This is a genomic window from Phenylobacterium sp. P4_E10 (assembly GCF_056401675.1).
In genome coordinates this window covers 229,274-279,176 of sequence record NZ_JBFUIW010000006.1, presented here as the reverse complement: position 1 = coordinate 279,176, position 49,903 = coordinate 229,274, and the positions used below count along the sequence as shown (strand labels likewise).

Annotated in this window: 58 protein-coding genes and 1 other RNA gene (1 of these 59 only partly in view); 23 read left to right on the top strand and 36 right to left on the bottom strand. The window is 67.9% G+C overall.

What is annotated here, in order from left to right; all coding sequences use genetic code 11:
• Positions 1-223: 223 nt before the first annotated feature.
• The 4 genes from AC1DQJ_RS09880 to ssrA form a co-directional block, all read right to left on the bottom strand.
• Positions 224-997 (bottom strand): C13 family peptidase, encoded by a 774-nt coding sequence (locus tag AC1DQJ_RS09880; protein WP_477602700.1) that lies wholly within the window; start codon positions 995-997, stop codon positions 224-226.
• Between the two features lies 1 nt (position 998).
• A complete protein-coding gene (locus tag AC1DQJ_RS09875) occupies positions 999-1,466 on the bottom strand; it encodes a PaaI family thioesterase (RefSeq protein ID WP_477602716.1) in 468 nt (155 codons plus the stop codon).
• 5 nt (positions 1,467-1,471) lie between these two features.
• Positions 1,472-1,951, bottom strand: a complete 480-nt coding sequence (locus AC1DQJ_RS09870) for an SspB family protein (RefSeq protein WP_477602698.1) — start codon at positions 1,949-1,951, stop codon at positions 1,472-1,474.
• 109 nt (positions 1,952-2,060) lie between these two features.
• Positions 2,061-2,424, bottom strand: a transfer-messenger RNA (tmRNA) gene (ssrA, locus tag AC1DQJ_RS09865).
• Between the two features lie 152 nt (positions 2,425-2,576).
• Here ssrA and AC1DQJ_RS09860 point away from each other — a divergent pair.
• The gene (locus tag AC1DQJ_RS09860) at positions 2,577-3,158 is read left to right on the top strand and encodes an inner membrane-spanning protein YciB (RefSeq protein ID WP_477602696.1); all 582 of its coding nucleotides are present in this window, start codon (positions 2,577-2,579) and stop codon (positions 3,156-3,158) included.
• Here AC1DQJ_RS09860 and AC1DQJ_RS09855 read toward each other — a convergent pair.
• A complete protein-coding gene (locus AC1DQJ_RS09855; protein WP_477602694.1) occupies positions 3,155-3,592 on the bottom strand; it encodes a universal stress protein in 438 nt (145 codons plus the stop codon). The genes AC1DQJ_RS09860 and AC1DQJ_RS09855 overlap by 4 nt on opposite strands.
• Positions 3,593-3,796: 204 nt before the next feature.
• Between AC1DQJ_RS09855 and AC1DQJ_RS09850 the strand changes: the two genes are divergently transcribed.
• Positions 3,797-4,450, top strand: a complete 654-nt coding sequence (locus AC1DQJ_RS09850; protein ID WP_477602692.1) for an aquaporin — start codon at positions 3,797-3,799, stop codon at positions 4,448-4,450.
• A gap of 52 nt (positions 4,451-4,502) precedes the next feature.
• Here AC1DQJ_RS09850 and AC1DQJ_RS09845 read toward each other — a convergent pair whose 3' ends face one another.
• Both AC1DQJ_RS09845 and ilvN read right to left on the bottom strand, forming a co-directional pair.
• Positions 4,503-5,417, bottom strand: coding sequence for a hypothetical protein (locus tag AC1DQJ_RS09845; protein ID WP_477602690.1), 915 nt, complete (start codon positions 5,415-5,417; stop codon positions 4,503-4,505).
• A gap of 10 nt (positions 5,418-5,427) precedes the next feature.
• Entirely contained in the window at positions 5,428-5,976 is a 549-nt protein-coding gene (gene ilvN, locus AC1DQJ_RS09840) for an acetolactate synthase small subunit (protein WP_477602688.1), read from the bottom strand.
• Positions 5,977-6,149: 173 nt separating this feature from the next.
• Here ilvN and AC1DQJ_RS09835 point away from each other — a divergent pair, with 173 nt between their 5' ends.
• Together AC1DQJ_RS09835 and AC1DQJ_RS09830 are read left to right on the top strand one after the other, a co-directional pair.
• Positions 6,150-6,506, top strand: a complete 357-nt coding sequence (locus tag AC1DQJ_RS09835; protein WP_477602686.1) for a SnoaL-like domain-containing protein — start codon at positions 6,150-6,152, stop codon at positions 6,504-6,506.
• A 161-nt stretch (positions 6,507-6,667) separates the two neighbouring features.
• Entirely contained in the window at positions 6,668-8,587 is a 1,920-nt protein-coding gene (locus tag AC1DQJ_RS09830) for a TonB-dependent receptor domain-containing protein (protein ID WP_477602684.1), read from the top strand.
• Between the two features lie 18 nt (positions 8,588-8,605).
• Here AC1DQJ_RS09830 and AC1DQJ_RS09825 read toward each other — a convergent pair whose 3' ends face one another.
• Positions 8,606-10,402 carry an acetolactate synthase 3 large subunit gene (locus AC1DQJ_RS09825; protein ID WP_477602682.1) on the bottom strand — a complete coding sequence of 599 codons (1,797 nt, stop codon included), beginning with the start codon at positions 10,400-10,402 and terminating at the stop codon, positions 8,606-8,608.
• Positions 10,403-10,573: 171 nt separating this feature from the next.
• Positions 10,574-11,503, bottom strand: coding sequence for a tRNA (adenosine(37)-N6)-dimethylallyltransferase MiaA (gene miaA / locus AC1DQJ_RS09820; RefSeq protein ID WP_477602680.1), 930 nt, complete (start codon positions 11,501-11,503; stop codon positions 10,574-10,576).
• On the opposite strand from miaA, the gene serB reads away from it, so the two are divergent.
• A complete protein-coding gene (gene serB / locus AC1DQJ_RS09815; RefSeq protein WP_477602678.1) occupies positions 11,502-12,395 on the top strand; it encodes a phosphoserine phosphatase SerB in 894 nt (297 codons plus the stop codon). The genes miaA and serB overlap by 2 nt on opposite strands.
• A 49-nt stretch (positions 12,396-12,444) precedes the next feature.
• Positions 12,445-13,110, top strand: a complete 666-nt coding sequence (locus AC1DQJ_RS09810; protein WP_477602676.1) for an HAD family hydrolase — start codon at positions 12,445-12,447, stop codon at positions 13,108-13,110.
• Here the strand turns inward: AC1DQJ_RS09810 and AC1DQJ_RS09805 are convergent.
• The 4 genes from AC1DQJ_RS09805 to hflK form a co-directional block, all read right to left on the bottom strand.
• Positions 13,094-13,894: a S1C family serine protease gene (locus AC1DQJ_RS09805; protein WP_477602674.1), complete on the bottom strand. Its 801-nt coding sequence runs from the start codon at positions 13,892-13,894 to the stop codon at positions 13,094-13,096. The genes AC1DQJ_RS09810 and AC1DQJ_RS09805 overlap by 17 nt on opposite strands.
• A 100-nt stretch (positions 13,895-13,994) precedes the next feature.
• A complete protein-coding gene (locus tag AC1DQJ_RS09800; RefSeq protein WP_477602673.1) occupies positions 13,995-14,522 on the bottom strand; it encodes a GNAT family N-acetyltransferase in 528 nt (175 codons plus the stop codon).
• A 16-nt stretch (positions 14,523-14,538) separates the two neighbouring features.
• Complete coding sequence (gene hflC / locus AC1DQJ_RS09795; protein ID WP_477602671.1) at positions 14,539-15,429, bottom strand: protease modulator HflC; 891 nt, start codon at positions 15,427-15,429, stop codon at positions 14,539-14,541.
• Entirely contained in the window at positions 15,426-16,622 is a 1,197-nt protein-coding gene (hflK, locus tag AC1DQJ_RS09790; RefSeq protein WP_477602669.1) for an FtsH protease activity modulator HflK, read from the bottom strand. Before hflK ends, hflC begins: the two co-directional genes overlap by 4 nt.
• A 122-nt stretch (positions 16,623-16,744) precedes the next feature.
• On the opposite strand from hflK, the gene AC1DQJ_RS09785 reads away from it, so the two are divergent.
• Positions 16,745-17,857 carry an Mrp/NBP35 family ATP-binding protein gene (locus AC1DQJ_RS09785; protein WP_477602667.1) on the top strand — a complete coding sequence of 371 codons (1,113 nt, stop codon included), beginning with the start codon at positions 16,745-16,747 and terminating at the stop codon, positions 17,855-17,857.
• A 134-nt stretch (positions 17,858-17,991) separates the two neighbouring features.
• On the opposite strand, the gene AC1DQJ_RS09780 is transcribed toward AC1DQJ_RS09785, so the two are convergent.
• From AC1DQJ_RS09780 to AC1DQJ_RS09755, 6 genes are all read right to left on the bottom strand, one after another.
• Positions 17,992-19,407, bottom strand: a complete 1,416-nt coding sequence (locus AC1DQJ_RS09780) for an MFS transporter (RefSeq protein ID WP_477602665.1) — start codon at positions 19,405-19,407, stop codon at positions 17,992-17,994.
• Between the two features lie 96 nt (positions 19,408-19,503).
• The gene (locus AC1DQJ_RS09775) at positions 19,504-20,934 is read right to left on the bottom strand and encodes an MFS transporter (protein ID WP_477602663.1); all 1,431 of its coding nucleotides are present in this window, start codon (positions 20,932-20,934) and stop codon (positions 19,504-19,506) included.
• A gap of 168 nt (positions 20,935-21,102) precedes the next feature.
• Complete coding sequence (locus AC1DQJ_RS09770) at positions 21,103-22,008, bottom strand: SDR family NAD(P)-dependent oxidoreductase (RefSeq protein WP_477602661.1); 906 nt, start codon at positions 22,006-22,008, stop codon at positions 21,103-21,105.
• A 214-nt stretch (positions 22,009-22,222) separates the two neighbouring features.
• Positions 22,223-23,188: an HlyD family secretion protein gene (locus tag AC1DQJ_RS09765; RefSeq protein WP_477602659.1), complete on the bottom strand. Its 966-nt coding sequence runs from the start codon at positions 23,186-23,188 to the stop codon at positions 22,223-22,225.
• 8 nt (positions 23,189-23,196) lie between these two features.
• Entirely contained in the window at positions 23,197-23,952 is a 756-nt protein-coding gene (locus tag AC1DQJ_RS09760) for an ABC transporter ATP-binding protein (protein WP_477602657.1), read from the bottom strand.
• Complete coding sequence (locus tag AC1DQJ_RS09755) at positions 23,949-25,091, bottom strand: ABC transporter permease (protein ID WP_477602655.1); 1,143 nt, start codon at positions 25,089-25,091, stop codon at positions 23,949-23,951. The genes AC1DQJ_RS09760 and AC1DQJ_RS09755 overlap by 4 nt, the downstream gene beginning before the upstream one ends.
• 269 nt (positions 25,092-25,360) lie before the next feature.
• Here AC1DQJ_RS09755 and AC1DQJ_RS09750 point away from each other — a divergent pair, with 269 nt between their 5' ends.
• Positions 25,361-25,684, top strand: a complete 324-nt coding sequence (locus AC1DQJ_RS09750) for a DUF6665 family protein (RefSeq protein ID WP_477602653.1) — start codon at positions 25,361-25,363, stop codon at positions 25,682-25,684.
• Here the strand turns inward: AC1DQJ_RS09750 and AC1DQJ_RS09745 are convergent.
• Together AC1DQJ_RS09745 and AC1DQJ_RS09740 are read right to left on the bottom strand one after the other, a co-directional pair.
• Entirely contained in the window at positions 25,681-26,157 is a 477-nt protein-coding gene (locus tag AC1DQJ_RS09745; protein WP_477602651.1) for a MarR family winged helix-turn-helix transcriptional regulator, read from the bottom strand. The genes AC1DQJ_RS09750 and AC1DQJ_RS09745 overlap by 4 nt on opposite strands.
• The gene (locus tag AC1DQJ_RS09740; protein ID WP_477602649.1) at positions 26,154-26,573 is read right to left on the bottom strand and encodes an organic hydroperoxide resistance protein; all 420 of its coding nucleotides are present in this window, start codon (positions 26,571-26,573) and stop codon (positions 26,154-26,156) included. The genes AC1DQJ_RS09745 and AC1DQJ_RS09740 overlap by 4 nt, the downstream gene beginning before the upstream one ends.
• Positions 26,574-26,765: 192 nt before the next feature.
• Between AC1DQJ_RS09740 and AC1DQJ_RS09735 the strand changes: the two genes are divergently transcribed.
• Genes AC1DQJ_RS09735 through AC1DQJ_RS09725 form a run of 3 tightly spaced genes read left to right on the top strand, consistent with a single transcriptional unit; the run spans position 26,766 to position 29,133 of the window.
• Positions 26,766-28,043, top strand: coding sequence for a NupC/NupG family nucleoside CNT transporter (locus AC1DQJ_RS09735; protein ID WP_477602647.1), 1,278 nt, complete (start codon positions 26,766-26,768; stop codon positions 28,041-28,043).
• 17 nt (positions 28,044-28,060) lie between these two features.
• On the top strand, positions 28,061-28,678 hold the full coding sequence (locus AC1DQJ_RS09730) for a glutathione S-transferase family protein (protein ID WP_477602645.1): 618 nt from the start codon (positions 28,061-28,063) through the stop codon (positions 28,676-28,678).
• Entirely contained in the window at positions 28,675-29,133 is a 459-nt protein-coding gene (locus tag AC1DQJ_RS09725; protein ID WP_477602643.1) for a molybdopterin-binding oxidoreductase, read from the top strand. Before AC1DQJ_RS09730 ends, AC1DQJ_RS09725 begins: the two co-directional genes overlap by 4 nt.
• Here AC1DQJ_RS09725 and AC1DQJ_RS09720 read toward each other — a convergent pair.
• From AC1DQJ_RS09720 to AC1DQJ_RS09710, 3 genes are read right to left on the bottom strand one after another with little or no spacing between them, the layout of a single operon-like run.
• A complete protein-coding gene (locus tag AC1DQJ_RS09720) occupies positions 29,130-30,128 on the bottom strand; it encodes an MsnO8 family LLM class oxidoreductase (protein ID WP_477602641.1) in 999 nt (332 codons plus the stop codon). The genes AC1DQJ_RS09725 and AC1DQJ_RS09720 overlap by 4 nt on opposite strands.
• Positions 30,129-30,135: 7 nt before the next feature.
• Positions 30,136-30,381, bottom strand: a complete 246-nt coding sequence (locus AC1DQJ_RS09715; protein ID WP_477602639.1) for a hypothetical protein — start codon at positions 30,379-30,381, stop codon at positions 30,136-30,138.
• A 4-nt stretch (positions 30,382-30,385) separates the two neighbouring features.
• A complete protein-coding gene (locus AC1DQJ_RS09710; RefSeq protein WP_477602637.1) occupies positions 30,386-30,847 on the bottom strand; it encodes a PaaI family thioesterase in 462 nt (153 codons plus the stop codon).
• Between the two features lie 98 nt (positions 30,848-30,945).
• Between AC1DQJ_RS09710 and pcaF the strand changes: the two genes are divergently transcribed.
• From pcaF to AC1DQJ_RS09675, 7 genes are all read left to right on the top strand, one after another.
• Positions 30,946-32,154, top strand: a complete 1,209-nt coding sequence (gene pcaF, locus AC1DQJ_RS09705; RefSeq protein ID WP_477602635.1) for a 3-oxoadipyl-CoA thiolase — start codon at positions 30,946-30,948, stop codon at positions 32,152-32,154.
• The gene (locus tag AC1DQJ_RS09700) at positions 32,154-32,678 is read left to right on the top strand and encodes a hypothetical protein (RefSeq protein ID WP_477602633.1); all 525 of its coding nucleotides are present in this window, start codon (positions 32,154-32,156) and stop codon (positions 32,676-32,678) included. The genes pcaF and AC1DQJ_RS09700 overlap by 1 nt, the downstream gene beginning before the upstream one ends.
• A gap of 12 nt (positions 32,679-32,690) precedes the next feature.
• Complete coding sequence (locus tag AC1DQJ_RS09695) at positions 32,691-33,839, top strand: acyl-CoA dehydrogenase family protein (protein ID WP_477602631.1); 1,149 nt, start codon at positions 32,691-32,693, stop codon at positions 33,837-33,839.
• A 1-nt stretch (position 33,840) separates the two neighbouring features.
• Positions 33,841-34,122 (top strand): DUF3253 domain-containing protein, encoded by a 282-nt coding sequence (locus AC1DQJ_RS09690; RefSeq protein WP_477602629.1) that lies wholly within the window; start codon positions 33,841-33,843, stop codon positions 34,120-34,122.
• A gap of 18 nt (positions 34,123-34,140) precedes the next feature.
• Positions 34,141-34,725 carry a uracil-DNA glycosylase family protein gene (locus AC1DQJ_RS09685; RefSeq protein ID WP_477602627.1) on the top strand — a complete coding sequence of 195 codons (585 nt, stop codon included), beginning with the start codon at positions 34,141-34,143 and terminating at the stop codon, positions 34,723-34,725.
• The gene (locus AC1DQJ_RS09680) at positions 34,722-35,759 is read left to right on the top strand and encodes a lysophospholipase (RefSeq protein ID WP_477602625.1); all 1,038 of its coding nucleotides are present in this window, start codon (positions 34,722-34,724) and stop codon (positions 35,757-35,759) included. The genes AC1DQJ_RS09685 and AC1DQJ_RS09680 overlap by 4 nt, the downstream gene beginning before the upstream one ends.
• A 62-nt stretch (positions 35,760-35,821) precedes the next feature.
• Positions 35,822-36,898 carry a Glu/Leu/Phe/Val dehydrogenase dimerization domain-containing protein gene (locus tag AC1DQJ_RS09675; protein ID WP_477602623.1) on the top strand — a complete coding sequence of 359 codons (1,077 nt, stop codon included), beginning with the start codon at positions 35,822-35,824 and terminating at the stop codon, positions 36,896-36,898.
• A 43-nt stretch (positions 36,899-36,941) separates the two neighbouring features.
• Here AC1DQJ_RS09675 and AC1DQJ_RS09670 read toward each other — a convergent pair whose 3' ends face one another.
• From AC1DQJ_RS09670 to AC1DQJ_RS09630, 9 genes are all read right to left on the bottom strand, one after another.
• Positions 36,942-37,409 carry a carboxymuconolactone decarboxylase family protein gene (locus AC1DQJ_RS09670; protein WP_477602621.1) on the bottom strand — a complete coding sequence of 156 codons (468 nt, stop codon included), beginning with the start codon at positions 37,407-37,409 and terminating at the stop codon, positions 36,942-36,944.
• Positions 37,410-37,491: 82 nt separating this feature from the next.
• Positions 37,492-37,713, bottom strand: coding sequence for a hypothetical protein (locus AC1DQJ_RS09665; RefSeq protein WP_477602619.1), 222 nt, complete (start codon positions 37,711-37,713; stop codon positions 37,492-37,494).
• A 15-nt stretch (positions 37,714-37,728) separates the two neighbouring features.
• Complete coding sequence (locus tag AC1DQJ_RS09660) at positions 37,729-39,069, bottom strand: MFS transporter (RefSeq protein WP_477602617.1); 1,341 nt, start codon at positions 39,067-39,069, stop codon at positions 37,729-37,731.
• A 183-nt stretch (positions 39,070-39,252) separates the two neighbouring features.
• Positions 39,253-39,984, bottom strand: coding sequence for a hypothetical protein (locus tag AC1DQJ_RS09655; protein WP_477602615.1), 732 nt, complete (start codon positions 39,982-39,984; stop codon positions 39,253-39,255).
• A gap of 45 nt (positions 39,985-40,029) precedes the next feature.
• Entirely contained in the window at positions 40,030-40,683 is a 654-nt protein-coding gene (locus AC1DQJ_RS09650) for a TetR/AcrR family transcriptional regulator (RefSeq protein ID WP_477602613.1), read from the bottom strand.
• A gap of 59 nt (positions 40,684-40,742) precedes the next feature.
• On the bottom strand, positions 40,743-41,933 hold the full coding sequence (locus AC1DQJ_RS09645; protein WP_477602612.1) for a vWA domain-containing protein: 1,191 nt from the start codon (positions 41,931-41,933) through the stop codon (positions 40,743-40,745).
• A gap of 138 nt (positions 41,934-42,071) precedes the next feature.
• The gene (locus AC1DQJ_RS09640) at positions 42,072-42,434 is read right to left on the bottom strand and encodes a MerC domain-containing protein (RefSeq protein ID WP_477602610.1); all 363 of its coding nucleotides are present in this window, start codon (positions 42,432-42,434) and stop codon (positions 42,072-42,074) included.
• An 89-nt stretch (positions 42,435-42,523) separates the two neighbouring features.
• Positions 42,524-43,018, bottom strand: coding sequence for a recombinase family protein (locus AC1DQJ_RS09635; RefSeq protein WP_477602608.1), 495 nt, complete (start codon positions 43,016-43,018; stop codon positions 42,524-42,526).
• A gap of 149 nt (positions 43,019-43,167) precedes the next feature.
• Complete coding sequence (locus AC1DQJ_RS09630; protein ID WP_477602606.1) at positions 43,168-43,707, bottom strand: N-acetyltransferase family protein; 540 nt, start codon at positions 43,705-43,707, stop codon at positions 43,168-43,170.
• Between the two features lie 37 nt (positions 43,708-43,744).
• Here AC1DQJ_RS09630 and AC1DQJ_RS09625 point away from each other — a divergent pair, with 37 nt between their 5' ends.
• The 5 genes from AC1DQJ_RS09625 (at position 43,745) to dxs (ending at position 48,456) form a co-directional block, all read left to right on the top strand.
• The gene (locus AC1DQJ_RS09625) at positions 43,745-44,668 is read left to right on the top strand and encodes a histone deacetylase family protein (RefSeq protein WP_477602604.1); all 924 of its coding nucleotides are present in this window, start codon (positions 43,745-43,747) and stop codon (positions 44,666-44,668) included.
• Positions 44,669-44,709: 41 nt separating this feature from the next.
• Positions 44,710-45,327 carry a histidine phosphatase family protein gene (locus AC1DQJ_RS09620; RefSeq protein ID WP_477602602.1) on the top strand — a complete coding sequence of 206 codons (618 nt, stop codon included), beginning with the start codon at positions 44,710-44,712 and terminating at the stop codon, positions 45,325-45,327.
• Positions 45,328-45,393: 66 nt separating this feature from the next.
• Positions 45,394-45,636 (top strand): exodeoxyribonuclease VII small subunit, encoded by a 243-nt coding sequence (locus AC1DQJ_RS09615; protein ID WP_477602600.1) that lies wholly within the window; start codon positions 45,394-45,396, stop codon positions 45,634-45,636.
• 1 nt (position 45,637) lies between these two features.
• Positions 45,638-46,519, top strand: coding sequence for a polyprenyl synthetase family protein (locus AC1DQJ_RS09610; RefSeq protein WP_477602598.1), 882 nt, complete (start codon positions 45,638-45,640; stop codon positions 46,517-46,519).
• Between the two features lie 17 nt (positions 46,520-46,536).
• The gene (dxs, locus tag AC1DQJ_RS09605; RefSeq protein WP_477602714.1) at positions 46,537-48,456 is read left to right on the top strand and encodes a 1-deoxy-D-xylulose-5-phosphate synthase; all 1,920 of its coding nucleotides are present in this window, start codon (positions 46,537-46,539) and stop codon (positions 48,454-48,456) included.
• 19 nt (positions 48,457-48,475) lie between these two features.
• Here dxs and AC1DQJ_RS09600 read toward each other — a convergent pair whose 3' ends face one another.
• The 3 genes in view from AC1DQJ_RS09600 to flgH are tightly spaced (at most 49 nt apart) and all read right to left on the bottom strand, a layout consistent with a single transcriptional unit that may run on beyond the window.
• Complete coding sequence (locus tag AC1DQJ_RS09600) at positions 48,476-48,982, bottom strand: hypothetical protein (protein WP_477602596.1); 507 nt, start codon at positions 48,980-48,982, stop codon at positions 48,476-48,478.
• A gap of 24 nt (positions 48,983-49,006) precedes the next feature.
• Positions 49,007-49,477 carry a hypothetical protein gene (locus tag AC1DQJ_RS09595; protein WP_477602594.1) on the bottom strand — a complete coding sequence of 157 codons (471 nt, stop codon included), beginning with the start codon at positions 49,475-49,477 and terminating at the stop codon, positions 49,007-49,009.
• Between the two features lie 49 nt (positions 49,478-49,526).
• Positions 49,527-49,903: the 3' portion of a flagellar basal body L-ring protein FlgH gene (flgH, locus tag AC1DQJ_RS09590; protein ID WP_477602592.1), read on the bottom strand. The gene runs 355 nt beyond the window's last position; the window shows 377 of its 732 coding nt (coding positions 356-732); its start codon lies off the right edge, out of view; the stop codon is at positions 49,527-49,529.

Sequence of the window (49,903 nt, the reverse complement as noted above, 5' to 3'; positions counted from 1 at the left end):
GGCCGGAGCAGGCGTCGGCGGCGGGGCGGCAGGCGCCGCAGCCTCCTGAGCCAGCGCCGTCGTCGCCGAGCAGGCGAGCGCAGCCGCGAAGGCAGCCTTGAAGATCAATCGCATGGACGAAACCCGCTAGCCCAATTGCCCCACGAGTCTCTTTGTAGGGCGCCGCAAGCCGAGGGCGCTAGAGCGGTTGCAGCCTGCGACGATGAGGCCTTGGGGATGAACCTCAATCGCCCTTCGGAGGCCCGGTTGGGAAGGCGTAGAGCGGCAGCATCGGGCGCAGTTCGCCGCCGATCCAAATCTGCGGTTCCGAGGGCGGCTTCATGCCCTCGGCGATCTCTCGCAGAGCGACGCAACTCTTCACCGCGCTGGCCAGGGTCGCGAAGTCCGTGGACGCGGGAGCCGACTTCAGAACGCAGTCGTCGAAGAACGGGTAGATGTTGTCGGCTCCGCAGCCGAACGAGGTGCGGTCCGGCCGCGCGGCGGTCAGGATCATCCGGTTCGGCTGGGCCAGCGGGCGGACGAACACGCCCGAGAAGCACGCCGACATGATCACCACGGTCGGCCGGTTCTGACAGGTGGAGTCCAGGATCAGGCCGAGGATGCCAGGGGTCAGGATCTGCTGGTCGATGAGCACGCCCTGTGGCGCGCCGTGGGAGGTGAAATAGATCAGGCACCCGGAACGCGCCTTGGTGGAGAGCTGACCCAGCGTCTCGTAGATGGCGCGCGGATCGGACTTCAGCGGCTTGTCCTTGTAGCGCGTCGGCCGCACCGAGAACTGAGCCATGTTGTCCGGCGAGAAGCCGATGCGCTGCAACTCCTTGGAGACGTCGCGCCGGGCGTTGTCGAACACCTCTGTCGGCCCGCCATTGCTGCCGTGGAAATCGCCGGCCACAACGACCGCGGCCCAGTCATCGAAGGGGCTGGCGGCCAGGGTGGGCGAGGCCCACCACAGCAGGGAAAACAGGAACGCGCCGACGATGCCTGCGCGCCCAAACATCTTAGGCCTTGTAGCGCTGGAATGGGGTGGGGACTGCGGTGCCGGTCGCCTTGGCCAGCAGCCGTCCGTCGGCGTCGTAGAGCTCGCCCTCCGTGAAGGCGATGGTGCGGCCCCACTTGGCCACCTTGCCGATCCCCTTCAGCTTGCCGGGGGCGGCGGGGCGGAAGAAGGTGGTCTTCATCTCGGCGGTCGGCGCCACATGGGTCATGCCCGAGGCGACCATGCAGGCCACCGACATGCATTCGTCCAGCATGGCGCAGAGATAGCCGCCCTGGACCTGCTTCATCGGGTTCAGGAGCAGTTCTGGCTTGGCGTCGAACTCCACCTCGACCGACTTCTCCGCCTGGCTGACCGCGACGATGCGGAAGCCGAGGGTCTGGGATCCGGTGGGCTGGTTCTTTGAACGCTGGAAACGGGCCAGGATCGCTTCGTCGGTCAGGACTTCGGGTTCGGGCGCGACGTCGGTCACGAGGCTCACTTCTTCCGGAAGGTGTCGAGGGAGACGACGTTCGGCGCGTTGGGATCCGGATCTGGCGCGTCCGGCGCCGGCTCGGCGGCGGGCAGGCTGGCGGTGTTGGCCGCGGGCGACTCGAACTGCAGCAGGAACTGGACGCTGGGGTCGTAGAAACGAGTGACGGCCGCGTAGGGCACAGACATCCGCTTTGGCTGGCCGCCGAACTTCAGCGTCACCGAGAAGAAGGTCTCGCCCGGGGCGAGGTCCCAGTACTGGTGCTGCAGGACGATGGTCATCTCGTCCGGATATTTCGACAGCAGATCGTTGGGACCGGAGACGCCGGGCGCCTCGGTCTTGAAGGTGATGTAGAAATGATGGGCGCCCGGCAGGCCTTCCGGCGCCGCGGCGCGCTTCAGCGCGGCCTTCACCACGCCGCGCAGGGCCTCTTGGGCCATGGCTTCGTAGTGCATCTGATCTTGGGCCGGCGGGTCCTGGGCCATCGAAACTCCGGGGGTACTAAGCGTGCGGCGGAGGGTAGCGTTTCGGCGGGCGCGCGCAAGGCGGCTCGCGTGAGAGAAGACGCTGAATCTCAGGCATTTTGAGGGTGAAGGTGGAGGGGTTCTGTTGCAAGGCCCCCTCCCGGCCCCGCCTAGCGCTGCTAAGACGCTAGGAGTTTAGGTCGAAATCTATCGAACCGCTTACGCGGCCAGACGGACTTCTTCAGCGAAGTTATCGTTCGCATTTAGTTTAAAGCCCGAAACGGTGGGCCAAGCCGAGAGAAAGCAACACCTTTAGACGTCTGTCGATGCTGATCGGCCCCATGCTTTCCGGCGATAACGACCGGGGAAGATTGGTGGAGCCGCCGGGAATCGCACCCGGGTCCAGTCCGCTTATTACGTGCGCGTTTATCTCCATAGTCAGGGCGAACCCTGACCCTCCCAATATAGGGGGGCGGCGTCTGATTTTGAAGAACTTCCGGTGAGCGACGAGCAGAACGCCGCTCACGAAGCGCGAGCGAACAGCCCCATTACGCGAGCGGCCACCGCCGCTGCGTGGGCGGGTTCACGGTCCATGCCCTTACGCCGCTAGGCTTTGCGCGAGTTCAGATCGCTGGAGCCCGACACCATGAGCCCTCTCTTTCACGCCGTCCGTCCGCTGCTGATCGACATGGCGGCGACCCTTGTCTTCTACGGCGCGCTGGCCGCCACCGGCGACGTGGCCTTGGCGACGGGCGTGGGAATCGGCCTGGGGGTCGCCCAGGTCGCCTTCATGATGGCCCGCGGGCGCAAGATCGCTCCGATGCAGTGGACCAGCCTGGCCTTGGTGGTCGTGATGGGCGGGGCGACTCTGCTCACCCACGACGCCCGCTTCATCCTGATCAAGCCGACCATCATCTATGCGGCGATCGGGGCGGCGATGCTGCAGCGGGGCTGGATGACGCGCTACATGCCGCCCCAGGCCCATGGCCGTATTCCAGAGGGCTATCTGATGGTCGCTGGCTACGTGTGGGCCGCGCTGATGTTCTTCAGCGCAGCGCTGAACCTGGCCGTCGCCTTCACCCTAGACGCCCGGACGGCCGCCACCACGATGGCGATCTGGTCGACGGTCTCCAAGATCGCGCTGTTCGCGGCTCAGTATGCGATCTTCCACAGCGTGGCGCGGCGAAACGTGATCGCCGCCCGGCAAGCGGCCGTCGAGGCCGCCTAGCGGACGACCAGCACCGGAAGCTTGGCGTTCGCCACGACCTCCGAAGTCTGGCTGCCCAGCATCAGACGTCCCAGGCCGCGGCGACCATGCGAGGCCATGACGATGAGATCGCAGCCGCGGGACGTGGCCGTTTCGACAATCGCGTCGGCGGGTTGGCTGTTGGGCACGTGCAAGGTCGTCACCGTCACGCCGGCGGCCTCCGCCGCCTTCTGAGCCGCGCCCAGGACCTTTTCGGCGAACTCCTTCTGCACGTTGTCGTAGTCGGCGAACTCGAGCGGCACATAGCTGCTGCCCATCGCATAGACCGGGAAGGGTTCGGTCACCGTCAGGATCGTCGCCGGGACGCCGAGACTCTTGGCCAAGCCCAGTCCGTGGTCGATCCCCTTCTGGGCGACTTCCGAGCCATCGGTGGTGATGAGCAGGTGCTTGTACATCTTGTCTCCTTGCGAGGGCGCAGTCTCCAGTCGTCCCATCTCCGAACAGGAAGTCCAACTGGGCAATAGTACCTAGTAGGGGAACCAGCGGCGCTAGAATCTCTTAAGGTAGCGCTTGGCTAGTTGGTTCCCGGCGCGGCGCCGATAGTGCGCTATCTCAGCGCTCAACCATGAGTTAGCCTCGCCTGATCACGGGAGGCTCTAATGCAAAAGTTCGTAGCTGAGTTTATCGGTACGCTTACGCTTGTGCTCTTCGGTTGCGGCGCGGCGGTGCTTGGTGGAGACAACGTCGGCCAACTCGGCATCGCCCTGGCGTTTGGCTTCGCCATCGTGGCGATGGCCTATGGGATCGGCTCGATCTCGGGCTGTCATGTCAATCCGGCGGTCAGCCTGGCGGTATTCATTGCGGGACGAATGAGCGCCCGCGACATGGGGCTCTACTGGATCGCGCAGTTCCTCGGCGCCCTGGTCGGGGCCGGCATTCTCGCTGCGATCGCCGGCATGGCGAACGGCCTTGGCCAGAACGGCTGGGGACCTGGCTACAACGGCGAGTTCTCGATGCAGTCGGCGCTGATTTTCGAGGTGGTGATGACGGCGCTGTTCGTCATCGTGATCTTGGGCTCGACGTCCACCGCCGCACCGGCGGGCTTCGCTGGTCTCGCCATCGGCATCACCCTGGCGGTCATCCACATCGTCGGCATTCAGGTGACGGGCGTGTCCGTCAATCCGGCCCGCAGCTTCGGCCCGGCGATGCTGGTCGGGGGACAGGCGCTGGCGCAACTCTGGCTGTTCTTCGTCGCGCCGGTGATCGGAGCGATCATCGGCGGGGTGCTCTATCGCTTCAACGTACTTCGCTAGAGCGTCACAGCTTCAGGTGGAAGCCGATTGAAGCGACCGTCACGCTCTAAGTTCATGAAGATAGACCCTTGTTGTCCGGTTCAGGTTCTGCCTGAACCGGAAAGGGTCTAGGCGGTTCGCCCTCGGTCGAGGGCGGCCGACGGTCCGGCGGTTGGGGACGCGCAAACGGCGCGGGCTTCAGCCGGCCTCCGCCGGCGATCAGTTGCTGATACGCCGCGCGGGCCGTCGCAAAGCTCGGCCCGCCCGGCCAGATCACGTCAATGCGCGGTTCGTGCCCGAGCGCCAGGCCGAACGCCGCTTCCAGCACGTCCGCCGCTTGGCCGATCTCGGCGCTGTCGCAGGCGCGCCGAACGGAACGCGCCTGACCGGGAACCACCAAGGTCAGGTCATAGGAGGCGCCATCGACGCAGAGCGCGTCGGCCGCGCCGGAACCCTCGTCGACCCGTACGTCCCGCGGCGAGTCCCAGAGCGGATCATCACGAAGGCGCTCCAGCCGCGCGGCGGTCCCTTCCGGCGCCTCGATATCGAAACCCACGCGGCGGGCGATGCCCGGTTCGCAACAGCCCAGGCCGGCGCGGGCCTGGACGAAGGTCTTGCCGTCGCGTCGGACGGTGGTGCGGATCAGCGTCTGGCGGGCGGAGGTCGCCGGCCGCACGGCCACCTCAAGGATCATCTCGCCGGGGCGCAGGATCTGGTTCTGCAGCGGCGGCAAGCCCCACAGGCGGTACAGAAGCGGATCGTAGCCGTTGCCGATCACGGGCAGACGGTCGCCGCGGCCAAGGCGGCGCCCGGCCAGGGGATCGGCGGCTTCGTCCGGGACGGGCCACTTGTCATCCCACCAGGATTTTGGGTCCGGGGACGGCCAGGGCCAGTCGAGGCTGGAAGGGGGTTCAGCGGGCTGGGGCTGGGCCAGGGCCGGAAGGGAGAGGCTGAGCAGGCAGCAGATGGTCGCAGCTAGGCGGACCACATGTTCCTCCTCACATGGCGTCAGCGCCCCTGGTGATGGAAAGCACGCCTGTGCGCGAGAGTTCCACAAGGCCGAGCGGCCGCATCAGCTCGACGAACTTGTCGATCTTCGTCGAGGCCCCGGTCAGTTCGAAGATGAAGCTGTCGATTGTGGTGTCGAGCACCTTGGCCCGGAAGATGTCGGCGATGCGCAGGGCCTCCACCCGTTCCGGGCCGGTCCCCTTGACCTTCACCAGGGCCAACTCGCGTTCGAGGCCGTTGGGGTCGCGGGTCACGTCCTGAACGTGGCGCGTGGCGACCATCTTCTCCAGCTGGGCCTCGATCTGTTCGAGCACGTGCGGCGCGCCGCGGGTGACGATGGTGACCCGGCTGGTGTGGGCCCGGCGGTCGGTTTCGGCGACGGTCAGGCTCTCGATGTTGTAGCCGCGGGCGGCGAACAGCCCGACGAGGCGGTGCAGGACGCCCGGTTCGTTCTCCACCAGGATCGCGAAGGTGGCCAGGTTCTCGGCTTCCTCGGCATGGCTGAGGTCGTAGACGGAGGCGGGCTGGGCGTCGGACATGCGGGCTCTCTAAACGTCGGTCGCCGACGAGGTGTCACAAGCAGGGGCGGGGGGCAAGCCGCGACTGGCGAACGTGTTAGAACAAATCATAAACATTTCACTTGCGCAGAACGCTGTTTGGTGACCGAGTTTTTCGGAACTGGCCGATCGGCCAACCCCCGGAGACGACAGTGATGAGCACGCAAGACATCGCCAACGACCTGGTGGCCCTCTGCAAGGCGGGCAAGTTCGACGAGGCAGGCGAGAAGTACTGGGCCGACGACGTCTTGAGCGTCGAGGCGATGCCCGGCGACATGGCCCAGATGCGCGGCAAGGACGCCCTGCGCGGCAAGGGCGAATGGTGGAACAACGCCCACGAGATCCATTCGACGGAAGTCGAAGGCCCCTACGTCAACGGCGACCAGTTCGCGGTGCGGTTCAAGATGGATCTCACCCAGAAGGAAACCGGCAACCGCATGCAGATGGATGAGGTCGGGCTCTACACGATCAAGGACGGCAAGATCGCCGAGGAGCGGTTCTTCTACAGCTAGACCGACGGCGGCGCGGGGCCCTTCCTTCACCATGAGCAGGGGCTCGCGCGGTTCGGGCCCGTTCCCGGCCGGGTTCGTCGCACGGACGTTTCGAGCGCAAGAAACGAGAATTCCCGCAAGCTCGACCACACTATGGCGCGCCCTTTGTCGAAGGGGCGACCATGTACAGACTTGTTTCCATTTCGCTGCTGGCGGCGACCCTGGCGGCTGCCGGCGACGCCGCGGCCCAGACCTCCGTGGTTGGGGAAGCGCGTAGCGCCTACGGCTATCGGAGCGGCGACGAGAGCATCGGCCTCTATGACGACAGAAAGGTCCGCGGGTTCGCCCTGGAAGCGGCGGGCAATTATCGGATCGGCGGCTACTATTTCGCGCGGAGCGGCGGCACGAACAGCCCGCTCATGCGCCGCACCGATGTCCTGGTGGGCCTGTCGGCGACCGACACGTCTTTCCCTGGCCCCTCGGGCCTCATCGACCATCAGATCCGCGAGCCTGCGAACGGGGCCAGCACCGCGACGCTGACGCTGGACACCTATCATCGACCGCGACTGGAAATCCTGGCGTCTGGGCAATCGGCGGACGCGCAATGGGGAGCGGCCGGCGTGCTGGTCCTGGCGCCTGACGAGAACGACTTTCAGGGCGGCGAGGGCCGCAGCTACCTGATCGGGCTCACGCCTCGCATTTCGCTCGCCGACGGCCATGCCTTGAGGTTGCTTGGCGTCGAGTTTGGCTATGAGAGATTAGGCGCGGTTCGGTTCTCGCCCGCGGGCGGCGAGCCGCCGGCGAATGTGGAGCGGCAGCGCTTTCTTGGACAAACCTGGGCGCAGGAGAAGGGCCGCAATCGCCTGGGCGGCGCGATCTATGAGGGCGAAATCACGCCTGATCTGAACGCGGCGGCCGCCCTTTTCTATTCGGCAAGTCTTCCCGACGCCGCCTTCACCCATTTCTACACCGAGATCGGCCCGGCCGGGGACGGGCTGGCCCGGGTCGTGGCCGCGCCCGAGCAAAGCACCGAGACCAACTCGGGCGAGCTGCGGCTCACCTGGCGGCCGGACTGGTCCTGGGGGCAGAACGAGCTGTTGGTGACGGCCCGCGGCCGCGCGACCCGCGCAAAGATCGGCGGCGAACAGGTGGTCGATCTTGGCGCGGCGAACGTCCAGACGGGCGCGCTCCAGGTTGCGCGCCCGCAGCTGACGGGGGAGGCGCACGACCGGAGCAGTGTCGATCAATGGGGCCTTGGGGCAAGCTACGGCCTCAAGCTGGCGAGCGGCCAAAGCCTCCGATTAGGGGTGCTGCGCGCCGACTACCAGACCACCAGCCTGCGCGCAGGCCAGCTCAGCGAGGCCGGAAGCCAGACCTGGCTCTACAACGCCAGCCTCTCGGCGCCGCTGACCGATCGGCTCACAGCCTACGCCTCCATTTCCCGCGGCATGGAGGAGGGCGGCGTGGCGCCGGCCAGCGCGACGAACCGAAACACCATCTTGCCGCCGATCCTCTCCGATCAGTCCGAGATCGGGCTTCGCCTCGAGACCGGGCGAAAGACCCGCCTCTATGTGACGGCTTTCAACATCGAGAAGCCGGCCGCCGCGATCGATCCGATCACCGGCGCGTACGGCCTGTCGGGGCGAGTGCGTCATCGCGGCGTCGAGGCTTCGCTGACCGGTGAGCCGCTGCCGGGGCTGAACATCCTGCTGGGCGGCTACGTGATGGACCCGTCGATCGCCGGGCCTCGGGTCGAGGCGCGCCTGCAGGCCTCGCAACCGGTGGGAACCCCGAAGTGGCGAGCGATCGGCGGTGTCGAATATCGCCCCCGCCAGACGCCGGACCTCAGCCTCGACATGCGGGTGGAGGTCAATGACGAGATGCTCGGCCGGTCTTCCGTGAGCCGCCCGCTCGTTCTGGACGGCTCCGCCGTGGTGGACCTGGGGTTCCGTTATCGCTTCAAGGTCGACGCGCGCAGCTTCACGCTCCGCGGCCAACTGCTGAACGTCTTCGACGACTACAGCTGGCAGGCGAACGCATCCGAGACGCTGGTCTATTCCGAACCGCGCCGCTACCGGCTGGCGCTGTCGACGTCGTTCTAGGCGCGCTCGCGGCTGGTCCTAGACCAGCCGCCTGCCGGCGTCGTCGATGATCGAGCCGAGGTCGCGGGCTTCCTCGGCCATGATCATCTCGTTGTGGGCCTTGCCGGACGGGATCATCGGGAAGCAGTTCTCTTCCTTGGTGACCCGGCAGTCGAACAGCACCGGCTTGGGCGAGGCGATCATCTCGCGGATCTTGTCGTCCAGTTCGTCCGGATGCTCGGCGCGGATGCCGACGCCGCCGAACGCCTCGGCCATCTTCACGAAGTCCGGCAGGCTCGACGAATAGGAGTGGCTGTAGCGCTCGCCGTGCAGCAGCTGCTGCCACTGGCGGACCATGCCCATCCATTCGTTGTTGAGGATGAAGATCTTGATCGGCAGGTCGTACTGAATGGCCGTCGACATTTCCTGCATGGTCATCTGCACCGAGGCGTCGCCGGCGATGTCGATGACCAGGGCGTCCGGATGGGCCATCTGCACACCGACCGCGGCCGGCAGGCCATAGCCCATGGTGCCCAGGCCGCCGGACGTCATCCAGCGGTTCGGCTGGTCGAAATGGTAATACTGGGCGGCCCACATCTGGTGCTGGCCGACCTCGGTGGTGATGTAGGTCTCGCGGTCCTTGGTCAGCTCGTACAGGCGCTCGATGGCGTACTGTGGCTTGATCAGCTTGGCGTCGGGACGATAGCGGAACGACTGCCGGGCGCGCCAAGCCTCGATCTGCCGCCACCAATCGTCCAGGGCCGCCTTGTCGGTCGACAGGTTCCGCGACTTCCAGACTGCGATCATGTCCTCCAGCACGCTGGCGGCGTCGCCGACGATGCCGATATCGGCGCGGACGTTCTTGCTGATCGACGAGGCGTCGATGTCGATGTGGATCTTCTTCGAGCCGGGGGCGAAGGCATCAAGACGGCCGGTGACCCGGTCATCGAAGCGCGCGCCGATCGCCACCATGACGTCGCAGTCGTGCATGGCGTTGTTGCTCTCGAAGCTGCCATGCATGCCGAGCATGCCGAGCCAGGCGGGGTCGGAGGCCGGGAAGGCGCCCAAGCCCATCAGGGTCGAGGTGACCGGCGCGCCGGTCAGCTTGGCGAACTCACGCAGCAGTTCGGCGGCCTTGGGGCCTGCGTTGATGACGCCGCCGCCGGTATAGAGGATCGGGCGGCGGGCGCCGGCGATCAGCGCCACGGCCTCGGCGATCCGCGAGGGCTCGCCCTTGGTGCGCGGCTTGTAGTTGTGCGCGTGGACGACCTCGTTGGGGCCCTTGTAGACGCCCTTGGAGAACTGGACGTCCTTGGGGATGTCGATGACCACCGGACCCGGACGGCCGGAGGTGGCGATGTGGAAGGCCTCGTGGATGATCCGCGGCAGGTCGGCCACGTCCTTGACCAGGTAGTTGTGCTTGGTGATCGGCCGGGTGATGCCGATCGTATCGCACTCCTGGAAGGCGTCGGTGCCGATCAGGTGGGTGGCGACCTGGCCGGTGAACACGACCATCGGAATGGAGTCCATCAGGGCGTCGACGATGCCGGTGATGGCGTTGGTCGCGCCGGGGCCGGAGGTGACCAGGACCACGCCGGGCTTGCCGGTCGAGCGCGCGTAACCCTCGGCGGCGTGGGTCGCGCCCTGCTCGTGGCGGACCAGGACGTGCTGCAGGCGCTTTTCCTCGAACAGCGCGTCATAGATCGGGAGCACCGCCCCGCCCGGATAGCCGAACAGCACTTCGACGCCCTGGTCGATGAGGGCGCGGACCACGATCTCGGCGCCCGTCAGGGTCTCTATCGTCGTATCGGCAGCAATCGTCTGGTGGGCGGACATTTTCGGAAGGCCTTGAATTTCGGCAATAAAAAAGGCCCTCGAGGGGCCTGGGCGAGCGACCTTTAGCGGGCCGACGAGCTGTCAGTCCGCGAGAGGTCGCACAGGGAGTACAAGAAGCTCACGCACGAGCATTCTCCAAATGAAGTCAGCAGCGCTCATGCCATGCCCCGATCACCCCGTCAAGGCGGGGGACTGCGCAATAAACTGCCTCCACTGGTCCTCCTGGCCCTCAGCGTCGAGGCGCGGCCAGTCGGCCATCTGACCGCGAAGCCAAGTGGACTGGCGCTTGGCGTATCGGCGGGTTTCCTGCTGCGCCTTCTCCAAACCTGCCGACAGGCTGGCCTCCCCGGCGACGACGGCGGCGAGCTCGCGATAGCCGACCGCCTTCATGGCCGGCAGGCTCGGATCTAGGCCGCGCGCGGCGAGGGCGGCGACCTCTTCGAGCGCCCCTTCGCGGACCATGAACTCGAGCCGGGCGTCGCAGCGGGCGAACAGGGCCGGGCGCGGGGGCTCGAGCGCGACCGCCCGCCAGGCGCCGGGCGGCAGGGCCGGATCGGTGCGGGCCTGCCAGTCGGTGAGCGAGCGGCCGGTGGCGGCGAACACCTCCCAGGCCCTGGTCAGGCGCTGGCGGTCGGCGGGGGAGATGCGCGCCTCGGCGGCAGGATCGGCCTTGGCCAGCCGCGCGCGGAAGGCGGCCTCGCCCATGGCATCGAACTCGGCGGCGGTCTCGGCGCGGATCTCCGCCGGGGTGTCCGGCACTTCGGCCAGGCCATGGGTCAGGGCGCGGAAATAGAGGCCGGTGCCGCCGACCACCACGGCCGGGCGGCCCCGCGCGGCGATCTCGTGGAGCTCAGCCAGGGCGGCGCGCAGCCAGCGGCCGACGGACCAGCCCTCGGCGGCGTCGACCGTGCCGAACAGGTGGTGCGGGGCCTGGCCCTCCTCCTCGATCGAGGGGCGGGCGGTCAGCAGCCGCAGGTCCGCATAGAGCTGCAGGGCGTCGGCGTTGACGATCTCGGCGCCGATCTCCCGCGCGAGTCGCAGGGCCAGGGCCGACTTGCCGCTTGCCGTCGGCCCGGCGATCAGCCAGATGCGGGGCTCCATGCAGATCGCTCTTACCCTTGTCGGTCCCGATTCAGATGCGGCGGCGCTCGCCGTCGCCACCCTGACCCCAGCGCTCGCAGGCGCGCACGCCCGCGTCAAGGAGCCCCGCATCCTCGGCGACGGCGCGGTGGATCTGCTGGTCGAGGCCGAGGCCATCGCCCCGGTGCGCGCCGCGGCCGAGACGGCGCTGGCGAACTGGCCGGTGGACGTCTGCGCCCAGCCCTGGAACGGCCGCCGGAAGCGGCTGCTGCTGGCCGACATGGATTCGACCATCATCGGCTGCGAATGCATCGACGAGCTGGCCGACTTCGCCGGGGTGAAGGCGCAGGTCTCGCAGATCACCGAACGGGCGATGCGCGGCGAGCTGGATTTCGAGGGCGCGCTGCGCGAGCGGGTGGCGATGCTGAAGGGCCTGCCACTGGGCGACCTGCAGCGGGCCTATGACGAGCGCGTGCGGCTGAACGCCGGCGCCCGGACCCTGGTGCGCACGATGGCGACCAATGGCGGCCGCGCGGTGCTGGTCTCCGGCGGCTTCACCTTCTTCACCTCGCGTGTCGCCCTGGCGGCAGGCTTCGCGGCCAACCGCGCCAACACCCTGCACGAGGCCGGCGATGTCCTCGCCGGTACGGTCGGCGAGCCGATCCTCGGCCGCGAGGCCAAGCTGGCGGCGCTGCAGGAAGAGGCCGCGGCCATGGGGATCACCCTGGCCGAGACGCTGGCCGTGGGCGACGGCGCCAACGACCTGGCGATGATCGAGGCCGCCGGCCTCGGCGTCGCTTATCGCGCCAAGCCGATTGTCGCGGCCCAGGCCGACGCCAAGGTCGACAAGGCCGACCTGACGGCGCTGCTGTACTTCCAGGGCTATCGCGCCGACGAGTTCGTAACGGACTGAAGCCGGGTTTGATTGTCCGCGGGCCACGCGGGCGGCTACAAGCCGCGCGATGAGTTTGCCCCGCGCTCCGAAAGCCGTCGTCTTCGACATGGACGGCCTGCTCTGCGACACCGAGGTGGTCTATCGCGACGCGATGATCGCCACCGCGGCCGAGCACGGCCACGACATGCCGATGTCGTTGTTCAGAAGCATGATCGGGCTGCCGGGACCGTCGAGCAATCAGAAGGTGCTCGACCACTTCGGGGCCGAATTCCCGATCGACCTCTTCAACACGCGGGTCAGGGAACATGTCGATGCCGCCTGCGCGGCCGGCGTGGCATTGAAGGCCGGGGTTCTGGAACTGCTCGACCATCTCGATGAACTGGCGCTGCCACGGGCGATCGCCACCTCGTCCAGCCATCGCGCGGTGGAGTCCCATCTCGGGCGCAGCGGGATCATTCCCCGCTTCCATGCGGTCGTCGCACGCGGCGACTACGCGCGCGGCAAGCCGAACCCGGACCCGTTCCTGACCGCCGCCGAGCGCCTGGGGATCGCGCCCGACCAGTGCCTGGCGCTGGAGGACAGCCACAACGGCGTGCGCGCGGCTTCAGCGGCCGGGATGATGACCATCATGGTCCCCGACCTGCTGGACCCGACCGAGGAGATGCAGTCGCTCTGCGTGCGGATCGCCGCCGATCTGCACGAGGTCGAGGCGCTGATCAGGGCCTCGCGCTAGGCTGTTGTCCGCTCGGCGCCGCAGGCGTCAGCTTGAAGCGCTCGACGGCGTCCTTCACCACGTTCGACGGGATGGCGAAGGCGATGCCAGCGCCAGGGTCGCCGCGGGTCTCGCGGGCGCTGGCCATGCCGATCACCTGTCCGGCGCTGTTGAGCAGCGGACCGCCGGAGCCGCCCGCGGTGAGGGCGGTGTCGATCTGGATGAAGGCCTTCACCGGGCCGCGCAGGGCGCCCTGGGCGAAGCGATCCTCGTCGTCCTGCGGGACGCCAACCTGGCGATTGACCGCCGAGACGATGCCCGAGGCGGCGCTGCCCATCAGGCCGTAGGGCGCGCCCATCAGCACCACCGGCTGACCGGCCTTCACCTGATTGCTGTCGGCGAAGCCGAGCGACACCAGCTGCTTGCCGGGGGTCGTGCGGAACACAGCGACGTCGGCCGGTTCATCGAGCCCGATCAGCTCGGCGCGAGCGACGCTGCCGTCGTCAAAGATCACATTGACCACTGGCAGGCCGCCGGTGACATGCGCGGCGGTGACCACCAGGCCGTCGGCGCTGACGACGAAGCCGGAGCCCATCTGCATGTGCTCGTCCGACCCGCTGGAGCCGGACACCGTGATCATCACGGTGGCGGCCTGGGCGCGCTCGACCGCGCCCACGAAGCTGGTCGATCCGCGGGCCGGAGCGGACCCGTCCTCGTCGCCATGGGAAAGGCCGATCGCAAGCAGGATCAGCATCAGCAGGATGACGACGCCGGCCGCGGCGTAGAGGAGCTGTTGGGTGCGCATGGCCCTCTCCGGGTTTAACCCGACCGATAGCGGCCAAGGCGCAGCTTGGTTCCGTTGCCGGCGCTGCGGCACATGTGCGCTCGCCGCAGCGAACGGCGGCCTAGAGCTCGATCCAGTAGTGCAGGGCGGTTTCGCCCTGATGCCAGATGTGCGGGGCGGCCTTGGCGAACTTGCCCCGGTTCTTCTCGATCACGCGGATGGAGGCGGGGTTGAGCGCATTGACGGTCAGCAACACCTCCTTCAGCGGGAGGTTGGCGCGGATGTAGTCGAGCGCGTCGGCGAGCATGGCGCTGGCGTGGCCTTTGCCCTGGGCCGAAGGGCGGACCACGTAGCCGATATGGCCGCCGACCTGTTCGAGGTTCTCGTTCAGGTGATGACGGATATTGATCGAGCCGAGGAATTGGTCGCCCTCGACATACCAGAGGGTGGTCGAGGGCACGGCCGCGCCGGGACTGCCGTCCGGCAGGGTGATGGTGGTCGGCGGATTGAGCAGGCCGTGGATCAGTGCGGCCGGGTCGGCTTCGACCCCGGCGATGCTCTCGGGCGTCTCGGGACGCAGAGTGTCGCGCGAGTAGCCCTCGCGCATCGCCTCGATGAACGAGGGCGTGTGCGCGAGGGCTGGAAGCACGAGCTTTGGCAAGGGCCTAACGGGCGTTGGGACCGCGTTCGAAGTACTTGAAGAAGGCGCTGTCGGGAGAGAGCACCATGGTGGTGTCGCCCTGGCCGAGGGAGGCCTCGTAGGCCTGCATCGAGCGGTAGAACGAGGCGAAGGCCGGGTCCTTGCCGAAGCCCTGGGCGAACAGGCGGGTCCGCACCGCGTCGCCTTCACCGCGAGTGGTTTCGGCCTGCTCGCGGGCGGTGGCCAGGGTGATGGCCACTTCACGATCGGCGGAGGCGATGATCTCGCGCTTCTCCTGCTCGCCTTGGGCGCGGATGCGGGCGGCTTCCTGCTGGCGGCTGGTCTGCATGCGGCGATAGACCGACTCCTGGATCTGGGCCGGGTAGTCGGCGCGCTTGATCCGCACATCGATGATCTCGATACCCAGGCGCGAGGACTTGGCGCGCGCGGCGACGTCAGCCTTGGTCTGGGCCAGCAGCGCCTCGCGGCGGCCGGAGATGATGTCGTTCTGGGTCGCCGAGCCGAGCACCTGACGGAGCGAAGAGTTCACCAGCCGCTCGATGCGGTCGCTGGCGGTCTGTTCGTCGCGCAGGGTGCGGTAGTACTGCAGCGGGTTGGAGATGCGGTAGCGGACGAAGGCGTCGACAACCAGGCGGTTCTGGTCGGAGGCGGTGATCTCTTCCTTGGCGGCCTCGATGGCGAGGTTGCGCTTGTCGAACAGCACGACGTTCTCGGCAAACGGGACCTTCACCTTCAGGCCGGGCGACGGATCACCCGGGGCGTTGATCACGCGGACTGGTTCGCCAAGGCGAATGACGACGGCCTGCTTGCGCTGGTCGACGATGAAGAAGGTCTGGGACAGGACGATCAGAATGACCGCGACGATGACGCCTAGGACGGCGAGGCTGCGGTTCATCGGCCAGCTCCCGGAGCAGGTGCGGGCGCGGCGGGCGCCGGGGCGGCGACCTCGGCCGGAGCGGTGCGCGAGGCGCTGGTGCGCGGACGGAAGACGTCAGGCGGCAGGATGATCGGGGCGCTGGCGCCCTTGCCGTCGATGACGACCTTGTTGGAGTTGGCGAGCACGCGCTGCATGGTCTCGATGTAGAGCCGGTCCTTGGTCACGCCGGGGGCGCGACGGTACTCGTTGTAGATCTGGTTGAAGCGGGCCACGTCGCCGGTCGCTTCGCGCACAGCCTGTTCGCGATAGCCCTGGGCCGACTGGATCAGCTTCGACGCGTCGCCCTTGGCCTCGTTGATTACCCGGTTGCGGTAGGTGTTGGCCTCGTTGCGGGCCGATTCCTGGTCCTGGCTGGCGCTGTTCACGTCGCGGAATGCGGCGGCCACTTCCTGGGGCGGGTTGGCCGAACGGATCTGGACTTCCACCACGCTGATGCCTGAGCCCCAGGAATCCAAGGTCCGCTGCATCAGTTCGGCGGTCTGGTTCTGGATCACGCCGCGGCCGGTGGTGAGGATCGGCTGCAGTTCGGACTTGCCGACCACCTCGCGCATGGCGCTCTCGGCGGCGGCCTTCACCGACACGTCGGGATCGCGCAGGGTGAAGAGGTAGCGGCTGGCGTCGGCCACTCGCCAGGTGACGCTGAAGTCGAGGTCGACGATGTTCTCGTCGCCCGTCAGCATCAGGCTTTCCTCGGGCATGTCGTTGTCGGGCGTCCCACCGATGTCGAGGCGGTTGAGGCTGGTGACCGGCACCTTCTCGACGCGTTCGATCGGCGTGGGCAGGTGGTAGCGGAAACCAGGGCCCTCGGAGCGCGAATAGGCGCCGAAGGTGGTGACCACGGCCTGCTCGTTGGGCTGGACGATGTAGACGCCGGACAGCGCCCAGAGGCCGAAGCCGACGCCGGCGACCGCGGCGATCGCGGCCGGACGGATTCCATCACCGCCGGGGCCGCCGCCGAAGAAGTCGCGGAGCTGCCGTTGCAGGCGCTCAAAGGCGGCGTTCAGTTCAGGGCCTTCCGGGCGGCGCGGACCACGAGGGCCGCCGCCTCCGCCGCCGAGCGGTCGGCGGGGTCCGGGCTTCTTGTCGCCGTTGCCCTCATTGGGCGGCGGCGAACCCCAAGGGCCGGGGTTTGCGTTGTCGTTCCAAGGCATGGTCGCGTCGTCTTGCTTTCGTTTCGGCGCGGCCGCGTCGTCAGCCCGAGCCTGGGCTTGTAAACCGGCGCTATGAGCCGGATATGTGGCCCAGCAGGCGTTAAAGCAAGACAAAGGGCCGTATGGATCCGACAATCCCCGACCGCGACGCGGTGATCGCAGCCCTGGATCGCGTAGTTGATCCGAAGACCGGCAAGGGATTGGCGGCCGCGGGGCTTGTCCGTGGGCTGACGCTGGGCCCGGGCCGCGCCGGTTTCATGCTGGAAGTGGCTGTCAGCGAGACGGCGATGTACGCGCCGGTGCGCGACGAGGCCCAGGCGGCGCTGTCGGCCGTGCCCGGCGTCGCCAAGGCCCAGGTGGTGCTGACCTCCGAACATGCGGCCGCGGCCCCTCCTGCCGAAGGCGTGACCCGAGTCCGCAAGGGCGCGCGGCTGGCGCAGGACCCGCAGGCCGCGCCGGCTCCGCCGGCCGACGCCGCGCGGCCGGCCCATGTGCGCCGGGTGATCGCCGTGGCCAGCGGCAAGGGCGGGGTGGGCAAGTCGACCATCTCGGTCAACCTGGCCGCCGCCTTCGCCGCCCAGGGCCTGCGGGTGGGGCTGCTGGACGCCGACGTCTATGGCCCCTCGGCGCCGCGGATGCTGGGCGTCGACGAGCAGCCGGCCTTTGTCGACGGCAAGCTGCAGCCGCTGGAGGCCTGGGGGCTGAAGGTGATGTCGATCGGCTTCCTGGTCGACGAGGGCGCGCCGATGATCTGGCGCGGGCCGATGGCCTCGTCCGCCGTGCGCCAGATGATGAACGACGTGGCCTGGGGTTCGGAGGCCGAGCCGCTGGACCTGCTGGTGGTCGATCTGCCGCCGGGGACCGGCGACATCCAGCTGACCCTGATCCAGAAGATGAAGATCGACGGGGTGGTGATCGTCTCCACGCCTCAGGAGATTGCGCTGATCGACGCGCGGCGGGCGGCCTCGATGTTCCGCAAGACCGCGACCCCGATCCTCGGCGTGATCGAGAACATGGCCTATTTCGCCGATCCGACCACGGGGACGCCGATCCCGATCTTCGGCTCCGGCGGGGCTAAGGCGGAAGCTGCCAAGTTGGGCGTGCCGGTGCTGGCGGAGATCCCGCTGGAGATGGCGCTACGCGAGGCCTGCGACGCGGGCCGGCCGCTGGTGGCGGTCGACCCGGGCAGCGCTTCGGCCAAGGCGTTCATCGCCGCGGCGAAGGCGCTGGGGTAGGGCCTTCGTAGAGCCTCCCCTCTTTGGGGGAGGTGGCGTCCCGAAGGGACGACGGAGGGGGACGGCTCTCGATCCGGTCCCCCTCAGTTAGCCATGTGGCTGACAGCTCCCCCAGTGGGGGAGCATCTGTCCCCCTAGCGCGGCGTGTCGGTCGCCAGACCGACGCCGCTGACCGTTTGCAGCAGGCCAGCTTCAGCCGCCAGGGCGTCGCGCTCGTCGAGCTGACGGCGGACCTCGGCGTGGCGCTTGGCGTCGAGCTTCCAGCCGATGAAGGCCGCGCCGCCGAAGAACACCAGGATGATCGGGGCGAAGACGTAGCAGAGTTCCAGGCCGCGGATCGCCTCGGGGGTGTTCGCGGCGCCCTCGGCGGCGTTGTAGCCGACCAGGTCCAGGACGGTGAAGCTGATGCCGACGGTGATGGCCGAGCCGATCTTCTGGGTGGTGGTGACCAGGGCGTAGAGCAGGCCGACCCGTTCCTTGCCGGTCTCCAGGCGGACCTCGTCGGCGACGTCGGCGACCATGGCGCGGACGATCAGCACGAAGGCCGAGGAGACGAAGCCGACCGAGAACATGCCGGGGATGGCCAGGCTCATGGTCGCCGGCGGGATGATCATCAGCGCCGCCTGAGTGACGGCGTAGGCCACGGCCGAGACGATCAGGGCGCGGTGCTTGCCGATCTTCTGGGCCAGCCAGCCCCAGAACATGGCGCCGACCAGGCCTGCGCCGATGAAGAAGACCAGCAGGACGCCGGTCTGCTGGGTGCTGTAGCCGCGGGCGTCGTGGAAGAAGAACAGGTAGAGGGCCGCGGTGGTGCCCGGGCCGAGAGCCATGAACAGGTCGGCGAAGATCAGGCGGGCCATTTCCGGACGGCGGACCAGGTCCCAGTAGTCGCGCAGGGTGACCTGTTCCTTGGTGTTCACCTCGGGGGCGACGCGCTCAGGGGTGATCAGGGTGCAGAGGGCGAGGGTGACCGGGATCAGCAGGATGCAGAACCAGCCCATGGCGTGGACGCCATTGACGCCCTCGCCGGCCTTGCCGAGCGCCAGAGGCAGCAGCAGGATCAGCACCGCGCCGATCACGCCGACCGCCTGGATCACGCCGTAGACGCGCGAGCGATCGTGATAGTCGGTGGCCAGCGACGCGCCCCAGGCGGCCTGGGACAGGGTCAGGATCGAGACGCCCAGATAGAGCACCAGCAGCCAGCCGACCAGGTAGGTCTCGGTGATCCCGGGCTGCGCCATGAACAGCATGTAGGCGGCGAGCATGACGATCGGACCGCCGATCAGCAGCCAGGGCCGGTAGCGGCCGATCCGGCTGCGGGTGCGGTCCATGGCCATGCCCAGCAGCGGGTCGATGGCCAAGTCGATCAGCCGCACGATGGTGAAGGCGAGGCCGACCGCGGCCAGCGACAGCCCGAGTTGGCCGGCGAAGAACCGCGGCAGATAGACCGCCATGACCAGGCCGATGGCGGCGATGGGCAAGGCCGTGGAGGAAAACGCCAGCACGACGGGCAGGGGCAGGCGCGAGTTGCCTGCGGCGGAATTCGCCATGAACGCCTCAAATGTCTGGCCCCGGAAAATGACTGGGGCGGTTTCTGAAAATGCTGCGGCCCGGCTGCGCGCCGGGCCGCGGTTGGTTCGGTAGTACTATCGACCCGCTTGGGGCGGGACTGCAATGGCTGCGTCGATGCCTGCGACCTCGATGATCGGGGCTTCGTCGTAGAGCGCGTCGCGTTCGTCCAGCTGGCGGCGGATGTCGCCGTGCCGTTTGGCGTCCAGGCTGTAGCCGACCATGCAGGCGCCGCCGAGCATCACGAACACGATCGGGCCGATCAGATAGGCCAGTTCGAGGTTGTGGATGGCCTCGGGCGTGTTGGCCACGCCCTCCTTGGCGACGTAGCCGACCGCGTCCAGCACCATGAAGGTCAGACCGATCGAGAATGCGCCGGCGATCTTCGAGGTCATGGTGGTGATCGCGTAGAGCAGGCCCGAGCGTTCCTTGCCCTGTTCCAGGCGCACCTCGTCGGCGATGTCGGCGGTCATGGCGCGGGTCAGGACGTTGAAGCCGGCGGCGAGGAAGCCGGCCCCGAACATCGGCACGATGGCGACCAGCATGTTGCCCTTCGGGATCAGCATCAGCGACATCAGGATCAGCGAGTAGCCGGTGGTGGCGACCATCACCGCGCGGTGCTTGCTGATCGACATCGCCAGGCGGCCCATCATCGGCGCGCCCGCGAAGCCGGCCAGGATGTAGACGGCCAGCAGGATCGAGGACTGGCCCGTGGTGAAGCCGCGGCTGTCGGTGAAGAAGAACAGGTAGAGCGCGCTCATCCAGCCCGGGCCCAGCGCCAGGCACAGGTCGGCGGCCAGGATCCGCGCCATGCTCGGGCGGGTGACCAGCGACCAGTAGTCGCGGAGCTTGAACTGATGGCCGGCGACTTCCGGCGCGATGCGCTCGGGCGTGCGCCAGACCACCAGGCCGACCGCGATCGGGGTGAGCAGCAGGATCAGCCAGCCCATGGTCTCGACGTTGCGCGAATCAGGCAGGCCGCGGGCCTCGGCGAGAATCGGTATGGCCAGGACGGCGGCGGCGCCCAGAACGCCGACCGCGGTCATGATGCCGAACACCCGCGAGCGGTCGTTGTAGGCGGGCGCAAGTGTCGCGGCCCAGGCGGCGTGGGAGAGCGCGAGGATCGAGGTCCCCAGGTACATCACCAGCAGCCAGAAGATCAGGTAGACGATGCCGACCCCCTCGGCCGGCATGAACAGCCAGTACATGGCCGCCATCAGGAATGGCGCGCCGATCACGCTCCAGACACGGTAACGCCCCCAGCGGGTGCGGGTCTTGTCCATCACCCAGCCCAGCAGGCCGTCGACCGGAATGTCGATCATGCGGACGATGAAGAAGGCGCTGCCCACAGCGGCCAGACTGACGCCCAGGTGGCTGGCATAGTGGCGAGGCAGGTAGACCGCGACCGCGATCACGACGGCTTGGATCGGAAGGCTGGTGGCGGCGAACGCAAATATGGTGGACAGCGGCAGCGAGCTTGCGCGCGGAGCCGGCGAGGCCTGGGTCAAGGTTCGGTTTCTCCCTATGGCGAGCCGGGCCTCTGCGGGCCTTCGGTCTCGGGCATAGGTTACGCGCGATAACCCACACGGCGGCAAGTGAATTCGTCGAAACGAAACGGGCGGCCGCCCCCGAGAGACGGCCGCCCGCGAATAGATCACCCTATGGGTGTGGGAAGCCTAGCCGCCCTGGAGCTTGCGGAAGAACTTGCCGCTCTGCTCGCCGCCGTTGACGTAGGCCTGCTGGCCGGCCGGATCGGAGATCTTGGCCCAGTTGTCGCGGACCTCTTCGACCGACAGGCCGCCCTCGCCGAGGTACACGCCCTCGGTTTCGTAGATGCGCGAGAGGGCGAAGGCGCCGGCGCCGGCGGTCAGGATCGCGCCGGTCGGGGCTTCTTCCGAGGCCAGGTAGACGACGCCCGGGGTGACGTATTCCGGCTTCAGCTTTTCCAGCACCGGGGCCGGCATCAGGTTCTCGGTCATGCGCGTGGCGGCGACCGGGCTGATGGCGTTGATGTGGATGTTGTTCTTTTGGCCTTCGAGCTTGATGGTGTTCATGAAGCCGATGATGCCGAGCTTGGCCGCGCCGTAGTTCGCCTGGCCGAAGTTGCCGTACATGCCCGACGACGAGGTCGTCACGACGATGCGGCCGTAGTTCTGCTCGCGCATGATTTCCCAGACCGCCTTCACAGGCTTCACGGTGCCCATGAGGTGGACGTTCACGACCAGCTCGAAGTCCGACAGTTCCATCTTGGAGAAGGACTTGTCGCGCAGGATGCCGGCGTTGGCGATCAGGATGTCTATGCGGCCCCAGGTGTCCATGGCCTGCTTGACCATCAGGGCGACGCCGGCGTCGTCGGTGACCGACGAGCCGTTGGAGATGGCTTCGCCGCCGGCGGCCTTGATCTCGGCGACCACGGCGTCGGCCGCGGCCGAGGAGCCGCCCGAACCGTCGACCGAGCCGCCCAGGTCGTTGACCACGACCTTGGCGCCGCGACGGGCCAGCTCAAGGGCGTGCTGGCGGCCAAGGCCGCCGCCCGCGCCGGTGACGATCGCGACTTTGCCGTCGAAGCGGATGTCCGCCATGGAAGTCTCCCAACCAAACAGGGGTTTGAAATTTGCGCGGGTTGTGCGGCGCGGGAGAGGTGGCGTCAAGCGTGGCTCTTCCTCCCCTCCTGAGGGAGGTGGCTCGATGCGACGCACGAGACGGACGGGGTCTGCTCTCAAATCTGAGTCGGACGTCCCCCTCAGTCAGCCGTGCGACTGACAGCTCCCCCAGCGGGGGAGCATCTGGTCATCGTTACCGCGCGGCCAGGGCCGCGCCGCCGTCGCGCATGAACTTCACCAGCACCCGCTGGCCGATCAGGAACGGGGCGCTGTCAGCGCTGACGACCACCTCGACAACGCGGTCGTCGGTGCGCTCGGTGGGGTCGTCCGACTGCAGCTTGCGGGCGCCGAACACCGCGGCTCGGCGCAGCACCTTGCCGCTGTAGAACTTGGTCGGCTCGGATTCCGGGGCGATCTGCACGACCTGGCCGATGGCCACGTGCGGCAGGGCGCTCTCGGCGATCTCGGCGCGGACGATGCGCGGCGCGGTCGGCTCCAGGTCGAACATGTTGGAGACGTTAAGGGTCGAGGCGCCGGCGCCCGGATTGGCGTAGCGGCGAGCGATTCGCCCATCGGTCGGGGCGCGGATGATGGTCAGTTCGAGGTTGTAGCGGGCCTCTTCAAGCGCCGCCTGGGCCGTGGCGATGGCGGCGCGCTGAGCCTGAATGTTGGCCTGGGCCTCACGGATCTTGTCGGTGGCCTGATCGACCTTCTGCGCGGCGACGAAGTTGGTGGAGACCAACCCCTGCAAGCGCTTGTGCTCCCGCTCGGCGCTGGTCAGCTGGACTTGGTACTGAGTCATCTGGGCCTTGGCCTGATCGACCAAGGCGGCGGCGCGGGCGGCCGACAGCTTGGGCTCGTCATCTTCCTGGCGGGCGAGGATCTGGCCCTTAACGACCTTGTCGCCTTCCTGGACATAGACCTCGCGCACGATGCCGGCGCGGCGGGCGGCGACCTGGATCATCCCGCCCTCGACGTCGGCCTTGCCGTTGGCGATGGCGACATAGGGGCTCTTGGGCGCAGCGGCGGCGGCGACCTTGGCCTCCTCGGCCTTCTTGGCCTTGGCCTGGCCGGACATCATGACGGCGCCGCCGCCGAGGACGACGAGGGCGGCGACGACCGCTATCTTGATGCGGTGGGATTTCACGAAGGCGAACATGGTCTCTCTTAGGCTCCGACGAGCTCGGGTTGGCTGAGGGCGGCCGGGTCGTACGCGCCGTTCGTGCGTCGATCGTCCAGGATGCGGCCGTCTTCGATGTGGATGATGCGGTCGGCGTAGGCCTCGAGCCGCGGGTCGTGGGTGACGCAAACCACCGCCGCGCCGTGTTCCTTGGCGGCGCGTTGCAGAAGCTTGATGACGATCTGGCCGTTCTCGCCGTCCAGGGCGCTGGTCGGTTCGTCGGCGAACAGCAGACGTGGGTCCTTGGCCAGGGCGCGGGCGATGGCGACGCGCTGCTTCTCGCCGCCGGACAGTTCGGCCGGCCGCTGGTTGAGGCGGGCGCCAAGGCCCACCTCAGTCAGAGCGACGGCGGCGCGGTCCTTGGCCTCGCTTGGTGAGTAGCCCTTGTACTTCAGGATCGTGGTCACCTGCTGCAGGGCGGTCAGCGCGCCGAACAGGTTGAAGCCCTGGAAGATGAAGCCGCAGTGGTCGAGGCGGAACTTGTCGATCTTGCCGGGACGCTGACTCCAGAGATCCTCGCCCAGGGCGGTGACTTGTCCGGCGTCCGGCCGCAGCAGGCCCGACAGAGCGGCGATCAGGGTCGACTTGCCCGAGCCCGAGGGGCCCATGACCATGGTCATCTCGCCATGGCGGCAGTCGAAATCGACCGACTTGAGCACCTCGATATGGGTGCGGCCGGTCTTGAAGCGCTTGATCAGGCCGGTCCCCTGCAGCGCGATCGGATTGACGGGGAGAGCGTTCATCGCAGCAGGTCCGCCGGTTGGCTCTTCTTCAGGATGCCGAGGGCCATCAGGCCGGAGGCGAGCGAAATGATCATCAGCAGCACCGCCACGCCGACCACCCAGGTGACCGGGTAGCCCAGCGGCAGGCCGCCGCTCTTGGCCAGCAGCGAGACCAGGAAGGTGAAGACCGCCGTCGCGCCCAGGCCGGCGACCCCGACCCAGAACGAGAGCTCCAGCACGATCAGGCGCAGCGAGCCCATCGAGACGCCCAGAGCGCGCAGCGAGGCGAACTCCTTGATGTTGGCGAGGATGGCGCCGCGCAGCGTCTGGGAGGTGATGCCGACCCCGATCAGGAAGCCGAGGAAGACCGAGAAGCCCAACAAGACCCCGATGATCTGTTCCTTCATCAGCGCGCCTTCGTTGGCCTTGGCGAGTTCGGCGCGGGTCCAGGCGCGGTAGGCGCCCTTGGCGCTGGCGTTGAGCTGGTCGCGGACAGCTTCGGCCTGGGCCGGGTTCTGGATGCGGACCATCAGCGGCCCAGTCTTCTCGCCCTTTTCCATCATGCCCAGGCGGCGAAGGGTGTCGCGGGAAACGACGACCGAGGCCTGGTTGATGTCGGGATAGCCGTCGAGCAGGGCGCGGATGCGGACGGTCTTGCCGTTCAGTGTGGCTGTATCACCGAGCTTTACACCCAGGCGGCCGAGCGCCGAGCGGTCGATGGCCACGGCGTTGGGCTCCATCAGGGCGATCCGCACGGCTTCGGAGTAGTCGATCGGCAGGGTGAGGGCGCCCTTTTCAGTGTCGACCATGTTCACCTGGACGAAGGTGGTGACCTGCTTCTGGCCGCCCTTGGGCTGGTTGCTCCAGCGACCGCCGCCGCCGTCGAAACTGGCGACCTCAGCGACGTTCGGGTTGAGGTAGAGCTGGGGGCCGATGCGGCGCGGCAGGCTGGAAGGCCCTGAATTGATCAGGCTTTCCGACTTGGCCGGCATGATCATCAGGTCGGCGCGCGAGCGGTCGATGGTCGCGGTCGCCGCCTTCACGATGCCCGTGAACATGCCCACCTGGGCGAGGATCAGCAGGCCGGAGAAAGCGAGCGCGATCACTGCAGCCAGATAGCGCCGCCATTCGAAAATCAGTGTCGCCAACGCAAGAGACATTGTGGCCCTCCTGTGGCGCAGCATGTGGGGCCGGGCAGGTCCAGGAGCCTAGTTAAATCGAGGTAAGGCGACGCTGGCCACCCTGACCAGCCACTGCTGCAGACGTTACGTAGTTACACTTTGAAGGTCCCGGGCGGGGCGGGCTTGTGCGAGCGCGCCACCGGCGCCGAGCCCTATGAGCTGCCGCCCCGCTGCGTCGCGGCCACGGACTAGCGGGGGAGGAATTGGCTCCGCTTGCCCGTCGCCTTGGGCGGGGCATAATCCGGGGCATGTCGAACCTGCGGATGCCCCAGAGCGCGCTGGGGCTGAACTTCCAGAGCGGCGCCAGCATCCTGGACTACGAGATCCAAGGGGAGCGCGCCAACGCCCTTGGTATGGCCGGGCGCAAGGTCGAGATGGCGTTGGAGGCGCTGCGGGCCTTCGATCCCCAGACGGGCGCGCCGGAGGAACGGGTCGTTCTGCTCAAGGACGCGGCCAAGGCGGTCTGGCACTATTTCATTCAGCGCGAGGCCTGCGGCATCCGCAACCAGCGGCCGGCGATCGAGCACTACCGCATTCCCGGCGAAGTCCTGGCGCGGCTTGGGGCCAGCTAGGCCTTCATCCGGCGGGCGAGGTCCTGCAGGGCGCCGCGCAGGTCGACGATCTGGTCCAGCGGCAGGTTGAGCTGGCAGGCGAGGGCGGCGGGCACTTCGGCCGCCTTGTCGCGAAGTGCGAGACCTGCCTCGGTCAGGGCGATCTGCACGCGGCGCTCATCCTGCGCATCGCGGGTGCGGGTGACGAAGCCGGCCGCCTCCAGCCGCTTGAGCAGCGGGGTGAGGGTGCCGGAGTCGAGGTCCAGCGCCTGGCCCAGCGCCTTGACCGTGCGGGGGGCGTCCTCCCACAGGGCCAGCATCACCAGGTATTGCGGATAGGTCAGGCCCAGCGGTTCCAGCAGCGGGCGATAGGCGCGCGTCACCAGTCCGCTGGCCGCGTAGAGAGCAAAGCAGAGCTGGTTGTCGAGGCGCAGCTGCGGGACGGCCGCGGATGCGGCCGTCCCGTTGGCGTCAGGTTTCGATCTGGCGGTCATTTCGCCTGAACAGATATCGCAACATCGACGTTGCCGCGAATGGCGTTGGAGTAGGGGCAGACCTGGTGCGCGGCGGCGACCAGCGCCTCGGCGGCGGTTTGGTCGAGGCCTTGTGTCTCGGCGTCGAGCGCCACGCCCAGCTTGAAGCCGCCCTCGGCGCGCGGATGCAACTCGACAGTGGCGGTCACGGCGGCGCCCTTCAGAGGGATCTTCTGCTGGCCGGCGATATAGCGGACCGCGTTCTCGAAGCAGGCGGCGTAGCCGGCCGCGAACAGCTGCTCGGGGTTCGTGCCGCCGCCCTTGCCGCCCATCTCCTTGGGCAGGGCGAGGTCGAGGCTGAGCAGGCCGTCCTGGCTCTCGACATGGCCGGCGCGGCCGCCGACGGCCCGGGCTTGGGTGGCGTAAAGGATGGTCATCTAATTGGCTCCAATTCAATTGTGCACAATCAAATAGAGCGCGCGGCGCCTTCGTCAAGGGGCGGCGGGGTCGCGACGCTGCGCGCGCTTGCTTAGACATGCCCGTCCGTGGACAATCGGCGCGACAAAAACTGCGCGTCACCGTGCGGTTCGTAGAATGTTTGGACCGCGGGGGCGGTCCGGGGGCCATGAATGTTCCGACCTGAAAATGCCCAGAGCCTCGCTGGCCTGGGCTTCGTTATCGCCGTGTGCTGGGCGTTGTCGGAGAACAAGAAGGTCTTCCCCTGGCGGCTGGCGCTGGGATCGGTCGCCGTACAGATCGGTCTGATCCTGCTGCTGTTCGGGCTGCCGGGCGCGCAGGGGGTGATCGAGACGATCAATCGCGGGGTCGACGGCCTGGCCGCGGCGACTGCGACCGGCACGCAGTTCGTGTTCGGCTACATGGGCGGCGGGGCCCAGCCCTATCAGGTGACCAACTCCGGGGCGCTGTTCGTCTTCGCCTTCCAGGTGCTGCCGCTGATCCTGGTGATCTCGGCGCTGTCGGCGCTGCTGTGGCACTGGAATATCCTGAAGTGGATCACCCGCGGCTTTGGCCTGCTGTTCCAGAAGACCATGGGCCTGGGCGGCGCCTCGGCCCTGGCGGTGGCGGTGAACATTTTCCTGGGCATGATCGAGAGCCCGATCGTGATCCGCGCCTATCTCGACAAGCTCACCCGCTCGGAACTGTTCCTGATGATGGTGGTGGGGCTGGCGACGGTCGCCGGCTCGACCATGGTGGCCTATGCGACGATCCTGAAGGTGGTGCTGCCCAATGCGGCGGCCCACGTGCTGGTGGCCTCGATCATCTCGGCCCCGGCCGGGATCCTGCTGGCCAAGATCATGATCCCCGAGAAGGAAGGGCAGGGCGGCCTCTACGCCGACTATTCCTCGCTGCTGAAGTACGACAGCTCCATCGACGCCATCAGCAAGGGCACGATGGACGGCCTGACCGTGGTCCTGAACATCTCGGCCATCCTGATCGTGTTCGTGGCCTTCGTGGCCATCGGCAATGCGCTGCTGTCGGTGTTTCCGCCAGTGCTGGGCGCTCCCCTCACCATCGAGCGGATGCTGGGCGTGGTCTTCGCGCCGCTGGCCTGGGCCATGGGCGTGCACTGGGACGAGGCGCTGAAGGCCGGCTATCTGCTGGGCGTGAAGCTGATGCTCACCGAGTTCATCGCCTTCATCCAGCTGGGCGCGATCCCGAACGGTGAGATGACCGAGCGGACCCGGATGATCCTGACCTATGCTCTGTGCGGCTTCGCTAACGTGGGGTCAGTCGGGATAACGGTGACCGGCATGGGCGTGCTGATGCCCGAGCGGCGCACCGAGATCATCGGCATGGTGTGGAAGGCGCTGATCGCCGGCTTCCTGGCCACCTGCATGACCGGCGCGCTGGTCGGGGCCATGCCTCGGGAGTTGTTCGGGCAATAGCCTCGAAGGAGGACGCGATGAAGCTCTACGATACGCCTCTGGCGCCGAACCCGCGGCGGGTCCGATGGTTCATGGCCGAGAAGGGCATCGAGGACATCGAGATCGTCCAGCTCAACCTGATGCAGGGCCAGCACAAGCAGGCCGACTACCTGGCCAAGGCCGGCCTGCCGAACGTCCCGGCGCTGGAACTGGACGACGGGACCTGCGTCACCGAGTCGGTCGCGATCTGCCGCTATCTGGAGAGCCGCTATCCGGAGCCGAACCTGTTCGGGCGCACGCCCGAGGAGACGGCGGTGATCGAGATGTGGCTGCGCCGGGCCGAGATGCTGGTCGCCACGCCGTTCATGATGGGCGTGCGCCATAGCCATCCGGCGATGGCTGCGCTGGACACCCAGATCCCGGCCGTCGCCGAGTACAACAAGGAGCAGGGCCTGCGGGCGCTGAAGGTGCTGGACCGCCGCCTGGCCGAGAGCGAGTGGCTGGCGGCCGATCGACTGACCATCGCCGACATCGTCGGTTTCATCGGCCTGGATTTCACCCGCATGATCAAGCTGGAGATCCCCGAAGAGCTGACCCACGTACATCGCTGGGCCGGCGTCATGCGCGCGCGGCCCGCAGCCAAGGCGGCGATGTGAGGGGGCTGATCCTCGCCCTCGCCCTGCTGGCGCCCGCAAGCGCGCTGGCGGCCGAACTGACGGTGGTCGCGCCTGGCGGCGCTTCCAAGAGCGTCAGCAGCGCCGACATCGCCGGCCTGCCCCGCGAGAGCGTGAAGGTCGGCGAGAAGTCCTATGAAGGGCCGGTGCTGAGCTATGTGCTGCGGGCCGGCGGACTGCCGGTCGGCGCCAAGCTGCACGGCGACCCGCTGCGGGCGTTCGTGGTGGTGACCGGCAAGGACGGCTTCAAGGCGGTCTATTCGCTGGCCGAGCTGGACCGCGACTTCCATGCCGACATGGTGATCTTGGCCGACACGGTCGACGGCGCGCCGCTGGGCGACAAGGAAGCGCCCTGGCGGCTGGTCCTGGCCGCCGACAAGAAGGCCTGGCGCAGCGTCTACGGCGTCACCCGGATTGAGGCGAGCATCGTCCCCTAGGTGGCCCTGATCAGCTCGAGCGACCGGATGCGGCTCTCAAGCGTCGGGCCGACCGCCATGACGAAGAGCTCGTCGGCTCCGGTGGCGCGCGCCTTCTCGTCCAGCCGCGCCTTGACGCTGGCCGGATCGCCGACGATGGCTCGGGCCATGACGCCGGCCATCCGAGGATCGCCCGCGCGTTCGGCCAGGAAGGCCTGGGCCTCCGGGATCGAGCGAAAGCGCCGCCGTTCTCCGTCCAAGGTCGCCAGGTTGCCGGCCCGCATCGGCGCGGCCAAACGATCAGCCTCTTCCGCGCTCTCGGCGGCCAGGGCGATGGTCGCCACGCCGGCCCAGGGTTTGTCGCGGAAGGCGGAGGGGGCGAAGGCTCTGCGATAAGCCTCGACCGACGGCCCGCCATCGGTGCGGGCGATGAACTCGGCGAACACCATGCCGACCCCGGCCTGGCCGGCGAAGACCGCGCTTTCCGGCGAGGAGCAGAGCATGAAGAGGTCGGGATGCGAGGGTCCCGACGGATTGGCGTGGATATCGTGGGCCGGATGGGCGTCGGTGATCGGCTCGACCCCTGCCGCGTCCAGCAGCCAGGCGTTCAGCAGCGCGAAGTAGTGCGGGAAGGCGTCCGACATGGCCGAGCGCAGCGCCGCGCCGGTCCGCCCGTCCGTGCCCAGCGCGCGGCCGACCCCGAGGTCGATGCGGCCGGGGGCCAGGGCCTCCAGCTCCATGAACACCTCGGCGACCTTCAGCGGCGAGTAGTTCACCAGCATCACCCCGCCGGAGCCCAGCCGGATGGTGCTGGTCGCCTGGGTCAAAGCCGCGATCAGGATCTCCGGCGCGGGCGAGGAGAGCGTTCCGATGTTGTGGTGCTCGGCCACCCAGAACCGCTCATAGCCGAGCCGCTCGGCGGCCTTGGCCACCTCAATGGTGTCGCGCACCCCTTGCGCCTGGGTGCCGTCGCCACTGACCGGCGAGAGGTCGAGAACCGAGAGGGCGTAGCTCATGAGGCGGTCACTTCTTGAGTTCGCGCCAGATGTTGCGCACCCCGAACGAGGCGAGCAGGCCGGTGAAGCCGCAGAGCACGATCTCCATAGAAAGGTCGGCGACCTGGTTGGAGGTGGTCGGCGCGCGGGCGCCGCTCATGGCCGCGAACATGAGCAGGTCCACGGCCAGGAACAGGAAGATCGGCCCGGCGATCAGCACCATGAGTGCGGAGGGAGCTATGCGTTTCGCGGCGGCCGCGTCGAGCTTCTTCATCGGATCAGGTCCTCGGCCGAGTCTTCTTGATGATGGCTGAGAAGTTCATCACCGGCTCGTCGCCGGTGGTGATTAGGCCGCGGACGAACACCATGCTGCGGCCGGCCTTCACGACTTCGCCGCGGCACTCGACCAGCGCGCCCTCGGGCACCGCGCCGACGAAGTCGCCGTTGAACTGGGCGGTCACGCTGCGGCTGTCCTGCAGGTCGTCACGGGCGATTACGAACAGGCAGTAGTCGGCGAAGGTCATGATCGCCCCGCCGTGCATGAAGCCGCCGCCGTTCATGTGGTGGCGCTCGGCGCGCATGGCGCAGACCCGCCGACCGTCGTCGCCAACCTTGAAGTAGAACGGGCCGGCATGGTCCTCGAACGGGTCGTTGCCATAGAGCGTCCAGCCGGCCCACTCGCCGTCCTTGACGACCTCATGCTTCCAACCGCCGATGATCTCTTCTTCGCCGCCGTCCATATCGTACCCCTGAACCCTCGGAAGGGTTTGCCCGTCGCCGGTTCAAACACTAGTTTGCGGCCCTATTCACAACGCGAACTATGCGGCGGGGACACGCGATGCAAGGCCGGACTGTCTATCTCTGCGGTGGGCTGCGGACGCCGATCGGCCGCTATGCCGGCGCCCTGTCGAAGGTCCGGGCGGACGATTTGGCCGCCCATCCGCTGAAGGCGCTGATGGGCGCCTATCCCAAGCTCGATTGGGAGCGGGTCGACGAGGTCATCTATGGCTGCGTCAACCAGGCCGGCGAGGACAACCGCAACGTGGCGCGCATGGCGCTGCTGCTGGCGGGCATGCCCCAGACCGTGCCTGGCATCACCGTCAACCGCCTCTGCGCCTCGGGCCTGGACGCCGTGATCGCCGGGGCGCGGGCCATCGCCTCGGGCGACGCCGACTTGATTGTCGCCGGCGGCGTCGAGAGCATGAGCCGCTCGCCCTTCGTCATGGCCAAGCCGGACACGGCCTTCTCGCGCAGCCCGGAAATCTACGACACCACCATCGGCTGGCGGTTCGTGAACCCGGCGCTGAAGAAGGCCTATGGCGTCGACGCCATGCCTGAGACCGCCGAGAACGTCGCCACCGACTACCAGATCAATCGTGAAGACCAGGACGGCTTCGCCCAGCGCAGCCAGGCCCGCGTAGGCGCGGCCCGGGCCGCAGGCTTCTTCGAGGGCGAGATCGCGCCGGTCACCATCAAGGACCGCAAGGGCGACATCGTCGTGACGCAGGACGAGCATCCGCGCCCGGACACCAGCCTGGAGGCGCTGAGCGCCCTGAAACCGATCGTGCGCGAAGACGGCACCGTGACGGCGGGCAACGCCTCGGGCGTGAACGACGGCGCTGCGGCCCTGCTGCTGGCCAGCGCCGAGATGGTCGAGAAGCTGGGCCTGGAGCCGCTGGCCCGGATCGAGGCTGGGGCCGCCGGCGGCGTCGCGCCACGGGTGATGGGCGTGGGCCCGGTGCCGGCGGTGGAGAAGCTGACCGCCCGGCTGGGGATCAAGGTCGGCGATTTCGACGTGATCGAGCTGAACGAGGCCTTCGCCGCCCAGGCGCTGGCCTGCATGCGCGCCTGGGGCCTGGCCGACGACGCGGCGCATGTGAACGCCCACGGCGGGGCCATCGCCATCGGCCACCCGCTGGGCGCGTCCGGCGCCAGGCTGGCGCTGACGGCCGCCCGTACGCTGAAGCTGAACGCTGGGGAGCGGGCGCTGGCGACCATGTGCGTCGGCGTCGGCCAGGGTTCGGCCCTGGCGCTGGCCCGCGCCTGATGCGGACGCTGGCGATCGCCGGCTTGGTGCTCGCCCTGGCGGGGAGCGCCCAGGCCCAGGCGCCGAGCATCCCGGTCGAGGCCCTGAAGGCGGCGGGCCTGGATCCGCGCACCAAGGTCGAGGGCGCGGCGGTCCAGGTGATGACCGGCCAAAGGGCGGTGCTGCGCCTGGACGCCCAGGGCCGGCCCGGCCTGGCGGACGTCGAGACCGGTCGCATCGGCAAGGCGGCGCCCGATGGCGCGGAAACCTACAAGGGCGCAGGGGCCGGCAAGCTGGCCGTCGCGCTCGACGCCTCGGTCGAGAAGCGCCAGTCGATCCTGAAGGTCTGGAATGGCCTGACCCGGCCGGTCACCTACCAGGCCGAGATCACCGCGCTGCGCGGCGGCAAGCTGATGAAGCGGTTGAGCGCCATTTGCACGGTGCCGGCCGGCGCCGTGGGCTATCAGGTCTGGCCCTATCCGGTTATCAGCGTCACCCTTTCCAAGTTCGCCGAGACGCCGGCGGACCCCCAAGCCTGCCAATAGCCGAGACTTTTCATGGCCCTCGATCTCGAAACCCGCGAACAGCTGATCGACACGGTCCGCCGCTTCGTCACCGAACGCCTGCGGCCGCTGGAGGCCAAGGTCTCCGAGGATGATGCGATCCCGTCCGACGTGATCGACGAGATGAAGGGGCTCGGCCTGTTCGGCCTGTCGATCCCCGAGGAGTTCGGCGGCCTGGACCTCTCCATGGAGGACGAGTGTCTGGTGGCCGTCGAGCTCGGCCGCACCAGTCCGGCGTTTCGCTCGGCCTTCGGCACCAACGTCGGCATCGGCAGCCAGGGGCTGGTGATGTTCGGAACCGACGACCAGAAGGCCAAATATCTGCCGGGCATCGCTTCGGGCGAGATCATCACCTCGTTCGCCCTGACCGAGCCGGAGGCCGGCTCGGACAGCGCCAACGTCCAGACCCGCGCGGTGCGCGACGGCGATTTCTACGTGCTGAACGGCTCCAAGCGCTTCATCACCAACGCCAACAAGGCCGACCTGTTCACGGTGATGGCCCGCACCGATCCGGCCAAGGCCGGCGGCGGCGGGGTCAGCGCCTTCCTGGTGGAGCGCAATTTGCCGGGCCTCTCGGTCGGCAAGCCCGAGAAGAAGATGGGTCAGCAGGGCGCGCACATCTGCGACGTGATCTTCGACAACGTCCGGGTGCCGGTCGAGAACCGCCTGGGCGCCGAGGGCGAGGGCTTCAAGGTCGCCATGCAGGTGCTCGACCGCGGGCGGCTGCACATCTCGGCCGTCTGCATCGGCGTGGCCGAGCGGCTGCTGGCCGACTGCGTGGCCTACGCCACCGAGCGCAAGCAGTTCGGCCAGGCAATCTCCAGCTTCCAGCTCATCCAGGGGATGATCGCCGACTCCAAGACCGAGGCCCTGGTGGCCAAGGCGATGACCATGGAGACGGCCCGCAAACGCGACGCCGGGCAGAGCGTGACCATGGAGGCCGCGGCCGCCAAGTACTTCGCCTCCGAGATGGTCGGCCGGGTGGCCGACCGTGCGGTGCAGATCTTCGGCGGCGCCGGCTATGTCGCCGATCACGGGATCGAGCGGTTCTATCGCGATGTGCGCATCTTCCGGATCTATGAGGGCACCAGCCAGATCCAGCAGGTGGTCATCGCCCGTGAAACCCTGAAGCGAGGCGGCTGATATGAGCGTCGACATGGAAGCCGTGATCTTCGACGTGCTGGGCAAGCTCGCCCCCGGCAAGTCCGCCTCGTCCGAGGAGATCGCCCGCGCAGCCGACAACGAGAACTGGCGGCGGCTGACCGGCCATGTGCGCAACACCGCGCGCGGCCTGGCCCGCCAGGGAAAAATCGTCGTCACCCGCCACGGCAAGCCGGCCGATCCGGAGAAATTCAAGGGCGTCTACCGCCTGCGGCTGCCGCTGGAGGGCGAGAACCTCGCCCCGCCGCAGGACGCCGAGGACTAGGGCTCCTATATCGGCGAGATGAGCCTTCCGGCCGTCCTTGCCGATATCGCCGCCTGCCGGGCCTGCGCCGGGGAGTTGCCGCACGAGCCGCGTCCCGTGGTGTTCGTGCGGCCGCAGACGCGGCTGCTGATCTGCGGCCAGGCGCCTGGGCGGCGGGTGCACGAAAGCGGTCTGCCGTTCACCGACCCCTCCGGAGATCGGCTGCGCGCCTGGATGGGGATCGACGCCGAGACCTTTTATGGCCGACCGGAGCTGGGCGTGGCGGCCATGGCCTTCTGTTTTCCGGGGACCAATCCCAAGGGCGGCGACTATCCGCCGCCGCCGCGCTGCGCCCAGCTGTGGCGGCCGCGGCTGCTGGCGCAACTGCCGAACGTGGAACTGACCCTGCTGGTCGGCGGCTATGCGCAGGCCTGGGCGCTGGGGGAGCGGGCCAAGGAAAACATGACGCAGACGGTGCGGGCCTGGCGTGAGTACGCGCCGCAGTTCCTGCCCATGCCGCATCCGTCCTGGCGCAACACCGGCTGGCTGAAGCGGAACCCCTGGTTCGAAGACGAAGTGGCGCCCTATCTTCGCCATAGGGTTCAGGAGATTTTGCGTTCGTGAAGCGCCTCGCCGCCATAGCAGCCGCCGTGATGCTCAGCGCCTGCACCCCGTTGATGGTGCAGCAGGCTGGCGCGCCTCCCATCGGGTTCCAGGGACCGCGGATCGAGCCGGATAATTTCGTGTCGTTCGACGGCGCGCGGCTGGGGCTGACCCGCTGGGAGACGCCGGGCCAGCCGGAGGCGGTGGTCGTGGCGGTGCACGGCATGAACGACTACGCCAACGCCTTCCATCTGGCTGCGCCTTATTGGGCGCAGAACGGGGTGACCACCTACGCTTTCGATCAGCGGGGCTTCGGCCGCTCGCCCAATCGCGGGATCTGGGGCGGCGATGAATTGATGGTCGAGGATCTGCGGACGCTGACGGCGCTGGTGCGCGGCCTGCATCCCGGGGTCCCGGTCGTCGTCGCCGGCGAGAGCATGGGCGGGGCCGTCGCCATCGAAGCCTTCGCGTCGGACCGCCCGCCCGCCGCCGACCGCCTGATCCTGATGGCACCGGCGGTATGGGGCTGGTCGAACCAGCCCTTGCCCTACAAGACCACGCTGTGGCTGGCCGCCCGCTTCACCGCCGACAAGATCTACGAGCCGCCGCGCTGGCTGACCAATCGGGTGAAGCCGACCGACAATCGTGACGAGCTGATCGCCATGGGCCGTGACCCTCTGATGACCTGGGGCGCGCGGTCCGACACGCTCTACGGCCTGGTGGAGATGATGGAGCGGGCGTGGAGCTCGGTGGGCGGGATCAAGGTTCCGACGCTCTACATCTACGGCGCCAACGACCAGATCATTCCGGAGGCGCCAAGCTTCCAGGCCGCCGCCAAGCTCAAGCCGACCGACCGCTCCGCCTATTACAAGGAGGGCTGGCACCTGATGACCCGCGACAAGCAGGGGCCGGTGGTCTGGGCGGACCTGCTGTCGTTCATCAAGACCCCGCAGGCGCCGCTGCCGTCGGGCGCGCCGAAGATTCCGAAAGCGCCGACCCTGCCCAATGCGCCAATCACCGCAGAGGGTGAGGCGAGGGTCAGAGCGGGCTTGTGATCGGCCGGGCAGGGGCGTAGAGGCACCGGCAATCTCTTCCAGTCTGAGGCGTAGTCTGCGGCATGACCTTGTTCGATTCCCCCGCGTTCGAGGGCCACGAAGGCGTACATTCGTTCTTCGACGAAAAAACCGGTCTGAAAACAATCATTGCGGTGCACTCGACCGCGCGCGGCCCGGCCGCCGGCGGCTGCCGTATGTGGCCCTATGCCAGCGCCGCCGCAGCGCTCGAAGACGCTCTGCGGCTGTCGCGGGCGATGTCCTACAAGAACGCCATGGCCGACCTGGAGCTGGGCGGCGGCAAGTCGGTGATCATCGGCGATTCCCGCACCATGAAGACCCCGGCGCTGTTCGAAGCGTTCGGCCAGGCGGTCGAGACCCTGGGCGGCAGCTACTGGACCGCCGAGGACGTCGGCGTTTCGCCGGTCGACCTCAGCTATTCGCGCAAGCGGACCCGCTACGTCGCCGGCCTTGAGGGCCATCCGGCCGCCTCGGGCGATCCTTCGCCCGTGACCGCCGAGGGCGTGTTCCGGGGCGTGCGCCTGGCCGTGCGTCGGGCGCTGAAGCGCGACCTGGACGGCGTCACCGTGGCGATCCAGGGCGTCGGCCATGTCGGCGCCTACCTGGCCGACAAGCTGCACGCGGCCGGCGCCAAGCTGATCCTGACCGACGTCAACGAGGACGCCCTGGCCGAGGTCGCCGCCCGCACCGGCGCCAAGGTCGTGGCCCCCGGCGCGATCTTCGAGGCCGAGGCCGACGTGTTCGCGCCCTGCGCCCTGGGCGGAGCGATCAACGAGAGCACGCTGCCGAAGCTGAAGGCCAAGGTGATCGCTGGCGGCGCCAACAACCAGCTGGCGGACCTCGCCATCGGCCGGGCGGTGTTCGAGCGCGGCATGCTCTATGCCCCGGACTACGTGATCAACGGCGGCGGCATCATCAACGTGGCCGGCGAGATCCGCGCCCTGGAGCGCGGCGAGGCCTTCGATCCCACCTGGGTCGAGACCAAGCTGGTCGGCTTGACCCAGACGTTGGAGCAGGTGCTGGACCGCTCCATCACCGAAGGCCGGCCGACCCACGAGGTCGCCAACGAAATGGCCAAGGCCCGCATCGAACAGGCCGCGGCCGCGAAGCTGGCGGCCTGACGCTTTAGTTCCTCCCCTCCCGGGGGAGCATCTTGCATCGCCCTTAGGCCGCCGCCTTCTCAGTCGACCACTTGCGGGGATGCTGGGAGCGGAGGCCGACGGCCATGCGGTTCCAGACGTTGATCGCGCCGATCAGCATGGTGAGCTTCACCGCCTCGGGCTCGTCGAAGTGTTCGCGCATGGTCGCGTAGTCGGCGTCCGGGGCGCGGGTCTGGGCGACCAGGGTCAGGGAGTCGGTCCAGGTCAGGGCCGCCTTCTCGCGGGGCGTGAAGAGCGAAGTCTCCCACCAGGCGGCGAGCATGTGCAGCCGCTCTTCGGTCTCGCCGTGCGCGCGGGCGTCCTGGGTGTGCATGTGGATGCAGAAGGCGCAGCCGTTGATCTGCGAGGCGCGGGTTTTCACCAGCTCGATCAGGCTGTGCTCGAGACCCGAAGAGACCACGGCGTTCTCGAACGCCACCATGGCGGCGATGATCTCGGGGGCGGCGGCGTAGGGATTGATGCGGGCAGACATGGGGAGGTCCTCTTCCGATGCTTGGGCCGTCTGGCGGCTTTGAGCATAGGACGGAGGACCCCGCCCGTCTGTGACACGCTCGCTAGAGAAATCTCGGCAGGACGAACATCGCCAACAGGACCAGGACGACGGCGACCAGGATCAGGCCGGCGTGGCGCCGCCCGCCCAGCATCGACCCGCCGCTCTTGGCCTGGCGGGTCGCCTTGTCGCGGGCGGCCTTGGCGGCCGCCTCGCGCGCCTTGAGGGTCTTGCGATGCTCGGCGAGGTCGACGACCTCTGGTTCCTTCTCGGGCTTCATGCTCATGGGTCTAGCACGCCGCTATAGCGAGGCCATCCGTGCGGTGCGGGGTTCCTTGACGACGGTCAGCACGACGAGCAGGCCGAGCACCAGGAAGCCGATCGAGGCCCCGAACACGTAGCTGTAGCCGTAGTGGTCGGCGACGAAGCCGCCGACCAGCGGGCCGAGCGACGCCATGATGCCCTCGGCGGTCGAAGAGATCGCGATGCGCATCGGCATCTCGGCTCGCGACCCGAATTCCAGGATCATGGTCTGGGCGGCCATCATGTAGCCGGACTGCGCCGCGCCGAGGCCGAAGAAGGCCAGGAAGATCCCCCACGGCGCGTGGTTGAGCATCAGCAGCGTGGTCGCGCCGATCCAGGCGATCAGCGAGAACAGCAGCACCAGGCGGAACCCGGTCTTGTCGCCCAGATAGCCCCAGACCAGGTTCGAGAGCGTGTCCGCGCCGAGGTAGGCGAGACTGAGCAGGCCCAGCGTCTTGCCGTCGAGCTCCATCGAGGACGAGACGTAGATGATGTAGAACGGCGTAGCGATGCGGCCGGCTGTGGCCACCATCTGAACGACCAGGAACCAGGCGTAGCCCGGGTCCGACATGATCAGCGCGGGGAAGTCCTTCAGGCGGTCGCGGAACCTGGCCTGGGCCGGGAGGTTCGGCGGCTCGGGCTCGCGCAGCAGGACCTGCAGCGCCCAGAGGCCCAAGGTGGTCAGGAATGCAGCCAGGCCGAAGGTTGTGGCGTAGCCGTTGCCTAGGACGTTGCCCTGGATCAGATACTTGCCCGCGGCCCAGGCCAGGGCGGCGGCGATCAGGCCGCCGGTAGCGTTGCGCCAGGCTTGCAGGCGACCGCGGCGGCTGATCGGAATGACCTTGGCCATCAGCAGGCCGAACACCACCCGCTGGGTGCCCATGAACAGCCCGAACAGGAACATCAGCGCCATCATGGTGACGATCAGCGTCTGGCCCGACAGGAACCAGCCGGCCAGCGCCATGCCCACGATCTGGACGCGGGCGAGACCGCCCATCCAGACGGCGGCCGGCATGACCTTGGTGCGGTGTTCGATCTGGGTTGCGCCGAAGATCGGCGAGATCACGCTGCCGACCTGCTGCAGGGCCAGGCCCAGCCCGACGATGGTGTTCGAGCCCGAGATCATGTGCAGGTAGGCGGGCAGGAATGTCGGCGCGTTGATCAGCCGGAAGCCGGTCATGCCGAGCATGCCGTGCAGGTAGTTGCCTATGTAGTTACGCTTGAGATTGTCCCAGACGAACTTCTCGTAGGCGGCTTCCTTTTCCGCCAGGGTCTGCTCGACGACAACGCTTTCGGACGCGGCCTGACCGTCGTCCGGATCTTTGAAATTTGTTTCCAACAGCGTCCCGCCCGCGCGCGGATCGCAAAATGGGTCGCGCGGGCGACTCCCTAAATTTTTAACGGCTTAAATTATGCCGACCGTCCTATCAGAGTCTGACGGGACGGGGGAAGAGCCGTCGGGCGCCCTTACGTCACTCAGCGGGGTGTGGCGCGGCCTCTGCGCTCGGATCGGCCGCCATTGTCAATCCCAGAGCGTCGGTTCGGCGACCATGGCGTCGACCAACTCCATCACCTGGGGCCGGGGAATGCAGCGGCCCAGGCGCTCGGCGTCCTGGGTGGCGACATAGATGCCGATCCACTGCATCAGGGTGCGGTCGCCGCGTTCGGCCCGCAGGGCGACCGGCCCGCCGGAGCAGCCCGCACCGCCGATGCCGTCCACATAGAAGGCGAACGGGTTGATCCGGTAGTCGGAGGCCAGGGTGAAGCCGCGGGCGATAGGAGCGCTGCCGAGAATCGACGCCCCGCCGGGGTAGCCGTAGATCATGCCGGCCGTGCCGCTGGTCAGCGGCAGGGCCTGCTCGACCACGTCGTAGTCGCCGAACCGTCCGGTCCAGTTGATCGCCTGCGGCCGCGAGGGCAGGCGGACGGGGACCCCGGCGACATCGATCGAGGCGTTGTGCGGATCCTGGTGCCAGCGGAAGCGGGGCGTGTCCGCATCGTAGAGCGGCACGCTGATGTCGAGCGCCGGGCAGTCGAGGTCGTGGCCGAAGGTCTCCGCCCAGGTCCCCTCCGCGCCGCGGTTCCTGAAGTAGGGCAGGTTGGGCCGCAGCAGGCAGTGCAGAGCGGTGAGGATGATGTAGCGGTCGGCCTCGACGTGGAACAGGAAGCCGGAGAACACCTGGTGCGGCTCGCCGCTCTTCAGGCGGGTAGCCAGGCGCGGCGTGGCGAGGGCGAAAGGATCGATCAGGTCCATGCGGCGGTCACGCTACCTGGCGAGGCGGCGGGCCGCCTGACTGCTCTAGGCGAGGAAGCCGGCTTCGGCGAAGTCGAGCATGCGCTTGAGCAGGGCCTCTGTGTCGCCCTCCCGCGTCGCCCCGTCCGAAAGCACGTGCAGGCGGTCGAACTCGGCGAAGCGGTTGTTGTGCACCATGCCCAGGCAGAAGTGCAGCCGCCAGTAGACGGTCTCGGCCGGCAGGTCCGGGCGCGCCTTGATCAGCGCTTCGGCGAATCGGGCCAGGTGGCTGACGTCCTTGGACAGCGCCTCGCGCATGTCCTCGGTCCCCTCGCTGCGCGAGCGGATGATGAACTGGATCGAGATGCGGCGGTCGTTCTCAGGCGAACCCCAGCGCAGCGGCGGCGCGAACAGCGCCTCGAGAATCTCGCGCACGGGCGGGGCGCCCTGGTGGCGGTCGTTGGCCTCGTGCAGCATCCGCGCGCGTTCGCGGTTCAGCTCCGCCGTCCGACGACGGAAGATCTCGAACAGCAGGGCGTCCTTGGAGCCGAAGTGATAGTTCACCGAGGCGAGGTTCACGCCGGCGTCGGCGGTGATGTCGCGCACCGAGACGTTCTGGAAACCGTGCAGCGCGAAAAGCCGCTCGGCGGCGCAGAACACCGCGGCCTTGGTGGCGGCCTCGTTGGTCTCTTCAGTCTCGTTGGCCTTGGCGGCGTCCACGGGCGAATCTCTCAAGCGTCACACCACCGTAACAGGTGGCCTGCAAACCGCGAGGCGGCTTAGCGCGCGAGTTCGCGCATCGCCTTGTCCAGGCCTTCGATGGTCAGCGGGAACATGCGGTCGTTGACCAGCTGCTTCATCACCTCGATCGAGGGGGTGTAGTCCCAGTGGCGCTCGGCCGTCGGGTTCAGCCAGACCACGTGTTCGTAGATCTGCGCGACGCGGTCCATCCAGATGGCGCCGGCTTCCTCGTTCCAGTGCTCGACCGAGCCGCCCGGATAGGTGATTTCGTAGGGGCTCATGGTCGCGTCGCCGACGAAGAGCACTTTGTAGTCGCTGGAGTACTTGTGGAGGATGTCCCAGGTGTTCAGCTTCTCGGCGTGACGGCGCCGGTTGTCCTTCCACACGCTCTCATAGAGGCAGTTGTGGAAGTAGTAGAACTCCATGTTCTTGAACTCGGAGCGGGCGGCGGAGAACAGTTCCTCGCAGATCTTGATATGGCTATCCATCGAGCCGCCGATGTCGAAGAAGATCAGCACGCTGATCTTGTTGCGGCGTTCCGGACGCATCTGGATGTCCAGATAGCCCTTCTCGGCCGTGCCCTTGATGGTGCCCGACATGTCCAGTTCGTCGGCGGCGCCGTCGCGGACCCATTTGCGCAGCCGGCGCAGGGCGACCTTGATGTTGCGGGTGCCGAGTTCGACGCTGTCGTCGAGGTTCTTGTACTCGCGCTTGTCCCAGACCTTCACGGCCTTGCCGTGACGGCCCTTGTCCTGGCCGATGCGGATGCCTTCGGGATGATAGCCATTGGCGCCGAACGGCGAGCTGCCGTCGCCCTTCTGGCCGTTCTGGCCCTTGCCCTCACCGTCGCCGTCGCCTTCTTCGCGCTGCTTGCGCATCTGTTCGGCGAGGGCTTCCATCAGCTTGTCGAAGCCGCCCATGGCCTCGATCTGGGCCTTTTCCTCGTCGGTGAGGAACTTGTCGGAAATGCGCTTCAGCCATTCGGCGGGGATATCGGCCGCGCCCAGGCCCTGGGTCTTTTCCAGGCCCTTGAAGACGTGGCTGAAGACCTGGTCGAACTTGTCGAGGTTCTTCTCGTCCTTCACCAGGGCCGAGCGCGACAGGAAATAGAAGTCCTCGACCGACCGGTCGATCACCACCTTGTCGAGCGCCTCCATGAGCATGAGGTACTCTTTCAGCGTCACCGGAACCTTGGCTTCGCGCAGCTCGGTGAAAAAGCGCATGAACATGGGGCGGATATCCCGTGGGGAGACGAACAGACGTTTGACTTCGAAAGATGGAGCCGCCGACCGCCGTTGTCCAGCATGCCTTGCGTTCGACATGGACCGTTGTCGTCGCAGCCGCTGCGGTGGGCCGCAATCAGGCGATCAGTGGGCGTGGCCGCGCCGGCGCCAGTTCAGCAGATGCGCGCCGGCCAGCAGCAGGCTGCCGCCCACGGTGATCGAGGTTTCGAGGTCGTGGGAGGGCCAATGCAAGGCGCCCATGGCCAGCAGGACCAACCCAGCCAGCGCCAAGGCGATGGTCGGAGCCTCGCGGCGAGGCCACAGAGCCAGGATCGACAGCGGCGCGGCCAGCCCGATGGCGACGCCATGCACCCACTCGGCCTCCGCCCAGGTCGCCACGAGGGGGGAGAAGGCGGCGACAAGGGGGAGGGCCAGGCAGTGGGCCAGGCAGAGGCCGGACAGGCTGATGGCCGAGGCGTCCAGGAGGGAACTGGGGGCAGGCTTCAAGAATCCCTCCGTGGTCGGCCGCAACCGTCACGGCGAGGGATGATGTAATATTATAACGTATCGATCGCAAGGGCCCATCGCGGGGCGCCCTAGCCGGCGGCCTCGCGAAGCTTGCGCCAGACGGTCATGCGCGAAACGCCCAATCGGCGGGCGATCTCCACGGGGCCGACGCCGGCCGCCTGCAGGGCGCGGATGTCCTCGGCCGGGGCGCCCTTGCGCCGGCGATTGGCCCAGGCCGGCTCGATGCAGGCCACGGCGGCCAGCGCAGCGCGCAGGGCGCGGCCGCCCTCTCCCTGGCTGCTGATGTCGGCGTCAGCGACGAACAGGTTGGCGCCGCGGGCCTCGAGCCGGTCGATCACTTCCAGCAGGTCGTGGCTGGACGCGCCCAGTTGGCTCAGGCGGGTGACGACCAGCTGGTCGCCCTCGGCGATAAAATCCAGAATTGAGCCAAGAACGACCGATCCGTCGCCCGAAGGGCTGTCCGGCTCCTCGGCGCGCACGACATGGCAACCGATCGATTTCAAGGTCGCAGTGTCTTCGGCCGACCACGCGTCGCGCAGTCGGACATAACCGATCTTCAGCATCCCACCCGTCGCCTGTCAGCTAGGTCGATGATTGAGCGCAAACTGGCAAAAGCCGGCTTCACCGTCAAAGACCGCGGCGTTAATTCGCAGCAATAATTCTCTAAGCGGGGCCAGGAATTCAGCGAAACTGGCAAGGGTTCGTCGCAAATTCACGCCTGAATGGAGTGATCGTGCGCGGCACGCCGTAAAATGAACTCGTGGTCGACGGTCCCGCCGACCCGGAAGCCGTACTCGCCGACCTTCTCGAAGCCGTGGCGGGCGTAGAATCGCTGGGCGCCGAAGTTCTCGGACCAAACCCCGATCCAGAGATCGCGTGGTCCATCGCGTTCCAGCCAGGCCATCACCTCGGCGAACAGCCGCCCGCCAAGGCCGCCGCCTTGACACGATTTCAGCAGGTAGAAGCGCTTCAGCTCGCCGCTCTGCGGCGTGACCTCAGGATGGGGCAGCTCGCTAGGACCGGCCAGGGCGTAGCCGACCGCCACGCCATCAGCCTCGACCAGCCAGCTCGCCTTGGCCGGATCGGCGAGATCGGCCTGCGTGCGCTCCAGGCTGTAGGCCTGCGCCAGGAAATCGGCGAGGTCCTGCGGCGGGTAGAGGTGAGCGAAGGTGTCGCTGAAGGTCAGGGCGCCGAGATCGGCCAAAACCTGGGCGTCTTCCAGGTTTGCACGGCGTATAGTGGGTTGCTGCATTCGGCTTCGGCGCTCGACGAGTTAGTCTGCGATTCCAATGGACCTGGCCCTCTACACTCATCTCGACATGCTCGGCCATCGCCCGGGTGATGCGCACTACGAGCGGCCGGAACGCCTGAGCGCGGTGCTGGGGGCTCTGGACGACAGCGATCTGGGGCTCGACCGGCGCGAGGCGCCGCTGATCAGCCAGGCCGATCTGCAGCTCGCCCATCGCGGCGCCTACGTGGAGGCGATCCACGACGCCGCGCCCGAGCGCGGCCTGCTGAAGCTGGACGAAGACACCTACATGTCGCCCGGCAGCCTGACTGCGGCCCTGCGCGCGGCGGGCGGCGTGGTCCAGGCGGTGCGCGATGTGGCTGCAGGGCAGCATGAGCGGGCGTTCTGCGCGGTGCGCCCGCCCGGCCATCATGCCGAGCCGGCCCTGCCCATGGGATTCTGCATCTTCTCCAATGTGGCGGTTGCGGCGCGGGCGGCTCAACTGGCCGGCCTGCGGCGGGTGGCGGTGGTCGACTTCGACGTCCACCACGGCAACGGCACCCAGGCGGTGCTGGGCGGGCAGGAGGACCTGTTCTTCGCGTCCGTGCAGCAGTGGCCGATGTGGCCGGGGACCGGCCATCCCTCCGAGAGCGTGCCCGACAATATCAAGAACGCGGTGGTGCCGCCGGGCGCCCCGCGCGAGGCGTGGCGCAAGGAGTTCGACGGCCTGATGCGGCATGTGGACGCCTTCGCCCCGGACCTGATCATCGTCTCGGCCGGCTTCGACGCCCACGCCCGCGATCCCATCGGGGATTCCAGCCAGCAGCTTGAGGCCGAGGACTTCGACTGGGCCACCCGAGCCATCATGAGCGTGGCCCGGACCCATAGCCGCGGGCGGGTTGTGTCCTCGCTCGAGGGCGGGTACGACCTTGAGGCTCTAGGCCGATCGGCGTTCGCGCATGTTCGGGCTCTCTCGCTGGGGTGAAGGGCGAGGCTGGGTTGCGCGAATCCGGACCTCTTGATGACATGGCCGACGCTTTGACCGCCGACCTTCCGAGATCTGACGCCGCGCGCCCTGGGGCGATCGTCCTTGCGCGACATGGCGAGCCGGACATCCACCGCAGGGTGATGCTGAACGCGCATGGCTATCGTGACTATTGGAGCCGCTACGAGCAGCTCGGCATCCGGCCGGGCCAGAAGCCGCCGCACCAGCTGATTGATCAAACCGCGCGGGCCGGGGTGATCATCTCGTCCGTCCGCAACCGTTCGATCGAGAGCGCCCTGGCGCTGGCGGCGGGCCGCGAGTTCTCGCGCACCCCGCTGTTCGTCGAGGCGCCGCTGCCGCCCCCGAACTGGCCGACTTTCGTTCGAATGTCCCCCAAGCTCTGGGGTTTCCTCGCCCGCTTCTGGTGGTGGTTCTTCAACCACCATGAGGGGCAGGAGACGAGGCGTGAGGCCGAGGCCCGCGCCGACCGGGCCGCCGACATGATCATCGACCTGGCCGAGAGCGGCGAGGACGTGGTGGTCCTGGCGCACGGGTTCTTCAACTTCATGGTCGGCCGCGCCTTGCGCCGACGAGGCTGGCGCCTCACCGCGAACCAGGGCTGGAAGTACTGGTCGACCAGACGTTACGAACGGACCTGATCGGTCCCTAGACGTTGCGGGGCCGGGCGCCCGTCTCTAACTTGCTCGCTTCTCGAGGATTTCCCCATGGCCGACGCCGCCGACATTGACGCGCTTTCTTTCGAGCAGGCCCTGGCCGAGCTGGAACGCATCGTCGGCCAGCTCGAGTCGGGTCAGGCGCCGCTGGAGCAATCCATCGAACTCTACGAGCGTGGAGCCAAGCTGAAGGCCCACTGCGAAAAGCGGCTGGAAGCTGCGCGCCTGCGGGTCGAGAAGATCGTGGTCGGACAGAACGGTCAGGCCGGCGTCGAACCCGCCGAGTTCAATTGAGATGTCGCTAGCCAAGCGCGTGGCCGAGGTCGCCGACCTCGTGACGGTGGCGCTGGACGCGCTCCTGCCGCGCGCGGAGGGGCCCGAGCAGCGTCTGACCGAGGCCATGCGCTATGCGGCGCTGGGCCCGGGCAAGCGCCTGCGCACCTTCTTCGCCATCGAGACCGGCCGGATGTTCGATCTGGACGATCGCCCGGTGCTGCGCGCGGCCTGCGCCCTGGAGTGCATCCAGGCCTACAGCCTGATTCACGACGATCTGCCGTGCATGGACGACGACGACATGCGCCGCGGCAGGCCTACCGTGCACAAGGCCTATGACGAGGCCACCGCCGTGCTGGCCGGCGACGCGCTGCAGACCGTGGCCTTCGAGATCCTCGCCGATCCAGACACCCACCACGACGGCGCCGTGCGCGCGGACATGGTGCTGCGCCTGGCCCAGGCCTCTGGGGCCAAGGGCATGTGCGGCGGGCAGATGATCGACATGCTCGGCGTGCGCGACGACGACCTCGGCGCGGTGGCGCGGATGCAGCGGCTGAAGACCGGAGCGCTGATCGCCGTCTCCTTCGAACTGCCGCTGATCATGGCCCATGCCGGCGAGGCCGAGCGTCACGCGCTGATGGCCTTCGCCCAGGACATCGGCCTGGCCTATCAGATCGTCGACGACCTGCTCGACGTCGACGGCGACAGCGCCGAGATGGGCAAGAAGGCCGGCAAGGACGCCGAAAGGGGCAAGGCCAACTACGTCACCTTGCTGGGCGCCGACGCGGCGCGCGAGCGCCTGGCCCTGCTGGCCGAACAGACCAAAGCCCACCTGGACCCGTTCGGTCCGCGGGCGGATTTCCTACGGGCTAGCGTCGATTTCGTGCTAGATCGCCGGAACTAGTGAAGAACACGAAGAATATGCCGCCAATTACGCCGCTTCTCGACAAGGTTTCGTATCCCCGCGACATGCGTGGGTTCAATTCGGCTGAGCTTCGCCAGCTTGCCGATGAGCTGCGCGCTGAAATGATCGACGTGGTTTCCGAGACCGGCGGGCACTTCGGCGCCGGGCTGGGCGTGGTCGAACTCACGGTGGCGCTGCACCACGTCTACGAGACGCCGGACGACATCCTGATCTGGGACGTCGGTCATCAGGCCTATCCGCACAAGATCCTCACCGGCCGTCGCGACCGGATCCGCACCCTGCGTCAGGGCGGCGGCCTCTCGGGCTTCACCAAGCGCAGCGAGAGCGAATACGACCCCTTCGGCGCGGCCCACGCGGCGACCTCGATCTCGGCGGCGCTGGGCTTCGCCGCGGCGCGCGACGCGGCCGGCAAGTCCAACAGCGTGGTGGCGGTGATCGGCGACGGCTCGATGAGCGCCGGCATGGCCTATGAGGCGATGAATAACGCCAGCCACTGCACCAGCGGCCAACTCACCGTCATCCTCAACGACAACGACATGTCGATCGCCCCCCCGGTCGGCGGGATGAGCGCCTATCTCGCCCGCGTCGTCTCCGGCGGCGGCTACCAGTCCCTGCGCAATCTCGGCAAGTCGGTGGCCAAGGTGCTGCCCAAGCCGCTGCAGGAAGCGGCCCGCAAGGCCGAGGAATACGCTCGCGGCATGGTCACTGGCGGCACGCTCTTCGAAGAGCTGGGCTTCTACTATGTCGGGCCGATCGACGGTCACGACCTCGACGCCCTGGTGCCGGTCCTGAAGAACGTCCGCGAGATCAAGGACAAGCCGGTCCTGGTCCACGTGGTCACCCAGAAGGGCAAGGGCTACGCCCCGGCCGAGAGCGCCGCCGACAAGCTGCACGCGGTGGCCAAGTTCGACGTCGTCACCGGCCAGCAGGCCAAGGCCCAGCCGGTCGCGCCGACCTACACCAAGGTCTTCGCGCAGGAGCTGATCAAGCAGGCAGAGCGCGACGAGAAGATCATCGCCATCACCGCGGCGATGGATTCCGGCACGGGCCTGGACCTGTTCGCCAAACGCTTCCCGGAGCGGATGTTCGACGTCGGCATCGCCGAGCAGCATGCGGTGACCTTCGCCGCGGGCCTGGCCGCCGACGGGATGAAGCCGTTCTGCGCGATCTATTCGACCTTCCTGCAGCGCGGCTACGATCAGGTGGTCCACGACGTGGCGATCCAGGGCCTGCCCGTACGCTTCGCCATGGACCGCGCCGGTCTGGTCGGCGCAGACGGCGCGACCCATGCCGGCTCGTTCGACATCGGGTTCATGGGCGCGCTGCCCGGCATGGTGCTGATGGCCGCCGCCGACGAGGCCGAACTGGCCCGGATGATCGCCACCGCCGCGTTCATCGACGACCGCCCCTCGGCCTTCCGCTATCCGCGCGGCGAGGGTACCGGCGCGGCGATCCCCGACCTCGCCGAGCCGCTGGAGATCGGCAAGGGCCGCATCGTCCGCGAAGGCTCGGCCGTCGCCATCCTGTCGTTCGGCACCCGCCTCACCGAAAGCCTGAAGGCGGCGGACCTGCTGGCCGCCCGCGGCTTGTCGGCCACCGTCGCCGACGCCCGCTTCGCCAAGCCGCTCGACATCGATCTGATCCTGAATCTCGCCCGCAACCACGAGGCGCTGATCACCGTGGAAGAGGGCGCGATGGGCGGCTTCGGCTCCTTCGTGCTCCAGGCCCTGGCCCAGCACGGCGCGCTCGACCGCGGCCTCAAGGTCCGCACCCTGGTGCTGCCCGATATTTTCCAGGACCAGGACAAGCCCGAAGCGATGTACGCCCAGGCCGGCCTGGACGCCGAGGGGATCATGGCTGGAGCCCTGGCGGCGCTGGGGGTCGACAACGTCTCGGCGACGGGCCGCCGGGCCTAGGCCCTACTTGCGGGCGCCCCTACTTGCAGGCGCCAAGGAACTTGCGCACCGCGCCCTTAGGCGCGGGGGGCGGCTCCAGCGTTTCTCCGGCTGCGGTCAGGCGGATCGCTCCGCTCTTGCGGAAGGCCGCGGCTACCGGCGCGCGGGTCGAGAATTCAGAAAGAACCAGCGTGCCACCGCCGATCACGTCGGCATGGCCTTGCCCGCGCAGGGTGGCGGAACTGTCCTTGGAGGCCAGGTTGACGCCGAGCGGCCAGGGCGCGCGCAGTCCGGCCCGGTCGAACCAGACTTCCCCGGCCTGGCGCACGCCGAGCTTCTTGCCGATCGCCGCGACCACCTTCACCTGGCCTGAACCGCGCGCGCAGCTGAAGGCGATCGGCTGATCGTCGGTGTCCGGCGTCCCGAAACGCAGCCAGGCGTCGGCCTCCTTGGGGGTTTCGACGGCCCAGACGCGGGTGTCCTGGGCGTTGGCGGCGGTGGCGAGAAAGGCGATCGCAAGCGCGGCGGCGAACTTCATGCCGGCCAAGCTAGCATCCTGATCGCCACGGCTCTAGGCGGCGCACTGCTCGAAAAAGTCGGAAACCGCCAGCCGTTCGACCCGGTTGACTGGCAACTCCTGAGATCCGCGCTCATCGGCGAGGGCGATGTCGCCGGTCCGGGCGAAGCTTTGCAATGCAGCGTTCGATACGGGGGCGGTGGCCTCGATCATGCCGCCGTCGCCTGGGCCGGGCACGAGCTGCCCAGGCAGGCGGCTGGTCTGGCGCTTCGAAGAGATCTCGATTGTTTTCGGCGCTTCGCCGGCCGGAGCGGTGAGCGAGACCAGCACCTGACCGGACCGCGGCTGGCAGGTCATCATCAGCACGACGTTGTCGCTGGCCGGCTGACCGTAGGCGAGCTTGACGCCTTCGCCCTCGGCGTTGTGGAGCGACCAAGCCATCGCCCCGGAACCCTCGTCGCTCTTGTGCGCGCAGGCGGCCAGCAGGCAGGACAGGCTGATTCCAAGAATGGCGCGGCGGCGCATGAGCGGGCTCCCTTCGATTTGGGAACGCCGCCCGCCACTCAACGATCCATCAGAACGGTTGGAAGCGCTCCACCAGCGACTGGCCGGCCGGCACCTTCTGCACGCGGCTGATGTCGCCGCGGCCGCCGTAGTTGATGCGCGCCTCGGCGATCTGGGTGTGCCGGATGACGTTGGCGGAGGAGATATCCTCGGGCCGCACGATGCCGGCCACGGTCAGCTGCCGCACCTCGGCGTTTGTGCGCACCTCCTGGGTGCCCTGGATCACCATGTTGCCGTTCGGCAGCACGTTGGTGACCACCGCGGCGACGGTCAGGGAGATCTTCTCCGAGCGGTTCACCGCGCCGGCCCCGGCGTTGTTCGAGGCCGAGTTGGTGTTGATCATGTTCGACGGATCGTATCCGCCTGGGAAGAATTTGCCGAGGCTGG

What these genes read in the sequence shown, in the direction of transcription:
- AC1DQJ_RS09880 (WP_477602700.1), bottom strand. Translation starts at nt 997, where the DNA reads ATGTTTGGGCGCGCAGGCATCGTCGGCGCGTTCCTGTTTTCCCTGCTG.
- AC1DQJ_RS09870 (WP_477602698.1), bottom strand. Translation starts at nt 1,951, where the DNA reads ATGGCCCAGGACCCGCCGGCCCAAGATCAGATGCACTACGAAGCCATG.
- AC1DQJ_RS09860 (WP_477602696.1), top strand. Translation starts at nt 2,577, where the DNA reads ATGAGCCCTCTCTTTCACGCCGTCCGTCCGCTGCTGATCGACATGGCG.
- AC1DQJ_RS09855 (WP_477602694.1), bottom strand. Translation starts at nt 3,592, where the DNA reads ATGTACAAGCACCTGCTCATCACCACCGATGGCTCGGAAGTCGCCCAG.
- AC1DQJ_RS09850 (WP_477602692.1), top strand. Translation starts at nt 3,797, where the DNA reads ATGCAAAAGTTCGTAGCTGAGTTTATCGGTACGCTTACGCTTGTGCTC.
- ilvN (WP_477602688.1), bottom strand. Translation starts at nt 5,976, where the DNA reads ATGTCCGACGCCCAGCCCGCCTCCGTCTACGACCTCAGCCATGCCGAG.
- AC1DQJ_RS09835 (WP_477602686.1), top strand. Translation starts at nt 6,150, where the DNA reads ATGAGCACGCAAGACATCGCCAACGACCTGGTGGCCCTCTGCAAGGCG.
- AC1DQJ_RS09830 (WP_477602684.1), top strand. Translation starts at nt 6,668, where the DNA reads ATGTACAGACTTGTTTCCATTTCGCTGCTGGCGGCGACCCTGGCGGCT.
- AC1DQJ_RS09825 (WP_477602682.1), bottom strand. Translation starts at nt 10,402, where the DNA reads ATGTCCGCCCACCAGACGATTGCTGCCGATACGACGATAGAGACCCTG.
- serB (WP_477602678.1), top strand. Translation starts at nt 11,502, where the DNA reads ATGCAGATCGCTCTTACCCTTGTCGGTCCCGATTCAGATGCGGCGGCG.
- miaA (WP_477602680.1), bottom strand. Translation starts at nt 11,503, where the DNA reads ATGGAGCCCCGCATCTGGCTGATCGCCGGGCCGACGGCAAGCGGCAAG.
- AC1DQJ_RS09810 (WP_477602676.1), top strand. Translation starts at nt 12,445, where the DNA reads ATGAGTTTGCCCCGCGCTCCGAAAGCCGTCGTCTTCGACATGGACGGC.
- AC1DQJ_RS09805 (WP_477602674.1), bottom strand. Translation starts at nt 13,894, where the DNA reads ATGCGCACCCAACAGCTCCTCTACGCCGCGGCCGGCGTCGTCATCCTG.
- hflC (WP_477602671.1), bottom strand. Translation starts at nt 15,429, where the DNA reads ATGAACCGCAGCCTCGCCGTCCTAGGCGTCATCGTCGCGGTCATTCTG.
- hflK (WP_477602669.1), bottom strand. Translation starts at nt 16,622, where the DNA reads ATGCCTTGGAACGACAACGCAAACCCCGGCCCTTGGGGTTCGCCGCCG.
- AC1DQJ_RS09785 (WP_477602667.1), top strand. Translation starts at nt 16,745, where the DNA reads ATGGATCCGACAATCCCCGACCGCGACGCGGTGATCGCAGCCCTGGAT.
- AC1DQJ_RS09780 (WP_477602665.1), bottom strand. Translation starts at nt 19,407, where the DNA reads ATGGCGAATTCCGCCGCAGGCAACTCGCGCCTGCCCCTGCCCGTCGTG.
- AC1DQJ_RS09770 (WP_477602661.1), bottom strand. Translation starts at nt 22,008, where the DNA reads ATGGCGGACATCCGCTTCGACGGCAAAGTCGCGATCGTCACCGGCGCG.
- AC1DQJ_RS09765 (WP_477602659.1), bottom strand. Translation starts at nt 23,188, where the DNA reads ATGTTCGCCTTCGTGAAATCCCACCGCATCAAGATAGCGGTCGTCGCC.
- AC1DQJ_RS09760 (WP_477602657.1), bottom strand. Translation starts at nt 23,952, where the DNA reads ATGAACGCTCTCCCCGTCAATCCGATCGCGCTGCAGGGGACCGGCCTG.
- AC1DQJ_RS09755 (WP_477602655.1), bottom strand. Translation starts at nt 25,091, where the DNA reads ATGTCTCTTGCGTTGGCGACACTGATTTTCGAATGGCGGCGCTATCTG.
- AC1DQJ_RS09750 (WP_477602653.1), top strand. Translation starts at nt 25,361, where the DNA reads ATGTCGAACCTGCGGATGCCCCAGAGCGCGCTGGGGCTGAACTTCCAG.
- AC1DQJ_RS09745 (WP_477602651.1), bottom strand. Translation starts at nt 26,157, where the DNA reads ATGACCGCCAGATCGAAACCTGACGCCAACGGGACGGCCGCATCCGCG.
- AC1DQJ_RS09740 (WP_477602649.1), bottom strand. Translation starts at nt 26,573, where the DNA reads ATGACCATCCTTTACGCCACCCAAGCCCGGGCCGTCGGCGGCCGCGCC.
- AC1DQJ_RS09735 (WP_477602647.1), top strand. Translation starts at nt 26,766, where the DNA reads ATGTTCCGACCTGAAAATGCCCAGAGCCTCGCTGGCCTGGGCTTCGTT.
- AC1DQJ_RS09730 (WP_477602645.1), top strand. Translation starts at nt 28,061, where the DNA reads ATGAAGCTCTACGATACGCCTCTGGCGCCGAACCCGCGGCGGGTCCGA.
- AC1DQJ_RS09720 (WP_477602641.1), bottom strand. Translation starts at nt 30,128, where the DNA reads ATGAGCTACGCCCTCTCGGTTCTCGACCTCTCGCCGGTCAGTGGCGAC.
- AC1DQJ_RS09715 (WP_477602639.1), bottom strand. Translation starts at nt 30,381, where the DNA reads ATGAAGAAGCTCGACGCGGCCGCCGCGAAACGCATAGCTCCCTCCGCA.
- AC1DQJ_RS09710 (WP_477602637.1), bottom strand. Translation starts at nt 30,847, where the DNA reads ATGGACGGCGGCGAAGAAGAGATCATCGGCGGTTGGAAGCATGAGGTC.
- pcaF (WP_477602635.1), top strand. Translation starts at nt 30,946, where the DNA reads ATGCAAGGCCGGACTGTCTATCTCTGCGGTGGGCTGCGGACGCCGATC.
- AC1DQJ_RS09700 (WP_477602633.1), top strand. Translation starts at nt 32,154, where the DNA reads ATGCGGACGCTGGCGATCGCCGGCTTGGTGCTCGCCCTGGCGGGGAGC.
- AC1DQJ_RS09695 (WP_477602631.1), top strand. Translation starts at nt 32,691, where the DNA reads ATGGCCCTCGATCTCGAAACCCGCGAACAGCTGATCGACACGGTCCGC.
- AC1DQJ_RS09690 (WP_477602629.1), top strand. Translation starts at nt 33,841, where the DNA reads ATGAGCGTCGACATGGAAGCCGTGATCTTCGACGTGCTGGGCAAGCTC.
- AC1DQJ_RS09685 (WP_477602627.1), top strand. Translation starts at nt 34,141, where the DNA reads ATGAGCCTTCCGGCCGTCCTTGCCGATATCGCCGCCTGCCGGGCCTGC.
- AC1DQJ_RS09675 (WP_477602623.1), top strand. Translation starts at nt 35,822, where the DNA reads ATGACCTTGTTCGATTCCCCCGCGTTCGAGGGCCACGAAGGCGTACAT.
- AC1DQJ_RS09670 (WP_477602621.1), bottom strand. Translation starts at nt 37,409, where the DNA reads ATGTCTGCCCGCATCAATCCCTACGCCGCCGCCCCCGAGATCATCGCC.
- AC1DQJ_RS09665 (WP_477602619.1), bottom strand. Translation starts at nt 37,713, where the DNA reads ATGAGCATGAAGCCCGAGAAGGAACCAGAGGTCGTCGACCTCGCCGAG.
- AC1DQJ_RS09655 (WP_477602615.1), bottom strand. Translation starts at nt 39,984, where the DNA reads ATGGACCTGATCGATCCTTTCGCCCTCGCCACGCCGCGCCTGGCTACC.
- AC1DQJ_RS09645 (WP_477602612.1), bottom strand. Translation starts at nt 41,933, where the DNA reads ATGTTCATGCGCTTTTTCACCGAGCTGCGCGAAGCCAAGGTTCCGGTG.
- AC1DQJ_RS09635 (WP_477602608.1), bottom strand. Translation starts at nt 43,018, where the DNA reads ATGCTGAAGATCGGTTATGTCCGACTGCGCGACGCGTGGTCGGCCGAA.
- AC1DQJ_RS09630 (WP_477602606.1), bottom strand. Translation starts at nt 43,707, where the DNA reads ATGCAGCAACCCACTATACGCCGTGCAAACCTGGAAGACGCCCAGGTT.
- AC1DQJ_RS09625 (WP_477602604.1), top strand. Translation starts at nt 43,745, where the DNA reads ATGGACCTGGCCCTCTACACTCATCTCGACATGCTCGGCCATCGCCCG.
- AC1DQJ_RS09620 (WP_477602602.1), top strand. Translation starts at nt 44,710, where the DNA reads ATGGCCGACGCTTTGACCGCCGACCTTCCGAGATCTGACGCCGCGCGC.
- AC1DQJ_RS09615 (WP_477602600.1), top strand. Translation starts at nt 45,394, where the DNA reads ATGGCCGACGCCGCCGACATTGACGCGCTTTCTTTCGAGCAGGCCCTG.
- AC1DQJ_RS09610 (WP_477602598.1), top strand. Translation starts at nt 45,638, where the DNA reads ATGTCGCTAGCCAAGCGCGTGGCCGAGGTCGCCGACCTCGTGACGGTG.
- dxs (WP_477602714.1), top strand. Translation starts at nt 46,537, where the DNA reads ATGCCGCCAATTACGCCGCTTCTCGACAAGGTTTCGTATCCCCGCGAC.
- AC1DQJ_RS09595 (WP_477602594.1), bottom strand. Translation starts at nt 49,477, where the DNA reads ATGCGCCGCCGCGCCATTCTTGGAATCAGCCTGTCCTGCCTGCTGGCC.